The following is a 57671-nucleotide window of genomic DNA, read 5'->3' on the forward strand; positions in this document are numbered from 1 at the left end:
CTATATCTCGAAGCAACTCTTTCCAATTTACAAACCCAGCGGGTTTAGATAAACCCGCACCAGCAAATATGGCGGCAGTAGAATCTTCAATGGCTATTTTGTAAGTTTTCAGAAACTCAGCAACGTCTCTATCCATATGACTTTCCCCCTCGTTTAGACCTCAAACCAGCTCTCTAAAGGAACTCCTGTTGACTCTCCTTGCTTAAAAACTCCCCACCGACCATCAGAAACTTGTTCAATGTAATTATATAGACCATAGTATTCTCTTTCATCCCAATTGGTATCGTTATTTACTAGCGGGAGAATAGCAATTCTCTCCAATCCCTTTACGCCATCAGCAATCCCCAGCTCCCAAGGAATCCAAATTGATTCAAGACTTTTGGGAGTAGCTAACAAAACAAATTTATTGGACTTAGTAATCCTATTTTTCAATTTATCAGCCGTTTCTGAAGATGTTCTACTAGGCATACTGTGGTCAAGCCAATCAATATAGGTTTTCTGGCCAAATTGTGCCAAAAAACCTACTGCTTTTTTCACAGCTTCTTTATCTGTATGACGATGCGAAAGAAAAACAGTGTATTGTTTATTAAATTGAGTGTTTCCATTAAGTGATTTTTGAATTGTCTGCGGCATACTATTAAGTTTGTTGAACGTCAAATACGACATTTACCTCTCCCCTTTTAGGACTATTCTACTAATAACCACTACCAAAGTCTACATATTTTTTCCAATATTCTTAGTCTTATTATCATAGCCATTATCTACGAATCAAATAAATGCTAACAGGGCAAAAGTATTAAGAGACAAGAAACCAGTAACTAAAACATGGTTGAAATTTTCTGTGAAAGAGCCGCTTTAGTAGAAGGTTGGGCGGGAGGAGGGTTAACTGCCCGATTTCGATAAAAACGCATTTATTAGGCACTGGGTGGTGGGGAAGTCTAAACGCTCATAACCGCTTGAATACAGGGGGGCAGGGTGTACACTGGAAACTATTCTGATAGTACATAATTATGAGAACTAAGCTTGAACTTTCACATACAAAAACGCCATCCTTTAACATTGAATGGCGATCTCATTTGTTACAATCTATCCTATTTTGCATTTATTGCTTCTAACAATATCATAATTTTTCACTTGCTTCGGAGGATTGTTCATCTAATATCTAGCTCTACGGCTTTTTTCTAATGGAGTCTCTGCCAATCAATTCAGCAATTCATTAAATGTTTCTGTTTTTGATTAGTAAAAAGCTAAGTATTTATTCAGTGGAATTTCTCCGATACGGTCATCAAATGAAGACCGAACTAAACGGGTTTTTCCTACCCTTATCTGGTGACCTGCTAATTGCACCTTCTTTTGACCAGACGTCGGTATTCATCATCAATTGCTGCAATGGAATTAACAAAAGTAAGAAGTAGAAAAACATCATAACAACCACCTCTGGTATGCCTGTATTAGCCAAAGTAGCTCGGATAGAGTGAAATGCTTCAAATAGGCTCATTCCTGACAGAATATTGATTGAAAGGTTACAAATTAGAGTGAATGCCTAATAACCTATAGAAATTGAGAAAAAGCTGACAGAGAGCTATATTGCAGTGTCAGCTTTTCAAAAAAGTTGATTTTCGTTAAGTAGTATTGCATTTTCAACTGGTTCTTTAATTAAAAAACAATTCCAATTCATATGTTCCTACTCATACTTTGATGTCACAAAACCAAAAAAGTGAGATTCTATATATTCTATGTCATTCTGATAAGCATTCTCCTTAATAATTTGATTTATGTAGTCATTCTTGATTTTTGAACCATCCACCGCTCTTTTTAATTTTGTGTTGTCTAGAATAGCCTCCTGAAAATATTTTCGGGTACAATTTTCAATGTCATTACGAGTTATAGATCTGAATTGGGCTACACCGTTAAGTTCAGCTATTGCACTTTTTCGTACTGCAGTTCGGTAATCTTGTAATTCTGCAGTCATATACTTTTCATATCTATCTATAATTTTGAATAGTTTTATAAAATTATAAATTTTCTGATTAATCAGTTTTGAATTTTTACTATTTGTAGCAATTTCTATCGTAAATTTATTGTTATTGTTCTCTTTAATAACAAAAGTAAAGTGACGAGATACTTCTTCATAGTAAGGATGAGCTATTGGAAGATATATTGTCTCTCCTTTAATAACTTCATTACATGCTTTACAAACCACAATGAGATTATCTGGAAAAATAGACAATACCGGAAAACTACCTTTCGGTAAAAGGTGATCTACAGACACTATATCTTTGTTTATTTTGGTAATATCGCAATATGGACAAACTTGATTAAGTGACATCATTGCTCTAAAATCATCCAGAGACTTAGACGTAGTGAAAAATGCATTATTAAAAGTTTTATATTTCAGTAAGCTTTCATACAAAAAAATGAGTATCTCTCTAAATTCTTCAGAGGCAGCATCCGTTAATTTAGATCCCCCACTCCACTTCCCATTCAGTATAGATTTATATCTACTCGCAAATTTTCCATATTCCTTACATAAATCCACAGGACAATCTTTCAATCTATAGAGTTTATCAAGAAGTACTCCCCTGTTAAGAACATCCCTTACATTTGGATTAATTGAAGTCATATTTGCTTTCAACTCATCGCGAGTATAATGGGAATTTTCCCTTGTAGAGATTCTTATCGCTCTTAATAGGGTACACATAAAATCATGATACGGCTTTTAAAAATTTATGTTTTTTATAATTTTATACATATTTAGTCAGTATTCATCCTTGTTTCGTATATTTTTTTCAATTTCAAAAACAACTGAAATTTTGTTGGACTATCGCCCAATTGATCATATAATTCAATAGCTGATTTAATATCATTATTGTCAATACATTGTAAGATTTTCTTCTCATAACTTTCTAGAATAGTACCATTCTTCTCTTCTACATTAAATATTTTCTTCAAAATTTCCTCGTATTCTAGACCTATTGTTTTCTCTTCAATATCTCTTGATAGATTGTAGATCCTTGTTTTCTCAATAAAATAATGTTTTCTTTCGGCACATCAGAAACGATTAATGGTGCGTGAGTAGCAATAATTACATGGCAATTAACATCGATTATATCTTTTAATATGTTAATATAACCATTAATCCACTTTGGATGTAAATGTGTTTCTGGTTCATCTATTAATAAGACTGAATTTTCCGAAACGGAGTGAACTATTTCAATTAATCTTAGGAATAAACTTAGTTCACCGGAGCTCCAATAGGATAATGGAATAATATCAGAATCATCTGACCTAGGAGAAAACCACAAATCAGAGATCGGATACCTATCGAACATTCCTAAAAAATCTAAATCGTTATAAAATTTGGATTCACCTTCAAAATAATTAGTCTCATCATTAGAATGTACTAGTTTCCGAGTTTCACCCTTATAATACGTCTCTCGAGTTTTTGAGAAATAACTTGAAAAAACTTTAATTTTCAAGCTTACATACAGATATTCTACTAGCACACGTTCTAACTCAGATGTTGAGAAGATAGATTTGTTTTCGTAATATGTACCTTCTTTAAAAAGTTCTTGCATATAATGAGACACGAATTTTCTAAGATTTTTTGAACTACCATCATATCTTCCAATTTTATAATCGTAATCATCAATTAATTCACTAATACTTAAATTTTGATCTAAGTTAGGCAAAACAACTTCCAAAGCTGCATCATACTTCCCATTAAACAAGTTTTCCCTAAAACGATTAACTGTAAAACCCGCACTGAACTCAAGATAGTATTGGTGGGGACGATAACCAATGAAATATACAATATCATTCATTTTATGTGAATATTTAGAAACATATTCTTTAATTATGTATTTCAATTTACTTAATCCCATTTCAGAATAAATAATTGGACAGTGGGGGGCTTTCGAATTTTTTGCTTGCATATATACTCTCTCTATTGGTGTATAGGACGAAATAATTAGTTTACTTGGTAGTTGCTCAGGTATATCAATTGTAGTCAACAGATGCTGTTCGCCCGAACTTAGTTCATATTTCATATGAGCATCAAGGATCTTATATTTCTCTCTGGAGTTGGACAGTAAATTAGTGATTGCCTGCAGTATTGTCGTTTTAGCAGTCCCATTTTCACCGATTAGTACAGACAAATTGAAATTTGAATTGTTCATCTTCAAAAATTTAAGATTAAATTCTTTTATTTTTTTATATTTTCCAATATAGACTTCATTAATTAACATTAAGATATCTCTCTTTTCAAAATATACACTTCCAGTTATTGTTGTATGAATTTAGATATTTATTATTGTTTTAATTTCTACTTGTAATTAAATGCTCACTTTATTATATGATAAATAAACAAAGAGTCACCACTGAATGACACGCGAAAATTATCACAGTTCTATTAACAAAGTATGCTAAATTTGGCAAATACTAATTCCACTACTCTTCATTGTTTAGTAATCCTCATACCAGAGATTTTCTTTAATGAATTCATACACTCTGTACACATTAAAAAGAATTTTTCCACTTAGTTCATGTCACCAGAAGAAATGTCGACGTTGATGTTTCTCAAATGTTGAGTGTCGAATATGATTAAACGAAAGCATACCGTGCCTGCAATCATTAAATAGTTATTATAATTATTCCAGGTAATTCGGTTGCAATTGGTCTCAGTGAATGAAATTATTGTTTCACTTGGATGAATTCGAGGAAGCCGTAGACTTTGTGAAAACATTCAAGAATACGGGTTTCCAGAGTTACCCCCTACCTCGCCCCCACTGTCTCTATTGTAAGAGACTCTGAAGCCCAGCTAAAGATACGCTTGTTCGAATCAGTGATTGTCCGAACGATAAGTGACGGTGATACTGCTTCGCCTTTTTAACTCTCACCTATCAGTCGAATCCAGCTGTGGTGAAGGTGTTCAAGCACATTCGAATCCTCCCTCATTTGGAAATCGTTTGTTTGATTTAATCTCGGCATCTGTCTTGTTTTTGCGAGAGGTTTCAGTTGCTCCCATAATCTCCTTGCGGCTTGAAAATCAGCTTTTGAATTATGAATCGTGAAGCCTTGCCGTAAAGCTACCCGAATCCAAACCACTTCAAGTTGATAGGCTTCATATTGGCTCGTTCGAGCCTTTTCAAGTATGACGAGCTTTGGTGGGCTTCCACTTGCGATTTGTTCCTTCACCCAAGCATTAGAGCTATATTTTAAATGCTGTGCAAATCGGCGCTCCACATTGGTTGTTTGCCCAATATAGACTCCTGAAATTTCGGATAGCGAGCCAAGCAATGCGTATATATAACGGTCGTTGATGCGATCGTTGTACCATTTTTTCATGAGAACAGCACCTCATTTTTTTCTATTATTCAAAACGCAGACCACCAAAGGAAGGAATATTTGTATCTATTTAAGTCAACAATGAAATTTTTAGATCAATGTCTTAGTTACATTATCTTACTAATAGCCGTTTGAAATTTCTATATACTTGTTCTTTAGGAAGTAAAAATGGAGTTTTAACAATTGAAGTTGATGTCATTCGTCACTGGACAATTGATCTGTGGAACATGGCGGCGCGAGTAAACAAAAAGGGCGATCCGCTTTCCCAAAATCTTTAACCTATAAAGATACATAATTAAAGATGATTCAAGCTAAATCTCCTTTTTTAGAACTACCCCAAGAAAAACCATATATAATGTTTTCATACTCATAGGCCCACTTTCTTTGATTTTTTATCCTGTTACTTTATCAATCAACCAGTATGTATAGAAGCTATTAGAATGTTCAAGATCGATAGTTTTTTTAAGGTGGTTATATTCATTTACATTATAAATACTTTTTTATAGATTCCATATTTTTTTATTAAGTCACGTTGCGGAATTGAACCGCGCTAAGGTTCTGGCCAGGCTGTTCATGTTTCCGCTGGTAAACTGGTTCCTTGCCGTCTGCACGTGCCATGAATAATACGAGCTTGGGACATTTTAGCGCATGAAATGACTTACCGTTTAACCGCAGCTTACATAATGTGCCGATCTACCACTGTCGTTGCAGGTGTCCTAGGGATGCAAGGTCTACATATTTGGACTTCTGCTTGCAGGATCGCTAAGCATGTTCTTGTGCCTTTCGGCAATTAATACAAGTGCTTGTCCTCAGCTCGGGACAAGCACTTGTGCCAGTAAACAAAATTTAGTTACTCATGACCATCATCGCACTGCTTGAGGTGTGTATAACGTCATTGATTTAATATGACATTTAGCATCTTCGCTTTTGATACGGATAATCGTACTTGTTAACCCAGGACGACTCCTCGTTCTTTAAATGATAATACTCAATGTAACGTTTCGCAAAGAAGGAAAGTACATCAATATTCCCAGCAAGCCACCGTGTCGGGTTCGGAAGGATCACCAGACCCGGATATATATGCCACCGATTTTAGCTCATGCCTCCATTTCTTGATACAACAGCGCATTCTTTGTGTTGACATTGAATGAAGATTTAGCGTATCCCGCCTTCAAATTAGGCCACAATAATGTCGTATTTTCCGACCAATAAAGACTTCATTGATTACCCCTAAATCTGCCTCTAGGATTCCAGTCATACACAAAAGACCAACCAATTCCCCTTTAAATACCTATCTAATCGGCAATGGTACAATGTTCTTATGCCGCGGCACTTAATGATAACCGGCAAAAATTCAGGCGGCTATGAATTCATATTTGTTGAGTTAACTGGTACAAGTTTTTGTTGTCGACTCCGGACACTAACTTGTACCGATAAACAAAAAAGCTGTTAAAATATAAACCTTCGATGATTGGTTCGTTGGGAATGGGATAATATTCTTGTCAAAATCGGTAATAGGATAAAGTTCTTGTCATTTGGTTTTGACAAGAACTTTATCCCATAAAATAAAAAAGCCGCGATTTTCGCAGCAATTAATGAGATAATGTTCTTATCACCCAACATGTATGTCCGTTGAAGTAAACCTTATTTAGTGAACTAAAAGTTACTGCATAAGCAAAAATTGAAGATAAAGTTATTGCATAAACCATTTCCCTCTATCTTATATGCAATAACTTTATCTTCATTAAGATATCATCAGTTAACAATTGAAGATAAAGTTATTGCATAATATTTTCATCCATTTTGTTAACTGCTGTTCTCAGATCCTCATCTGTTAAATGCGTATATATCATAGTCGTTTGTACTGATGAATGTCCTAATTGATCTTTCAGTTTCGGGACATCGTTGTTTGCCTTATGGTATCGAGTTGCAAACGAATGCCTCAAAGCATGAACTGTCAAGGATGGTTTACCATATAAATTGGCATATTTTTCAATTAACTTTTCAATGGATCTTTGAGAAAGTCTACGTGTTCCTCCTTTTCTTCCTACAGGAGCAGCTATAAATAAGGCTACTACTTTTGAAATAGGCTTATATCTTTGATCCATAATTCTTATATATTCTTTAATGTCATACAGCTCATGATCACTAAAGTACACATAATGCTCCTTACCTCCTTTACGAATGTCCAGACTGCCGGTGTTTTTAAACTAACGTTATCCATTAGCGCAACCAACACAAAAAAAACGGATTCATTCTGATGGTCTATACTGCAGTCACGATTATTGGCTGATTCTTTGTAACTATTATGGTATGCTCATGTTGTGCCACAAAGCTATTGTCGGGTACACATAAAGTCCATCCATCCGTTTGCTCAACGACATACCCTGCACCTGTAGATAAAAAGGGCTCGATTGTAATTACCAAGCCCTCTTTCAATACCCGTTTATCGTGCTTGTTATAAACGGGTAGAATATCTTGTGGGGTCTCGTGCAGAGATTTTCCAATACCGTGGCTACACAGATTCTTAATTACATTATAGCCGCCTTTTTTAGCCTCGATTTCAATAATCCTTCCGATTTCGTTCAATTTTACTCCATGCTTAAGTGAAGAGATTACTTTCATCATTGTATTGTGTGTGTATTGACACAGACGCATTAATGATGGCTCGTATGGAGGTATCGGAAAAGAATGTCCCGCATCCGCATAATAGCCCCCCAATTCTGCAGAAACATCGATGTTTATTAAATCGCCCGGTTGAATGATTCGATTTCCCGGTATTCCGTGGGCAACTTCGTGGTTAATACTAATACATGTGTTGCCAGGGAAATTGTAAGTTGTCTTAGGTGCCGACACAGCCCCATGCCTTTTCAAAAACTGCCCTCCAATATCATCCAGTTCCTTTGTCGTAATTCCTACACGTGCGTGACGTTTCATTTCACTAATCGTCAATGCAACGATTTTGCCAATTTCCTTCAGACCATCAATATCGTTTTGTGATCCTATTGTCATAAAAGCCCCTCCATTTTCCATATGAATTTAATTTAACACAAATTTATTTTAACACAAAATAGAATATTCATTTATCGAACCTCTTTCTCGAATAGCAAAAAAGGCATACCCTTCAGCTGAATATTAAACAATAACATGAAACCTTTCTCTGACTAAGGTTAGAAGTCATTATTTCTTCATTAATGTGCACTCACCAAGCCTGTGCGAATACGGGAAACGTCTACGGATTATAGGCTTTTGTTGTTTATTTGTTTTAATCCCAGAGTTATAAATCACGTCATTTGCTACACCGAATCATTAAATTAAATAATTTTTATCTCCCATCCAAATAAAATTGATTCAGCTTCGTTTTACAAGTACCTGCCGTTCTCCTTTGCCATTTCGAATGACAAGCTGCTCTGACTATTCGGTTTGCTTGGAGTGACTGCAGGACTCACGGGCGTTCTGTATTGACAAGGTCAGTTGTTCGTCTTCTTCTTTACCTGAACAGGTACGTTGAAATCATCGACGTTAATATGTCCAAACCCGCCTTTGGAGTGGTCAACCACCTTAATGTAAAGCTCCTCGCCGATATAATCCGACGCATCCCAAATCTTCCGTTGATATTCTTCATAATTGGTCGCTGTCTCTTTAAATAATTCTTTGCCGTCCGACGCCCGAACCAGCGCAACATACAGACGGTCTATATCCCGGCCGCCGCTGATAAAGAAGTTCATCTTGCCGTTCCCACCAAGGACGAAATTTTGAGATCTTAGTGTTCCTGTCAAGCTGTCGCCGCCGGCTTGCTCGTTGAAGCCCCACAAATGGTAGCCGCCCAGAATTTTATGCGACGGGTTGAAGTAAATGGTGTCCCAGAATAACCGGGTGTTGGTCACATGGACATTCTGGAAGGCGTCTCCTTCCGTATTCCATCCTGTTAAGTCGCCTGTAGCAAAATCATGGTTAGGCAGATCTGTAATATCCTTATACACGGAGTTGTCCCAGTTATCAGGCACAAGGGCCGGAACAGCCGGTTTACCCGTTAAGGCATTCATATCCCATACTTGCATAGACTTGACAGTAATATCGCCATCGGCCCAGACCTGCAAGCCTAAGGAGTCGTATCTGCCTACATAGACGCGGGTTGACAGCTTTTTCTTATAATTTGCAAAGGCTTCAATGACCGAGCGATCGAGGAAGATATGGAGTTTCAAGTTCTCTCCGGCAAGATCTACATATCCTCCTTGAATGCCGTCCACACGCACATCCGGATCAATGCTGCTCTTGGTACGATCCACATTGAAAGTCCCGTTCGTCTTGTCGTAGTAAATGAGCGTCTCTTCTTGGCCTTTTTCCGAAGTCGCACCTTAAGACCGAATTTCTTGGCCTCACGCGGACCAATCTCTATCACAATCTCCAGCATGTCGCCTTTGACATTTTGGATCAATTGATTGGCGCTCGCTAAATTTTTGTTCGAAAAATCAACCCGTTTTTTCCCTCGAAGGCTCTGCAATTCTTTAATCGGTTGGATATGCAATTTATCATGCTTATCGAGGCTTAGGGAAACCGGCAAAGCTAAATTATGAGCCCATCCAGATTGATATTCGGCTTGTGGTGTTCTTACATTTTGCACCATGGAGAATACGACTGTTCTTCCGTCAGGTGTGACTAGACCGCTCTCTGCGGTTAAATAGCCGTCACCTACATCCATTTTGGAGGGCGCCTCCTGATCGGGAATAAATTTGAAGTTAGCCCGGTCCCAGGTCCCGATCCAGTAAAAGACCTCAACATCTCTTTGTACATCATTCGCTGGAGGGACATGCTCCGGCTTTTCATGGGGATTAATCATGAAAATATATTTTTGCTTTCCCCTACTATCCGTGCCTAACGGCAATAACACTGGCAGCTCCCATACCGTACCCAACTCCGGATAACGGATTCTGTCACTAACGTATAATGGTCCCTTATTATCTCGAGACTCGGCCCCCTCTTTTTCCCTTCGCAGGGCCCTTTTGACGACGCGGCAGGATTCACTTCATGTTGCGGCCTGGATTGTCGCTTGCCCTGTCTCTGACAGGTACTTTTGTCGATGCGCTTTTACATACAGATTTCGCCATATGCAAGCATCCTAGCTACCAAGGTGGCTTGGCCCCTCCTTGGGTTGGACTTTCACCAACTAGATCATGCGTGCCTCTGGGCATGCAAACAAAAAAAGTCGCTAATTTAGCGACTTTGAATAGTACTATGTTCTTGTCTCGGGACACCAAGAATCAAAGGCCTTGATCCCTTTTCTACTTGTTTTTGGCGTTTTACAAATTGTGTAATAGACGAATTATTGACCAGACATCATATCGTTAACCTGGTTCACAAGAACGCTTTCGTTCGGGCCTGGATTATTACGATACATTTTTGCTTCCTCCACCAGAACCTCGTCCGTATCTGTACCAAGTACCTTTATTGTTTCTTCAATGAATGATGCAAGTGGCATCGCAGTCGGATCGTAATTGATCATTTGCGTTTGAACCAATGGCGGCGCAATTTCTAGTACTTTCACCGATGTGTCTTTAAGGATGTACCGTTGGGTTAGCGTATAGGAATGAAGCGCTGCTTTTGTCGCAGAATATATAGCCCCCTGTGCCACTGGTACGAATCCAAGGATCGAAGTCGTGTTGATGATAAAAGCTTCCTCTTTAGACTTCAAATGTTCCAGCAACGCTGACGCCATACGAATTGGCCCAAACAAGTTTGTAGTGACTGTCGATACCAAGACATCTTCGTCAACCAAAGCTGATGGATCTTCTGGTATATAAATACCTGCGTTGTTAAACAAGACATTCAGATCTGGATATTCTTCAATTAACTGCTGGGCGACTGATTTTACGCTTGCAGGGTCCTGTATATTCAGCTCTACTGCAGACATGCCAGGATTCGCTTGGATGGTCTCCTCTAGGCGCTCTTTACTCCTTCCTGAGATGATAACCTTGTTTCCAAGTTTATGTAATGCTTCTGCTAATCCACGTCCAATACCTGAACCGCCGCCTGTAATAAAAATCGTGTTTCCTGTTAATTTCATTGTGAAAATCTCCCTTGTTTATAGTTTATATATTGGCATTATCTGCTGAACCCAAGAATCGTTTTGATACACTACTTCACATTCGTAATCGCGGAGAACGAATCGTGCAAGAGCGATTTGAGAACAATGATTCTAATTTACTCAAAAAAATTTTTATACATTAATTATGGAGACCTGCGCAGTAGCTTCACTATAAGTACTATGGTTAGGTCAGACCCGAAGTCTATTTTTCAACGTTCACTTCAAATCGTATTCTCTGCGTCTTTCTTCTGTCCTCCGGACCATACTATAGCATATTGGGAACGATCAGTAAATAATTAATTTTTTCACCCTCCTGTGCTAACGCTGCACACATTCAAGAGCACGAGTATATGATTCCAATGTTATTAGCTGAGACTTCTACCTAATGTCTTGCTTAACTCTTCTAGCCAGAGAATGAATAAGGATTGCTTCACAACAGATGTTTCAGGAACCTTATTTGGTTTGAGCCAACCATCGCACAGCTTCTTCCAGAGAATCAAAGTTTTCAGTGACGTAGCTTCCTACAAGCTCAGAATCCAGTCTTTTTAAAATGGATCTAGCCACTGCTTTTTCTGGAGTAATTAAAGCCATGTATTTCAACCCAGCTTCTTCTGCCTTTGGAAACCAAACTTCAGAGAACCATTGCTGGTCAGCTGGTGATATTGCTGAGAATTTCAATGTATTCGCGATTGACTTTGTAGCCTTATTAGCGATTAATAACTCTAAGCTTTTGTTCAAAGGGATCTGGTATTCGTCTCGTGTAGCGAACCCCTTCCATTCTATAACAACAGTTTTTATCTCTTGGTTCCATGAGACTAGAGCCTCTGGAGATTCGTAATAAAGCATTTGATTTGCCTCCTTTTTTGTTCTAAATCCTACTTGGTACACTTAATTTGTAAACTATATATAAAATCCTATATCCTTATTCCCATCGGTTCTTAATGAAGAAACGACTCAACGTGCTCCACAAAAGCGTTCACGTGTTGAAATAGAATCCGTGTCCGGAATTCGGATATATGATCAGTTTCACGTTGGGTATTGCTGAGACAAACATTGGATGTATCTTGACTGACTGTTAGTTAATTGTTGTCACTACGTTATGGATTTGTCCAATCTGTTCCATCCATTTTGATTAACGATCTACATGCTCTGTACGAGCTCTGATCTGACCTGTCATCATTTTTCGAGGTAAAAACCGCGGTAGGGACGTAATGAAACGGTGAATTGCTCCTGGAATGATGAGTGTCTTGCCACGCAAGAAATCGCGATATGCCTCGTCTGCCACCACTCCGACCTCCATAACACCGCTTTGGTACAGCTTGGAAGATCCCACGTCCGAACGATCGGTGAAACCAGTTGCCGTTGGGCCAGGACATAGAGCCGTTACAGTCACTCCCGTTCCAGTCAGTTCATTCTCCAGCGCCTCTGTGAATGAAAGGACGTATGCCTTCGTAGCGAAGTAAACTGCCATTAGAGGCCCTGGGTAAAAAGCCGCTACAGAAGCCACATTCATCACGCCCCCTTGGCGCCGTTTGACCATATCTGGCAAGAACAACTTCGTCATAATCGTTAAAGCCTTGACATTGACATCGATCATATTCATTTCTTGTTCCAACTCTGTTTCCAAGAATGACCCATACAAGCCAAAGCCCGCATTATTGACCAGATAGTCGACGGCGATTCCTTCCTTTTTAAGCTCGGCAGCAATATCTTCAGCCACACCCGGTGACGTTACATCCTTCGCGAACACCTTTACATGAACACCGTATCTTTCGCGATATCCTTTCGCCAATTCTACAAGCTTAGCCTCACTTCTTGCCACGAGAACCATATTGTGGCCATCTTTGGCAAAACGATCCGCCAACTCTTTGCCAATTCCACCCGAAGCGCCAGTAATAAGTACAGTTTTCCCCATTTTCATCCACCTCAATTAATTATTATAAGTTTGTTCCGTAATCACTAATTAACAATTCAATGTATCTGTATAACTTCATAACTCATCTTCGCTACAGGTTTCTTGCCCAACTCATACAGTAATTACTGGCTGTCTGGCTAATTCAAAACCACTCCCATTATTTACGCCTGTTACAAGTACAACCCTGCTAGATATTGATTTGTCCCTCCTTGGATCACCCTTTTTAGAATGAAGATTCTAAAAAGGGTGAGTGTAGTGTTCAATAGGGAGATTAACTTACACAAAGGGACATCACGCAACAAAGGAACGATCATTCTAGTAAGTTTAAAAAAAATGGGTTAGCCTCGCAATAGTTTCGTTGATACATCCACTATACGAAATAATTTTTCTTTATCAATCGAGGCTCTTCCCATTACCCTTATACCAACAGACAAAGTATGCAGATATTCTGCCATCTCCTTGGCATCGTAATCAGAGGTGAATTCTCCATCCCGCTGCCCCCAAAGAATAATCTGTTCGAACATTTGCTCTGTTATCGCGAATGATTCAATAGATTTGGTATCCACATCGGAATCTCGTGCAGCCAGTTCCGTCACTGAATTTACCATTAAGCAGCCAGAAGGCGAGCCCTCTTCATCGAAAACCATGAATCGAAAAATGATCTGCAGAGCTTCCGTTGCAGTCTTAGATTGTTTAACTTCTCCGGTAAGGGTAACTTCAACTTTGTTAATATAACGATCCATAGCCTGTAGAAACAGCGAATGTTTGTCGCCAAATGTGTCATATAAGCTTCTGCGGTGGATTCCCATATGCTTAACCAGATCACTCATGGATGTCTTCTCGTAACCTTGTTCCCAAAAAAGCATCATTGCTTTATCCAATACTGCGTTCACTTCAAACTCTTTGCTTCTTGCCATAAAACTCCCTCCCAATACTAATGTAACACATTGGGAACGATAAGTAAAGAAAGAATCATTCGTTGTTTCAAATTTGATTTTTTATACATATTCACATTTAAATCCACCATGTGTAGTTGCGGCTCTATCTCGTTTCGGGAGTTACAGCGCAATGCACGAATTACAGGAGTCTCAGCAACAAGCCTAGTTGAAGGCGGCGCGCACGATGTCATCTTAAAGGAAAGCAGCTCAAACGACGAGTAGTATCCAAGCGCATCATGATAGATTTGCTTCAGATCTACAACGATAAGTATCATTCCATTATTTAAAAGCCTACTTTCTCAACATTGAATTGAGAAAGTAGGCTTTTGCATTGCTCTATTTCAAACCCCGATTGTGGAATAATACTTAGATACTATTCGTCAACTAGTTCGGTGTATTCTATAATCATAAATTTATAAAACGGCAATGTCTCCAAAGCGATTTTTAAAGCATCCTGGTTGTCAGCAATACAAATGGACCAATGCTCGTCCCTTGTGTGGGAGAGATAAAACTTACTGATCACCCCTTGTTCCACCAATTCTGCAAACCGTGCTTGTTCTGCCGGTAACTGTTCCGCAATTTCTTCCTGCGGTGCATCTGGTTCAATTTTGACATGAACGAGAAAACGCATGTTTCACTCCTCCTAATATGTTAATTTGCTGTAAAATCCAAATCCCATTTATTATAGTTCACACGATCAATATCAATACTTCCACTTTCACGAGGAGTATGTGCTGCTGCTTATCCAATTGGGATCAACAGAATTGGTGCATAGCACAAGCATTGAGTAGGCTAATTTTATTGGAATAATTGTGGGTACAGGGAAGGAACTCCTCCGGAAAGACCCTGCTGTACCTCCCGACTTGTATCATCAGCAACAATCTCGTAGAGATCGGCTTCAATCCCATCGATCGCGGTTCTGGCGATGTCCTTTGGAGATGATTTAGGTGCTTGGATGCCAGCTGTCATGTCCGTGTCCATAAACGCTACATGCAATCCGGCAACCCTAACGTTCTTAGGAGCTAATTCTAAGCGTAATGCATTCGTTACTCCCCATTGAGCGGATTTTGCAGCTGAATACGCGCCTCCTTCACCTATATTGATCCAAGATAATACGGATATGATATTCAGAATCGAACCTCCTCCATTCTTTTCAATAACTGGTGCGAACGTGCGAATCATTGAAAGTGTACCGAAAACATGAGTGTCGAATTCCAAATGAATATCGTCCAGCTCACCTGTGAGCAGAGAAGCACCCGTTGCTGAACCAGCATTGTTAATCAGAAGGGTCGCATCCCCTGCGATCTCTGCTGCAGCAACTACGGATTTCGGATCAGTAATATCGAGTTGTAGCGGAATAGCACCCGGCAGATCGACTAATTCTGGGTTCCTCGCTCCAGCGTATACTTTAGCTCCTCTTGCTAGAAGTTCAAGAGCTAGATGTTTGCCTAAACCTCGATTTGAACCACTGACAATAGCAACTTGTTTTGAAATATCCATTTTTTCACTACTCCTTTTCTCGAATGATCGTTCTCAAATTATGAAAAAAAATTATTTACTGCTTAGGTGTTATACAAACTAAGAGCCCGAACTATCAAGAATGATCATTCTTAAACGTCTGAATAACTACATTTTCCATATTTGTAGTATAGTTTATTTGGGAACGAACAGTCAACTATTATTTTTCTTATGCACTATCACGGTCATACGCCCCCCTGCGCCTGCCTTGTGTTCACTAAACATTGAGCTGATTCACGTATACTTAGGTTGTTACTGAGAGCGATGAAAACCGAAGAAAAGGCATATTGAATAAACCTCAAAAAAGCTGCGAAATCACATGTCCACACATGATCTCACAGCTTTCAGATGTAGTATTTTGTTTGTGGCCTACACGGTATCTTATTCTACAGGTGCAATACATACTGGGCGGGATATCTCCAACTTGAAGCTGTTGTGTGAGTCGTCCAGGGTCACACCTTCAACTACACCTCCGATTGCTGCTATTGCAGAACCCATCAATTCCGTGGATGCGTACACTATTTCAGAGAGTGTAGTGATATCCTCTGCATCATCACGTTTGTATTGTTGCCCGTTTGAAGAACTGAGGAACCAGTCTATTAACATTGGGTATAACTTTGGCGGATTCGCTGGACAATACTTTAACTCTTTCGGCTACCATCTGAAAGTCTACACCATGTGCCCCACCTAGTCGCCTCAAATGGAAGCATTTAAAGCCAACGTATTGGTCTGTGCAGGAATCTCTTTAATACTTACAGCAATCGCATTGATCTCATTTGTGAATGTTGGTTACCTGAGTTCAATTGTTGGTACCGTAATTATCAAAACCAATACGGCCCCAACTTGTGAATATGTTGACTCCATCTATGGCTCCAACAAACCATGTAAAGTTATAGTAATCTGCAAAATTTCAAGTGATTAAATCTCCACAGCTACACCTTAGTGTTCTGACACCACAGAGCCAATAATACCATTGAGCACTACAGTTGAAGATTTGGCCTGTACCAAATGATTGGCAAAAATATAATCAATCGGCAGCGGTTGATTGTTACTCGCCCAGCAGCCAATGGCTTTGTCCACCGTCGCTCCGTCATCTTTGCTCAGAGCTGTCACGTGTAGTCATTCCATCCTCGTTCGAGCATGTAATCATAGCCTTGTTCACGAGTCTTCGCAACATTGTTGAAGTCACCCATAATATAAAACAGCTTATCCATGAAAATTGGGCAAGACCAGCGATTTTGTTCATTTGATCTTATTTAGCCCAAGGGTGGGCGGTAACAGTTTCATAAGTTCACACCCATTTTTGTATCATATGTATATATATTGAATAAAGATGCTCCGACTAAAGAGGAGCATCTTTATTCAAAAATTTTATTTATTTTGCATTCTCTCATACAATTCAACGAATTCTTCAGCAATTATCTTAAAACCTTCAGCACTCATCATTTGATCTTCTGCATGGACTAGAAGCAAGGAAACCTCCACTGTCTCACCATCGGCTTCTTTAGTAACCAATTTTTTATGGGCGCGGTGTCCTTCCTTGAAAGTCTTGTTTCCTTCCGCAATCAGTTCACGAGCCAAATCGAAATTACCTGCTTTGGCTGCTTGTATTGCTTCGATATAAAATGAGCGTGCTGTTCCAACAGCCGAGATAATCTGAAAACTTACCAGTTCATTTTCCTGCATGATTTATTCTCCCATCATTCTTTTGGCTTGTGCCAAGACTTTTGTTCCATCCATAAGACCATAGCTTTGCATGTCGATGGACTCTACCGGCTTATCTGGCAACATTTGTTTGATGCTTTTTTCCTGGAAGCGTACTTGCGGTCCCAGAAGAACGGCATCTGCATCTTGACAGTCATTCTGAGCATTAGCAATAGGGTAAGCGTTGATTTCGACATCAAATCCTTCAGCCTTTGCGGATTCTCTCATTTTATTAACCAAAATACTTGTAGACATTCCTGCTGCACACAACAATACGATTTTTTTCATAGTAATCACCTCATAATTTAGTTAACAGCTGCGACATCATTTTTAGTTGCTTTAGCTGCCTGCCTATTGGAAATCAAAACAAATGGAATCCATGCCAAGGTAGTGACAATCAAACAAACGAGTTGAACAAGAGTACCTTTCCAACCAAAACTAATAAACGCATTTAAAAGAATAGGTACACCAAAAGGTACATCTACGGCATTAGGTACGATAAATCCGATATTCATTGCAAACATAGCAATTAGGGCGGAGATACAAGAATTTAATACTAAAGGTATAAGGAATGTTACATTTAAGACTAGAGGCAGACCAAAGATTATTGGTTCGCTTATACCACATATAGATGGTAACATACCAAGTTTAGCAAGAGTCTTTTGCTCAGGGCGCCTTGAAACCAATAAAATTGCGAAAACTAAGGAAATGATCATCCCAGCACCACCGACAGCTACAAAACAGCGCCAGAAGCCGAATGTTATAGGTTCAGTTGGAGCCATCCCATTAGAAACAGCTTCCACGTTCACAGCAATAGCAATGGCCATAAGCGGATTTTTTATCGGACTTGTTGCTTGACCCCCATGTATTCCCAAAAACCAGAGTAACTGCATAACGATTATAACAATTACAATACCATATGGTGTTTGGAACACATTCTGAAGAGGTGTTTGAACAGCAGTATAAATAAATTCATTTATAAATTGCCCTGTAGCTAGACGGAATAAAACGCCTAGTATAGCGATTATTGTTGTCGTAGAAAATACAGGAATTAAAGTATTAAACGAAGTTGCAACCATAGGTGGTACTTGATCCGGCATCCTGATTTTTATTTTTTCGAATTTCATAAGGAATGAGAATATCTCGACAGCTAACACTGCGATTAACATTCCTACTAATAAACCTTCTGCACCTAGTGCCGAGGTTGCTAATCCCGCAGTTTGAAGTGTTATGCCTTCATCGGTTGTAATAGATACCACATTAGGGACAACAAGAATATAAGATAGTAATGCTAAGATTCCCGAAGTAACTTCTGAAACTCCATTTTTTTTCCCCAAGCTCAATCCAATAAGAAAGATTAAGGGTAACGCCATACAAGAAATAGTCGCAAAACTAATTGCATCGAAAGCAGGTTTTAAGTTTGTTAAAAATGGGAGCCACCTAGCCAATCCGGATTCTGGATTGGCGATCAGTGTATTAAGCAAAGTGCTGAATGACCCAATCATTATTAATGGTAACAATTGCGAAAAAGCCGCCTTAACTACAGAGAGATACTTGTTTTTATCAACAAATTCCGCAGAAGTAGTGATTACTCTTTCAAAATTTTCTTTGAATCCCATTTCAACCATTCCTTTTTTGTTTGATCTTTAAGTCATTTGATACTTTTAGGAATGTTACTGAATGATAATTTCCCCCTTATATAATGATAACTATAAGTTTTCACCATTTGATTGGGTCACTTTTTTGTACCATTCAAACGACTTTTTCTTGATCCTTCTTAATGTTCCGTTACCTTCGTCGTCCATATCAACGTATATGAACCCATAGCGCTTCTTCATTTCACCGGTTCCTGAAGAAACCAGATCGATACAACCCCAAGTTGTATATCCCAATAAATCTACTCCATCCGTTACTACAGCTTTTTTCATTTCTTTAATGTGATCTTCCAAATATTGAATTCGATAATCATCATTAATTGAACCGTCTTCCTCAATGACGTCGTCCATCCCCATCCCGTTCTCAACAATGAACAAAGGCCTTTGATATCTTTCATGTAGTTCGTTAAGTACATATCTTAAACCGGTTGGATCTATCGGCCATCCCCACGGCGTTTTTTCTAGGAAAGGATTCGCGTCCCCTAACTGACCACCTGTGTCAGTCTCTTGAACTACCCCCGTATGATAAACAGTCGTTCGATAATAGCTGAAGGCCAAGAAATCGGATACATACTTTCGTATGATGTCATCATCACCCGGTTGTTTTGAAATCGTTACTCCTAAGTCTTCAAACATGGAACGAGTGTATGACGGGTAATATCCTCTCATCATTACATCAGAGAAAAAGAGCGCCCTTCTTCTATACTCCACTGCACCCATGATGTTTTTAGGATCACAGTCTTTAGGGTATATCCCACTTAGCGCCAGCATTGCGCCAATTTTGTTTTCAGGGTTAATTTCATGCCCCAATTTAATTGCCAGAGCATTGGCTACAAATAAGTGATGCAATGCTTGGTACCTAGCTTGGGCTCCTGTATCTCTGCATCCAAGACGAGTATAACCTCTCAACACATTGATTTCGTTAATCGGAATCCAGTACTTGACCAGATTTTTATAACGAGTGAATACTTCCTTGCAGTATCTTAAATAGAAATCAATTGTTTCTCTACTGTACCAACCATCATAATTATCCGCTAAGTACGCTGGATTTTCGAAGTGAAAAAGAGTAACTAATGGCTCAATATTATACTTTTTGCATTCGTTGAAGACACGTTCGTAAAACTCCAAACCTTCCTTATTAGGTACTTCCCCATCAATTCCACCTTTTGGAAAAACACGCGGCCAACTGATGGACATCCTGAAGCATTTGAAGCCCATTTCAGCAAATAAAGCAATATCTCCTTTATAGTGATCATAAAAATCGGTTGCTTTATGGCTTGGATAATAGGTTTCTTCGGCAATGTATCCAACAGCTCCCTCAGGTACAGCTGCTTCTCGATCAAGAAAAGTTTTTGTCCCATCCTTCAAAATTACTGAGACTTTTCTTGGTGAATTTTTTGTTCCACCTGTAAGAAAATCGTTGGTAGCCAGTCCTCTTCCGCCTTGGTTATACGCCCCTTCATACTGGGTTGCTGCTGTTGCTCCCCCCCAAAGGAAGCCTTCTTTGAAGTTCTTGTTTCCCACTATCATCTTCCTTTCCTTACCTAATCGTTAGATGAAATTTTGTAACCCCTTTCATCTGACGGATTTATTTTATCACGAACGTATATTTTATTCAACAAATATTTTCTACCTGTTTATTATATTCTATGAATATTTTATTTGAGTATTTTCTTTGAATATTTTATTTATAATATTGCTTATCATTTCATTCCTTTATACAATAATAAAGAGGAGGTTTTTTATGGATCCAATCGCTCAAATGGAATTGTTGAAGGATACATTTTCGAAGACAGAACTGAAAATTTATAAAAAAATCGCAAAAGACCCCTCTTTTGTAGCTAGAAGTGGGATTGTAGGATTAGCAGAATGGTGTGGAGTTTCTCAGCCCACCATTACTCGATTTTGTAAAAAAGTTGGTTTCAAAAAATACTCTGACTTTAAATACACCATGTATCGTTATGTAATGATGAAAAATAATCCTATACAAGCTGAAAATCAAGTATCCTCAATGTTTCAATATTATAAGGATTTAATTACTTTATCGGAACAAGTACTAACTAAAGAATTGATGATCGATCTTTCTAATTATATTCTTTCCTCTAAACATCTTTTTGTTTCGGGTGTTATGGAAAGCTTTGTTCCTGGAAAGTTTCTCGAAACCAAGTTAAGAAAACTTGGATTGTATATATCATCCATTCATTCATCAGAATTAAATGATGTATTCAATTATGCTCAGGCTGATGACCTACTCATTTTATTTTCTATGAGAGGAAACACATCTGTTTTAGGACAGTTTCTTTCTCAAAGAGAAAGTTTCAAGGGAAAGGTCCTTCTGGTTACCATGAATAGAAATAGTAAATACAAAGATCTTGTAGACAAAATGGTCGTTTTACCACAAATTACTCTTAGTACTTCGCTCAATCAAACAAAAACAGATGTCTTATTTTATGTTTTTGTTGAAAACTTAGTATCATATATCGCCTATCTTTTAAATGATTCAGAATAGTAACGAGGGTAAGGTTGATTTCTTCCAAGGAGAGGTTTGGTGCATTGTTTTTTGACTGTACAAAGAGGCTATCTGTCTTCAAAGTGCCCCCTACTTCAAAGTTATCTCTATATGAATCTAGAGAAGTTGGGCCGATTTCCCCTGTGAATGAAAATAGGATCTTGATATCGACTATACTGGTAAAACGTGAATATATTGACACATTTTAAATGTCCACCAGTCCCTTCAATCAGTATTGCACTAAATTTGCATTTATCGGAGGTGTACGCAGTTTGGTATTCGAAACGAATTTACTCCACGCTTTCACCTATGCAATTTGTAGCAAACAAGTCAGGGTACCTTCACCGTGTACTAAATTAAAAAGGCTCAGCGTTTCCATATGGAGACGCTGAACCTTTTTTCATTTATTGAAATATTTTTCATTGTATCCCACATCTGGTTAAACACACTTTATTCCATAGATTGGCTTCCTGTAAGCAGTTCAGGCTTTTCATTGGTCCCCGGATAAAAGGCTAAACTTCCTCACAAAAATTATTCCCCAATGTGGCTACCTATTTATATAATCACCAAAATCATTAGTCGGACAAATTTTGATAAGTCGCCTATTGTGAATAATTTTCTGCCTTTTCAAATCTCTAAATTAGTTTAGTTAAAGAAAAACTGCCTCTTGGTAGTTTACTCGCCTTATCCACGATTTCATTCTCTGTTCTTGTCACTGAATTACTGCCTGCTGGTGTACTTCCTGAAATATTACTTTTATCCCAAAGTGACTTAATATAACCGATAGCTCCTTTTCAGTACTGTGCAGCCGGCTTTGCTAATATAATCTAAAGACATGATATCACGATGGCTTCTTCTATTTTCAGGAAAGGAAGATAAGTATATGCCGATACGTCCGCCAATATTACAGAGAGGTGATACCGTTGGAATCGTTACCTTGGGCAGCCCCCTGGATGCAAACATAATTAATGCACGGATCGAATCTTTGAGAGGAATGGAGTTCAATGTCGTATTGGGTCAATATGTATATACGCAAAACGGGTTTCTAGCCGGCACAGATGAGCAGCGGGCATCCGATTTGATGATGATGTTTCAAAACAAGCAGGTTAAAATGATACTTCCCACCAGAGGCGGCACAGGAGTGGCAGGAATTCTTCCATATCTTGATTATAATGTGATCCGGAATAATCCAAAAATTGTTACAGGCTACAGTGACATAACGGTAATGTTAAACGTACTGCATCAATATATGGATTTAATAACATTCCATAGTCTGCTGCTTATTGACTTCAAATCCGAAACGCCCGCCTATAATTTCGACCAGTTTTTTTCCGCTACAACCTTATATTCATTAACCCGGCCGATCCTGAATCCTCCGGGAATTCCGCTGATAAGCCGGGTTCCGGGCAACGTTACGGGTCCGCTTGTGGGCGGTAATCTGACATCGTTTGTCGATACGTTGGGTACGCCTTTCGAAATCGATACACGGGGTAAAATTCTGGTTCTTGAAGAAACACATGAACCTACCAATACAGTCTACAGGTACTTGAATGATTTGAAGTTGGCCGGAAAATTTCGTGACTGCATCGGCATTATTATGGGGGAATGCACAGGTTGTCAGGCGGCATACGGCACATCCTATGAGGATTTAATAAAAGAATTCGTTATACCTCTCGGTAAGCCCCTGATAACGAACCTTGCAACAGGTCATGGTCTTTATAAAGCGGCTCTGCCGATTGGCGCAACGGTTAATCTCAATACAGTCAATAATTCAATAACTGTGGTTGGACCCACCGTCAGTGTATAACGATCGATTCATAGGGGCAGACAAACTACTTCACAATACGTTAATATTGCCAATATTAGCAACTCTACTAACGAGATAACAGCAAAAGAAAAAGTCTATTAAGCCAAGACAAACTCCGGTGAAGCCTCCGTTTACTTCTGGGGATAGACAAGAAACAGACACCTTATGCTCCACTTCATACCAGGATTCCCCATCATTCGAGTAAGAGAAACATGCCCAATAGGTGTCCAATGGATCAAGTCCTTACTGTGAAACAAAGGTACACCCGGAAAATACTCAAACGAACTGTTAACCAGATAGTAATCTTCCTTTACCCGAACCACGCTAGGATCTGGATAATACCCTGATATGACGGGATTTCTATAGGTTGATAACTGCATAATATCCTCCTTTTAAAGAAAACGTTTACAATAATTAATTTCATTCTACATTACTGTTCCTATCATCATCTATACCAAGAATAAAGAAGACGGATTGCGGTAAAGCTTCATCTTGAGCGTCACTACGGATCACGTTGCGAACCAAAGCCGATCTCATATTACTGGGCATCCAAGACGAAGGACATACGAAACGTGTATCTACCGATGGATGATACCTCTGTGCTGGAGAATGGAGGCGAAACGAGCGGCTTTATTCCAACCATTCATCATGCCTTGACCACGTTGTTTGTTCCCCCTTGCCAACATGGCAAGGGATATGGCGGACTCTGCTTCAATTGGTGAAAGAACGTAGCCCAGGAACAAAACTAGGGCAGGTGGTACCTGTTAAACCGGTAGCTCTAGTCGACCGACGCATCGGTCCAACTAGAGAAATGGGAGTCAGTAACGTATATTCTCTGTGCTCTTCATTTCGATTCCTGATTTTCTGTGTGGACCACTTTTTCGTTATTGGTTATCGCCAAACCAAATGTTTTCAGTTCCTGTCCGTGTGTCTGTCCAAACGGTAACAAGACGGCCTGTTTGAGGGACAATGGCATTACCAATGTAGTCTCCGATTAGGAGAAGGCCTGCGACGCTAAACGAAGTCGTCGTGATACGGGTATTTGTAAACGTTATTCCACCGTCCCTCGATGTAGCAAGAAAAACGTCAATATCAGGCGGATTTAATCGATTGGTATAATAGGAAACAAACACCGCTCCATCCGTTGGGGAAACGGTGATGGCCGGGAAAAAGTTCTGGGATCCCACCGGACTGTTGGTAATGGGCACCGGCGTCTCCCAATCTACGCCAAAGCTCGTGGAGATTGCGATGAAGATATCGGAATAACCTTGCCGATAGTCCTGCCACACGGCATAAACATTTCCTTGACTCGTTGGCGCATTTGAGATGTCCGCTGACAAGGAGGGATACGTCAAGCACCTGAATTGATATCCTGGCAGTGGCGAAGGCGGAACGACGACGGGGGCAATCAGGGTTTCAGTTTGGAATGTTACTCCACCGTCTAGTGATGTACGAATTTTAAATTCGGTATTACCGGGAGGTTGGGTAATCCAACCCACGATAAGAATTCCATTTAACGTGATTGCAATTCCAGGGAATTCTTCGAACTCGGTGACTGAAGAGAGGAGACTGGGACCAGAGTACGTGCTTCCCCCATCTAGGGAGCGATTGAAGAATATTGTATTCCCCGGTATAAATTGCGTGTTGTAGTCATGCGTATAACCTGTATAAATGTTCCCAAAAAATGGGCTGGATCCGGCCTTATCGGTGGCAACAACCACCTGATCGTCATTGACAAATTGCCCATATCCTTGGTTCACAATGACCGGAGGGCCAAATGAAGAAGCATTGTCGTTAGATGTATAGGACACGATCGTTCCGCTGAGACCGTCTGAATCAAAGGCGTGAGCTGCCACGACGAACGAATTGGGGAAAAAATAATCAATATGAGGCGCCTCTATGCCAGTGAATCCGTTTGGTAACGGGAGCAACGTCGTGCTCCATGAGGCGCCTGCATCGATTGACTTGTATAGGCCAATATTCGGCGGGCCTGCACTTAGATCGACCGCCACCGCCACCATAACGGAGGGATTCAGCCAGTTTACCGCGATGGTTGGCTCAAACTGGCTACTCGTACTTGGCGAGATTTGTACGTTTGCCATGGTGACCTCCTTTTTTATATTCAGGAAATTGCAATCACTTTAACTTATGGGTTAAGCTGCCCAATTTGAGTGAGTTCTTCTTTCAGTACCTTTTGATGAGGAATTACGTTTCCGGATGAATCTGTTCCGAATACAGTGATGACAGTATCTGTTGGAACAGTGCCTGTAACAAGAAATTGAACTTCGTAAGAAGTATTACCTGCGATGTTAAAATTCAGAATTTGACTCGTGTTCGCATTGATGTTCAATGCATTGGAATATACCAGTGTCTTACTTACCAAGCTATTCCACACATAGATGTGATAAACAACGTTAGATGAAAAACTAAGATTATCATTATCAATGTTAATGACAAGGTTTGATGCAGGGGTGGTTCCCGTATTCGTGATGATGCCAGTTGTTAACGCCATGAAATCACTACCTTTCAATCCGTTTTTATTACCATATGAACTCCGGGTCCAAGTGTGTGGACAATGTTACAGGGCTTTCTACCATTTTTATCTTAAGGTTTCCATTTATGCTACGAGCAATCCATTTATAAAAGCTATATTGAGCAGACACACTGCTCTATCTGTACCTGTACAATTGAATAGAAGGCTGGAAATGTTGCTTACGAGGTTCTACTGAACAATATCAGTCCGCTAGCTCAAGTATACTTTTCCACTTATGGTCTGGATGAAATAGGGAATATAGTTAATGAACTGAAAGTTTTGTCACACTCCTGGGGAACCGCTGGCGAACCGGTTCAGCCTTCAAAAGTTCATCTGGTTCTCGATTCTGGGCACCTCCCCATCCTCCCTTCTCTGCTTTATGTCGGACCAGTCGGCTCGGTAGTCGTGTGTGGCAATCGTATTAATGAAGGGATAGCAATTTTATGATACACTGGTGTTAATTTCGACTTGGATTAGAATCTCCTGAGAAGTGGTAAGAAAGGCGGAATTCGTCAATGACATATACCTTTATAATTGAACCGGAGACATATACGGCATTTCACAACGAGGATGTGCTAATTGAGCAGTGCAGGACATGGGGCCTTCTATCGGAGAAGGCAACCAAGATCAAGACTTTTTATTATAAAGGCAACGACCTGAACGTCCCCTGCACCATAGTGGGGTGTGTTGATTACATGACTACGGTTATTGAGTTCGACAACGGCCAGAAGCACTGCATTCATCCCTCCTATTTGAAAGAGATGCAGGCTTCCAGCTTCGGGGTACGCAATACCAGCGCTGCCGGAACAGACAAGAGCGACGATTCAGTAGTCCTATCCACGGCAGCTGCGACGAATACAAGAGAAGCTGGCACTGCCTCCCCTGCAGATGCTGCTTCCATGGACAAGGCGGGAATGGATACATATTCGGCAGCTATGGTTGGAGAAGCATCCGAATTGGACCAGCAGGTTGCGAGTGAAGCCGACGGCGTGGACCTGTTCTTGGGCGCAAACGCAGGTGACATGGAAGACAGTATGGATGACGGCATAGAGGCTGGTGCTGAGCGTTCTGGTTCCAGTTTCAAGGGTGACCCAGATGGTCTGGTGGAAGAATATGTCGGCCCTAGCAGCAAGCCGCTTCTGGAAGCCGCACCTCCAGCCAAAACCAGCCGGGCCAAGGCGGCCAAGCTGGAGCTGCCGGAAGGCAAGGTGAAAATGACTGCTGTTGTGAAAGAGTTCACGACAGTACCGAACCATTTTGCAGATAGTGATGACGAAGTGATTATCTATGAAGCGGTATCCATCTTAGAACCGGATGTGCTAGTGGTAGGAGAGGCCTGGTCAAGCCACAGCACCACAATGAAGAAGCAGGAGCTGGAAATAGGCGACACCCTCACTTTCGAAGCTAAAATGATCAAGAAAAAACTTGCCAAGCACCCAGTCGCTATTAAGATTAACAACCCTTCGAAGATCCAGAAAAATGCTTGATCAAGTTCCTGCCATATGAAACTCGGCTATGAAGATAGGAAAAGTCATCACCATAAGGGTCAATGCCAAAGTGGACTCAGCTAGGCGTACTAAGGATGAACGACTATTCACAGCCTGAAGCCGATAATTTTCTGATTACGGAATAACATGAGAAAACCTCCAGCCTGTAACGGGTTTGGAGGCTTTAACGTGTATCCACAGTTGGTATGGAACATGACGCCGAATTTATCGGTTACGTCGGGTTGAACCCCGAGCACATTTAGGAGTTCACGGTTTTGGTTCAGAAAAACGCTATTCATATGTATTTTTATTAAATCATCCAAACGCGTACCAACAAAGCGATGAACATCAAGTCATCCGTGCTCTATCACTTATACCAAAGTATAAAAACAGAGTTCCTGCAACTCCATAAAAAATACGTGTGATCGTTTGTCGTATGATCTTGGAAGTCAAAACAATTAATAATATCACCATAACAAATAACGCCAAGTCTCGAATCAAATGTTCTCCCTCCTGTAATCCCCACTACGTTGTAAGTTAAATAAAAAATATAAAAAAACTCAGGACAGATTCCTTATGCCATATGGCTTAAAAAACTGTCCCGAGCATTCATTGTACTATAGATTCCATGAGGTTCAAGAAATCCAGAAAGTGTTATTTATCAGGTCCGAATACAAGGTTTGCGGATTGTTTGGCCATCTCAATAACGTTATAACCTTCTCGCTATGCTCAAGCATGACTGCGACTTTTTCCAAATCATGTTCTTAGATGATACGGTCAAATTCAACGAATTCGTCATACATGCGATGTGGATGCTCTTTCAGATCTACCCGAATTGGCGTTTCCTTATTGAGGACATAATCCAAGCATTCGATGACATTCGCTGAACTTGCCATGTGTATATATCCTTTATTACCTTGAATGTTCACTGCATTGGGGGCTGTACTATCCTTGGAACCTATGCAGACACACGAATAATGAAGATGACTTGGCAGCCCAATGTAGATTGTATCTACATCATCATTCTCAAACATTTTGTTGTAATCCGAATAGATCTGGGAAATCCCATACTTTTTCTGCAGAGACAGCAATTTTTCCTGGTCACTAGGTCTTGAACTGATTCTTCTTTAAACCTCTTTGTCTGCGATCGAACGGTAATTATCCGTTATCACTACCAATTGGCTCCCTTCTATATAAAAATCGTCTCCCGCTCTCCACGTATGGCTCTTTTTGTTCTGTCTCCGCTGGTATACATAATTGAAAGGAGATGTAGCATACGTTTTGAATCCCTTTTTTCTGCATTGCCTCAAAAAGGTTACATCCTCCCCGATTGAGCGGTCGGTGAAACGAACCTTTTTTAATACTTCCTTTTTAAATAGGATGGTACCACCTTGTACAAATTCTACATGTTTATTCGCTTCTTTAGGTGATCTGATCAAAAGCTTCTTGGAAGCACTCAAATAAACAAGACAAGAATGCTTGCCCACAATATCACTCTTGGTGCGCTTTAGCTCTTTAACCTGCTCTTTCAAGTAAAACGGAGAGTAGTAGTCATCATCATCAAATTTAGCGACCAAAGAGAGTCGGGCCCTCGTCATTCCAGCATTTAAACATTGCCCTAATGATATGTTTTCAGGAACTTGATATACGGTAACATGGACAGAGCCCCTAACGCGATTTCGGTATAACTGCAGGTTCATGCTGTCATTATTCAGAATGATAATAAGCTCTTTACTTTTATAACGCTGTCTTCTGTAATTTTGCAGAATGTTGTCAAAAAATTGCGGACGATTGGTACATGCAATAATGGAAACACCATTTCTGGTCTCTTTTTTATTCAAGGGTCGCCCTCTTTTCTACTTGTTTGTCTTTCATCATATGAACAAGAATAGAATAGGGTGTAGGCTAATAGAGAAGTATAAAAAACAACACCTATACAATTCTCTCCTTTGGTACCATCTAAAATCTGTTTATACTGCTTTTGATGAATAAGACTACTCTTACTATTGGTTGTATTACGCCAACAAAAGAAAAAAATCGTACATTAGGGCAACAGCCTAATGCACGATTGGGTAATATTAGCGAGGTAAGCAAAATCGGATGGAAACGGGCAGAGCAGCTGCTAAGTTCGCAACAGTATAGATGGCTTCTTACGGTATGCTGAGAGACCTTAAGAAGAATATTGAAAGGATATCATTTGAAAATATAAATATTATTGTTATTATAGATAGAGAGATTCAGTGAAAACTGCGGTCTCTAACGATGCGTAAAGGAGTGATGATGAATGCTACACATATTAATGGCTAACTTTCCGGCAGAAGGACATGTGAACCCTACGATAGGGATTACGCAGGCTTTTGCAGCACGGGGAGATCAGGTACATTACATTACAACTGAGAAATACAAGGACAGACTCGAAGCAGTTGGAGCAACGGTTCACCTGCACCCCGATCTGATCAGGACTGCTTCCATCAACACTGCATCTCCGGCCGGATTGAACGCATTTTTGAACATTCATATTCAAATTTCGCTGGACATATTGGCAATTACTCAGAAGTTATCCGAAAATATTGATTTTGACTTTGTATTCTATGATAGATTCGGAGCTGGTGAGTTAGTTAGAGATTATTTGAATATCCCAGGCATTGCTTCATCACCATCCTTTTTAATTTCAAATAATCGGATGGCTGGCAATCTCTTTAGCTCTGACGCAAAAGTGCCGTTTCAGCTTGATGAACATACCACGACTTCACTGCATCTCATGAAAGAAAGATTCGGGGTTGCTCCTGAGGATATGGTTCAATTTATGAACAATTCAGGAGAGCTGAATGTGGTATATACCAGCCGATATTTCCAACCGGACGGTGACCGTTTTGGTGAGGAGAACCTTTTTATCGGTCCGAGCTTCCCTGAGCGCAAAGGGGAACATTCTTTTCCTTTGGATGTATTACAAAATAACAAGGTTCTGTATATTTCGATGGGCACGGTTTTGGATCATGTTGAAGACTTTTTTAACACCTGTATTGAAGCTTTTGCCGATTTTGAAGGCATCGTCGTGATTGCAGCTGGCGAGAAAGCTGACTTTACAAAAATCAATCCGGCCCCTGAGCACTTTATTATTTCTCCTTATGTTCCCCAACTGGAGGTATTACGTCATGCAGATGTATTTATTACTCATGGTGGAATGAACAGCGTGAATGAAGGGATTCACTTTAATGTTCCCTTGGTCGTACTGCCCCAGGACAAGGATCAACCGATGGTCGCACAGCGGTTAACGGAACTTCAAGCTGGCTATCGAATAACCAAAGAGCATATCAATGCACATTCGTTAAGAGAGGCTGTACATGAAGTGATATCGAACGCAGCGTATAAAAAAGGCATACAAAAAATAAATGATAGCTTCCAGCAATCTGGCGGTACAGAAGAAGCCCTCGCAAAAATTGATGCTTATCTTCAAAAAGAACTCGCGTAAATCGCGGGCTTTCATACAAAAAAAGAGAAACCCTACGTCATGGAAATGACCGGGTTTCTCGACAAACTGAGTTCCAAATTATTTATTTTGAAATTGTTTTTACAGAAGCAGTTATTTTGTAATCGTGATTTGTTTGGATACAGCGTTATAGTTCACCTGATAGCCCGAAAGCTCGCTAATGACTCGTAATGGAACCAGCGTGTGCCCGTTAATAATAACCGGAGCTGTGATGTTCGTCGAGTAATTCCGAGAGTTGTTTAACTCGTACACTGCAAGGGTCGAATTCTTGACTTGAAGCACCACTTGTTTGCCATCGGTAAGGCGATTCATGATAATCTTTTTGGTCGCTTTATCATAGTTCACTTGGTAACCCACCCGTTCACCGATAAAGCGCAGCGGGACCATCGTTACCCCATTTATTACTCGTGGTGCCTGAGCCATCGTCGTAGTACGACCATCGACATAAGCTGATGTAGCTCCTGGTGTCAGGGTGAACGAAGTTGAATATGAGGAAAACGCATTGTTAGAGTATGAAGACGCTGTGCCAGAAGTCGATGTAGTTGAGCTTGTCCCGGTCGATGAACTACTGGTACCAATCGCTCTATTGCGAATAGCTTCCAGCCGATCCAGAAGATCGCTTTTACGTGTCCCGCTCGGCAGATCACTGATTGCGTCTCTGGCAGATCGCCAGTCGGAGGCATTCAGACTGTTTTCCGCAATTCGCATCAAATCTCTTGCTTTCTCATAGTTCGATGAACTAGATGATGACGAGGAATAACTATAACTATCTGCACGTTCTGAGATCTTTACACCGCTAGATTCCCTTCCACTGCTATTTACGCTTGTAACCTTAATCTCATACCAGCGTCCTTCACGTAAATCCGTAATTTTGTAGGATTCAGAGGATGTAGTGCCCCTATAATCACCGTCAACATATATTTTCACTTTTTCGGCTTGACTCGGCATATCGTACGTAATTTTGATCCAGGTATCACTCTTGCTATCTACTTCAAGATTGGATACTTCCGACGAATTGGAGGACGTGCTGTTTGTTGTGGCAGTCAGCCCCACACCGGAGGACAATGCACCTGTGCTTCGCTTGGACCTGATCATAAACGTGTATGTCTGGCTTGCCGAAAGATTGTTGAATGTATAAGATGTTCCTGTTGAATCGGTTACCAGTTGTCCGTCCTTATACAGATTGACCGTACTAATTCCGCTGGGCCTCGTCCAGGAAACAGTAACGCTATAGTTATTAACTGATGTCACTGAAGCTCCTGTTACTTCTGGCACTGTATCGACGGTGAGCGCTGTAGTCGTAACCGGAATACTGACCCCTCCAGATATGTTGCCGGATTTGTCCACTGTTTTAACGGTTACCTTATAATTTGTCGAAGCAATCAATCCACTGAACGTATAGGACGTCCCTGTAGTTCGCTGCACCTCTTTGTCATTTAAATAGATAATGGCTTGGCTCAGGTCAGCATCCTTCGGCAATATATAATTCACAGTAAAAGCGTTGTAACCCACATTCGTCGCTGTCAGCCCGCTTACCTCTCCTGGTGGTGTCTTATCTACAGGAGCATCAACGGAAGCTGTTTTAGTCTGTACTGTAGTACCTTGAGATTCATTACCACTCTTACCCACCGTCTTCACTCGGAAGGTATATGTCGTATTCGGCTGTAAGCCGCTCAGCGTATAAGAGTTACTTAGGATGTTATCTACATACACGTCGGTGCTGACACCGATCACCTTTACATGGTCAAAATTGATGTCCGACGGGTTGGTCCAAGACAAATTCACCCTTGTTGTATCTAACGGAACCGCTATCAGATTGCTCACCTCTGCTGGTGCAATACTCAGAGCAGCGGATTGGCTCGCCACCGCATCCGTCCCTCCCCAGATACCATATCCCGTATTTAAAATCAGTGTAGCCGTTGCGAACGGAGCCATCCATTGGCGCAAACGCTTCTTATTCATGATCGATGCTCTCCTTGATAACAATATGTATTTGTCTAACCAGTAAGCAAGCTTACAAAAATCTACTGCTGTAATACATCATTGGGAATATCTGGCACGAGCAGTAGGTGTCCATTTAATAGTTATCGGAATATTTATAGGAAATGTTTAGACTGATCCACTCCATTGAGTTGTACTTCCGTTCCTAGACTAACAGTACAAGCTCTTGCCCCAATAGAAGAACAAGGACTTGTATACATAAAAAGACCGCGCCCAGCGCGGATACCAAAGATAATCGTATGATTTATGCTTGATTTCAGAATATCCGATCTAGCGGGCGCACCCTACCGTACTGGCGCACATCGTCCGGCGTTATAGCGAACAGCATATTAAGCAGCTCGATCTGAAAGCTTCCTGGTCCTTCCGTGCCTTTTCGTTCCGCTGCCATTTCAGCAGCAACGCCATATACAGCAAGCGCTGCCATACCAGCAGTAAGCCTGTCGTTTTCGACAGCAGTGAAAGCGCCCAGTACCGAAGTTAATAGGCAACCAGCCCCCGTAACTTTGGTAAGCAGGCTATGGCCATTTTCAATGATCCACCCTATACGGCCGTCGGTAATGACGTCTTCTTTGCCGGTGATTGCAACAATGGTATTCAGTTGATGGGCTGCTTTGACTGCAAGTTGTGAAATATTCAAATCACCTGTTTCTCCAGCATCGACACCTTTAATCTGCATGTCTTCGCCAATGATTTGTGCAACTTCAGCAGCGTTACCACGAACAATATCCACCTTGACCCGATCCAGAATACGGAGGGCGGAGGCTGTGCGGAATGGAGTCGCTCCCGCACCCACGGGATCTAGCAGCACGGGTACCCCATGTTCATTAGCCGATAAACCAGCCACAATCATAGACTCTACGAGTTCTTCATTTAACGTACCGATGTTAAGTACAAGCGCCCCCGCAATACGGGCCATATCTGCGACTTCCTCTTTGGCGTATGCCATAACTGGTGAAGCACCGAGCGCGAGCAGTCCGTTCGCCGTGAAATTGGTGACGACCACATTGGTTATATTGTGAATGAGCGGATTCGTATCCCGCATATTTTGTAGCAACAATGCCATTTTATCTAACACAAAAAAACCTTCTTTCTTCAGGAACCTGTGAAAGACTGTTGGCTTATACATATGTATGCACTTATATCCCTACGCTGGCATTATCCAACAGGTTCACACGGTCTACGACGGTTTAGTCGTACTCTCAGCCTACTTCCACAGGCTCCCGTTATATTTTTTTTAATGTTACGGGTTCGTCATACAAAAATCAATAGGTAATTGCCATAAAGTCATTGATCGCAAAATTTTTTGATTATGTACGAAACGTTTGGAGGTTTACTTTTTGGACAAATCTATCGCCTCCTCCCCGTCTGCTGTTGTAGCCGCTGATGGATCGGGTGACTACCTTTCTCTAATTGAAATCGTGTTTATTTTAATCAAAATTTAGGCACTTATGTTCAGTATTTCTTATGTATAGAGGGCAATAATTTTTTGAAATAATATTGCCCTAAGAAAAAATTTTATGCTTATACTGTTGTATCTGTCCACTCATTCATGCCACCGATCATATTAACCGCATTAAAGCCTTTTTCGCCAGGTAATTCACATGCCAGCCCGCTGCGGTTTCCGCCTCTGCATACCATAATCGTTTCTTGCTTTGGATCAAGCTCGTGTTGTCTTTCCAGCAACGAAAATGACCTCCTTAACGGCTTTTTACGAGAAGCTGAATCGCTTCCTTAACAAGTTTATCTGTATCTCCACCAGCTTCTTGCTCTTCCAATATACAACGTTGCAGATTCTCTGCCACGATTTGGGCAATAGCTTTATCTGATGCGTTGCGTACGGCAGATAACTGGCTTACTACGTCCTTGCAGGACTGTCCTTCATCCATTAAACGAAGTACCCCACGCACCTGACCCTCAATTCTTCTCAGGCGCGTTTTCAGTTCATCACTATAATTGTAATCCATAAGGTATAGACTCCTTTTTGATTTAATCATATACATGTATAGGTATATTATAAACCAAAAAAATAATTAGGACACCCTAAATGAATAGATTTACCTTGCCCTGCGAAGCATCCCCCAGGTAGGCAGCTACTCCGGCATATTCCAAACCGTCCATCATCTCTTCCTGTTGCAGTCCTAGCAGATCCATGGTCATGGTACAGGCCACCAGCTTGATCCCCTGTTCTTGCGCCAGCTCGATAAGCTGCGGAAGGGAAAGCGCATTATGCTTTTTCATGACATGCTTGATCATCTGCGGGCCGAGTCCTGCAAAATTCATTTTGGACAATGCAAGCTTTTGGGGTCCACGCGGCATCATCCAGCCAAAGGCTTTTTCGAGTACCCCCTTATTCGTGCGTACGAGTTCCTCCTTACGCAGCGTGTTTAGCCCCCAAAACGTGAAGAAGATGGTCACTTCATGGTCGTAAGCTGCCGCACCATTCGCGATAATAAATGCAGCGATAGCCTTATCCAGCTCCCCGCTGAATAATACGATGGTAGTTTTTTGCTGAGTATGTTCCTGATTCATCCTGTAAGCTCCTTTTTCACTACAACTTTCTTATTTAAACTCCTAAAATGGAACTCCAAATTTTAATGGCAGTAAGAAGGATCAATACCACTAAACTGTATCGCAAAATAACTGGATTGATTTTCGCACTCCATTTGGATCCCAGAGGTGCGCCGATCAAACTCCCCAATACCGTAAAAGCAGTTACGATAATCGGAATATGGCCCGTTGATATTTTGCCAATCACACCGCCAATGGCCGAAATGAACACAATAGCAAGTGAGGATGCAATGGTCGTTCGGGTAGGAATCTTGAGCACGGTTAACATAATGGGAATTAAAATGAATGCCCCTCCTGCACCTACGACGCCTGATATGATACCGACCAAAAAGGCAGACCCCACCGCGATCCATTTGTTAAACGTAATTTCGCTTGTGGATTGTTCGTGTTTCCCTTTATTTGAAATAAGCAGCATAATGCTTGTGCCCATATACAAGACAAGTCCCTTATGCACAAGGGAAGGCTCGGCTTTTCTACTGCGAAAGGCTAATACTCCCGCTAATGAAGCAAAGAAGACCTGAAACATGCTAATCGTGGACACTTCTTGCGCTGAAAAATGCGCTACGCCCAAGCCAGCCGGGACAAAAAGCAATAACGGATAATTGATAATGGCTCCGCCTATACCCAGCAAACCGGAAAAGAATGATCCGATCAGACCCAGAAGCACCATAATTCCATACAGAAGAATATCCATCACGCACCCACTTTAGTTGTCATGTACGGCACAGCGGTTAGGTCCCATTTCCATGTCTCGCTGTTCTTCTTCCGTAGGTGTTATTTTTCCCATGTTGGTCTGCCGAATTTCTTGATAGGCGTTAGGGTGCTCTGGTAAGTTAGCAGTTACTCTATTTCTGAATCCAGTCTCACTTTGCAGGTTTAAACCCGGATTCATCTGGTAAGGCTCTGCTAATCGTGCGTGAACGTTACCGCCTTCACCCAGCTCCGTGATGCTGCCAAAATGCGCAGGAAGTACGATCAAATCTTCCGGCAAATCCTTGTAACGGGTATAAAGTGTGGTGTGCAGGTCGCCAACCCAATCCTCTGCTTTCTCCGCCAAATCTGGACGGCCAATGGATTGAATGAATAAAATGTCTCCGGTCAGCAGATATTGCTGATCCACAATGAGGGATGTGCTGCCGATGGTGTGACCAGGAGAGTAAATCGGCTGGATGTTAATCGTTGTATTACCAACCGTAATGGCATGACCATCTTCCAGCTTGGCATAATCAAAGGTCAGCTCTTCAGCGTCTTTGGATGGCAGCCAATAGGTTGCCCCTACGCTCTCCGCCAGCTTTTCATCCCTCCTTGAAGGTAAAATAGTTGGGTCCGCCCAGCTGCAACCAACTGTTCCGCGACAAATATAGAAGACCCTTCCTTGGCGCAGATGACTAACACGGGTTCGTTATCGGGAATTTGCTCCAGTACATGGCCAACGCCATCCAGCAAATCGAAATACGGAAGGTTGATAATCTCAATCTGTTCGCCTTCCACCTTCCAATTGTTAAAATCACTCTCGTTACGGACATCTACAATAAAGAGACGTTCTTGGTTTAAAATGATTTTAGTCAATTCCTGCGCTGTCATGACGTTGATTCCTGTTGTCGAAGTCATATGGTTTCGCTCCCCTCAGTTGCACCTGTCCATGCGGATATGCCTAAAAGCACATTTTTGACGTTTTGGGCGCCTTTGGCTGCTAATTGCTGGCAGGCCAGATCACTACGGATTCCGGTACGGCAAATCACTACGATCTCTTCATCTACATTTAGCTCACCGAGTCTGCTTTCCAGTTCTCCGAGAGGAATGGATTTTGAGCCAGGGATACGTTTGAAAGCAAATTCCGCGGGTTCACGGACATCCAGCAACGTTATTTTCTCGTTTGCGGATAGTTTCGTCTGCAAATCTTCGTGGCTTATCGTCCATGGAAAGGTCTGTTCTTCCTTCGTTTCATCGGGATTGGATTTACGTAAATAATGCTGCATCACATCTCCCGATTGAAGAGTGCCTAAATATTGATGTCTGGTGTTTTGGGCCCAGCTCTGTAAATCGGCTAATGAGCCTTTGTCCGTGGCTTGAATTTCAATAACCTGCCCGGTATTGAGCTCATTCATGGCTTTTTTCGTTTTGACAATGGGCATGGGGCAAGCAAGTCCTTTGCAATCCAGAATTTGATCTGCTTGGATGTTAGTTGATGACATTGTACATACCTCCGCTTATTTTTTTGAGGGGAATGTAATCTAAAATTTTCATTATACATATACCCCTATGGGTATTAGGATAGCGAAGCGTACGCTCCTTGTCAACCTAATTTAGCAGTTGGTATTCACAGGTGCACGAATGAGTACACTTGATATAGCCTCATCATAGATATTATTGACGTTTTTTCAATGCGAGTATTGTATCCGTTATGCCTTTTTCAAAAGGGGTCTTGGGTATAGGGCCTACAACACGCTCGTATTTGCTACCATCCAGCACAACAGGTGTTTGGGTCAGATATAGCATCTCTACGATTTCACGAATCACGGGATCAAATAATCCGATCAGACGAAGTGCGGTTTTTCGCAGTGGAAAGACGGGTTTAGTTTTACCACTTGCTTTTTGGGCAATCTGAACAAGCTTTTTGCCGGAAATCACATCTGCTCCCGGTATGTTCCAATTTTGACCGTATGCTTCTTCCCGGCTGGCTAATTCCACGATCATTACTGCCGCATCTGGCAGATACACATATTCGCGTGGGACATTTAATCCTCCTATGAAAATAGCCGGTTTTCCAGCAGCCACAGCCTCCATCGTTAATCCTAAATAAGAGGACTTGTTGGCGGTAGGTCCGTAATAATCAGGCAATCTTGTAATCATAGGCTGTGCATGATCCCAGCGGGAACTGAATATAAGCTTTTCAAATTCCAGCTTGACTTTTCCCTTGAGGGTTAACCGCAGCACTAACCTGATGCGGATCGAATACATCGCCTTTATAAACAGACAGATGCTTTGGCTGACCTAATGACACTTGTAATTGCTGGAGCTTGTTGGAAGAACGTCCGAACGCGATGGTTTCAATGCCTCTGTTGAGAAGTTCTTGTAGAATTGCCGACCCAGTTCCTCCGGTTGCACCTAATACGATTGTTTTTTTCATTGTGAACACTCCTTAAATAGAATTATAATTTAGTGACTAATCAATAACAGAATGTGATGAAATAATAGTTAGTGATTGATCAATTACCTGACATTAAAATAAACGAGGTTAATCGTTTATTTTCATCAGCTCCGGCAGATCCAGCGACATTGAGATATTACAAAGCATGCCTCTGGCCAGAAAAAGCATCGTTCTTTCCAATGCCTGTTCAATACCTGCCTGGCGGAAGGCATCATATACCGCCGCATGAATTTCACGAAATCCCTGCTGCATCACGTTCACAACCACGTCCTCGTGGATTGTCTGCGCCTGCATTTGCAAAAGAATCTCATTGCGGTATTCCACCATAATTTGCGAATATGCTGCAATAAGCTCCTGCTCTAGCCGTTCAGACGAAACCGAATGAATAACTCGGTGAAAAGAGTCGATGATGCGTGCAAATGAAACCTTCAGCGCTTCAATCAGCAAAGCTTCCTTGGTAGCGAAAAAACGGAAAACATACGGCTGAGAAATGTTGGCCCGTTCAGCCACTTTGGCTGTTGTCGCACGATAGTAGCCCATCTCTGCAAATACTTCAATGGCGGCGGATATGATTTCTTTTTGGCGATTTATTGATGTTGACGTAGCTTTGGTCATGAAATCTCCATCCTTTTGTTCAACACAGATTCAGATTAGTGATTGATCAATTACTAAATCCAATATAAATGACACTGCACGAAAATGCAATAGTAATCGCTTAGAAAAAATAAGTCGCCTCCGGGATGGTTACGGAAGCGACTCTTTTATTGTGTCTCAGATTTATGGAGTCATGGAGTTAAAATACAATCTGACATAGTTAACCTTTTGCGTTTTTGTCTGATAGGAGAATACTAAATACTGATCAAGTCCGGAAGCATTTTTGATGGTATAACTGGCTTCTGCGGTATAGGGTATGTCTTTGGAGGTATCGTTCCTTTCGGTCGGCTTACCCAGTTCCTTAATGACTTGGTTGATAACCAGCTTTTTATAAGATGGATCGGATGATGTAATCTCTGTAACTTTATCGCTTCCATCCAGTACGATATCCGTATGATGCTTGGCGTAGCTCCGCAGATGACCGGTAGAGCCTGACTCGGATTTTCCCCACAGCTCGAACAAAAGATCGCTGCCCGTTCCCAAACCAAGACCCTTGGGCAAATTCGGAAGTGTCCCCTGCTTGGCGGCGCTGAGTATGGTTGCTGGGAAACTGTGTGTGTGATTAGATGGCGCTGCACTGCTGGCAGGTGACTGATGGGCCGAAGATGAGCCTTGCTCAGATACCTTTCCGGTATCTTTGGAATCTGCCGCACTTGGACTTTGCTGGTCTGTGTCCGAACCTTGCTTGTTCGCATCTGCACTCTTACTATTATCGTCCGTTTGCTGAACCGAAGAATCGGTAGATGGTGCAACCGCACCTTCCGTAATTGGAGCAGTTGATTTTGCTTCTCCGCTATTGCCGCATCCGGTGATGGCAGCGAAACTTATAGCCATCAAAGCGATAGCTGTGACTAGCTTATAGGGCAGCTTTTTTGGTTCATGTGGTTGATATGAATGCTTCATCATGAGATCACTCTTTCCTTGTTTCAATGAGGTACAAACCAAGTGTAACCGAACCACATTTCCAGAATACCTCTACTTGTTTCCAACTTGTAAACAAGGAAATTGAAGATCATCCAACATACACTATTTGCGATAGTACGATCCTAGCTGTTGTTTAGAAAAAGGATAAGGAGAATTACTATTTTTCAACCATATATTTCCCTTTATGATGAAGATATATACAGCAAAAGCAAAGTAGATTGTCCCCCAGATCCAGTCTGTTAGGGTCGGTGCATTGTACTTCACAATATCATGAATGTACCAGATTCCGACCGGAACATGCACGAGTACTGCCGTAAACAAACCAGGATTATATAAGGTTTTTGCTTTTATATTCACAACAATGCCATGCCAGACTACCTGGAAGAAACCCATAAAAACAGGTGCGAGTCCAAGCCATATCACGTGTGGAAACCATACGGGGAGTAAATAAAACACATAGGCAATCAACACATTAATAATCATGGCTGATTGGGTGTTTAAGGGATAGCGATCCGGGGTTTCACTTTTAAACATGACGTTGTTAAACAAACCGGCAAAATATCCAGGCCAGCGATACTCCTCAAATTGATGAAAAAGGATGGCTACAAAGCTCAACCATAAAATTCCTGTTATATCGGAAAAAATGGCTCTGTTCATAAGTAAACCAATACATACGATCACACCGATGATAGCCCCTGCGTCCTGTCAGTATTTTCTCAGAAGATTCATAGTATTCACTCCAGTCATTTATTATTTCAGCATTTTGTATCATCAAAATATCTATCAAACAACAGGTTTAATTGTTCCTCGATTGAAGGCACTTCCACAGCCGCTCCGGATTCAAGAATCGGGCTCATCAATGCGGGAAGAAAAATAGCCCCAAATATTTGCAGCATCATCGCTAGCAATCGTTCTGGCTGTTGCTCACCTGTAAGCTCCTTGATCGTACTTTGCACTTTGGGGAATCCCATCATGTTTAAAAACCTTCCGTATTCCTGTTGGGATGTGAAGGGCGTGCTACCCATGACAATGACTCGTGAGAGAAGCTCCGGGTATTGCCGAATGACCTGTAAATAATCAAACAAAAATTGTTTCAGTCGATCTTGGGGTGGGATCGCTGTATCGTCCAAAATAGAAAAAGTGTGCTGAAAGCCACTTAATATCACTTCAATGGCTTCACTGAGCAGATTTTCCTTAGAGCCAAAATAATAATTAACTAGAGAAATATTAGTGGTCGACAGGTCGGCAATTTTCCTGATTGTAACCGCCTCGAAACCTTCCTTTTTAATGAATTCAAGCGCAGCGTGTAATATTTTTTCTTTGGTTTGCTGTTTTTTGTCTACGTGATTCATACTTCTCCTCCTCTTACCTGGTCCAATCGGAGCGGATTGAATAGACCAGAATTCTATAAGTTAAACATAATTTAAAACAATGTTTAAATTTATGTTTGAACTTAGTTTAGCACTTTGTATTTCGTAATACAAGTGCAGTTTGATATTGATATTTAGGATATACAAAAAACCGCAAACGAATAAGATCGCTTGCGGGTTGTTATAAATTGAGACTATGAAAAGGTTTTAAATCGCCCAGTTTCCTTTGCGGAACACAGCCTCTGTACTTCCGTCCTGCAGCTCGCCGTCAATATCCAGCTCAGCGGAGCCGATCATAAAGTCAACATGGGTCAGGCTGACATTGGCACCGTTCTGGAGCAGCTCTTCCCGGTTCATTTGTGTTCCTTTTTCGAGGTTAAACGGATACGCACTACCGAGCGCCAAGTGACAGGAGGCATTTTCATCAATCCCTGTATTGTAAAAGATGCGATTGAGATTGGAAATCGGTGAATCGTGCGGCACCAGCGCGACTTCACCCAAATAGCTGGCCCCTTCATCCGTAGCCAACAAATTCGTCAAATGTTGCTCGCCGGATTCCGCTGTATACTTGGTGACTTTGCCATCCTTAAAGGTAAATGTAATGCGATCGACCAGTTGTCCATTCAAATTGAGTGGCATGGTGCTGGTGACATAACCATTTACACCTGTACGTTTAGGCATTGTGAAAACTTCTTCTGTCGGCATATTCGCCACAAAGTAGTCTCCACGCTCGTTTTCACCACCACCGCTGCGCCAAATATGTCCGTCGGCCAGTTCGATTTTTAAATCTGTTCCGGGCGCGCGGTAGTGCAGGCTTTTATACTTTTTATGATTCAGCTTGTCTTGCAGCTGTTCGAGGTTTTTCAGATGATTCTGCCAATTCTGAACGGGATCGGAGCCATCCACACGGTTCATTTGGAAAATCGTTTCCCACATGACACGAATACGGTCCTCTTCCGCCACATCAGCAAACACTTTATCCGCCCAAGCCTTCGTGGGTGCTTTGATCAGACACCAGCTGATTTTATGATTTCGGGTATATTGGGAAAAGCCTTCTCTCGCCGTTACCGCCGCCTTCGTTGCACGCGATACTTTTTGCGGATCAATGCCTTGATACAGATCCGGGTTCGGCACCTTGATTGTTAGCGTGGCTCCACCCTCCTCGGCGAGTTTTTCCAGCATTTCTGCCTTCCAGGCCGGGTAGTAATCAAAGCTGGCTTCATCACCATGCTCAAAACGGCTGCGCGTAATCTGATCGTCCTCGAACTCCACCTGCACATATTTGGCTCCTGCTTCATAGGCTTTGTTAACAATCAACCGCGTAAATTCCACGGTTTCCAGTGGTGCAGTGACCAAAAACACCTGTCCGTGCTGGATGTTGACACCTACTTTTACGACCAGTTCTGCATATTGCTCCAGCAATGCTTCAAATGAACTCATTTTCCCACGCTCCTGTTCCGCATTTCATGATATTTACAATCTACAATTGCAGTACAGACTGCTTCTCCAGTTCACGCAGCTCCACTCTTCTTATTTTACCCGAGCTGGTTTTGGGAAGCTCCTGAATAAACTCTATTTTTCTTGGATATTTGTAAGGTGCTGTCGATGCTTTCACATGATGTTGCAGTTCCTTCACCAACTCCGGTGATCCTTCTACTCCGGCTTTGAGTACAACGTAGGCTTTTACAATATGTCCCCGGATTTCGTCAGGACTGGCTACGGCAGCACACTCCTGTACAGAGTCATGCTTCATGAGCGCTTCCTCCACTTCGAAGGGACCGATGGTATAACCGGAGCTAATAATGATATCGTCACCGCGTCCTTCAAACCAGAAATATCCATCCTTGTCCTTGCGCGCCCGGTCTCCTGTAACAAAATAGTCTCCATGGACACTGACTGCTTTGCGCTCTGGATCAAGGTAATACGTATGGAATAATGCCGGCAGATCAGCACGAACTGCAATATCGCCCACTTGGCCCGGAGCCAGTGGAACACCATCCTCGTCTACGATCTCAACCAGTCCCGGTGCAATAGATTTCCCCATCGAACCAGTGCGTAGAGGCGCATCCTTCAAATTACCGATAATCAAAGTGCTTTCTGTCTGGCCGTAACCGTCACGAATCGTAATGTTGAATTGTTCCTGAAACTTGTTAATGACCTCCTGATTAAGAGGCTCACCCGCAGAAACTGCGCTACGCAATTGGGACAGATCATATTGATCCAGACCGTCTGCTTTCGCCATAATCCGGTATTCCGTCGGGGTACAGCACAACACTTGAATTCCGTACTGCTGCATGAGCTGTAAATATCGACCCGGACGAAACGAACCATTATATACGAATCCGGTCGCTCCATTACCCAGTACGGATAGAAACGGACTCCAAATCCATTTTTGCCATCCTGGTGCAGCTGTAGCCCATACTGTATCCGAGGCTTGGATATCCAGCCAAGGGGATGTAATCCGAAGATGGGCATATCCCCAGCCATGGCTATGTACGACACCTTTAGGATTACCCGTGGTACCGGAGGTATAGGCCAGAATTGCCATGTCATCCCGGTGCGTTTTCACAGCTTCAAAGGTATCTTCCTGTTCTGCCATCAGCTCATTCAGCGCCAGCCAGCCGGGTTCAGCTACCGTGTCGTCGTTGGAAACTGCGATACGGTAATCCAGGGAAGGCAAATCCCCGTCTACTTTGTTCACCTCACCAGTTACTCCGGTCCAGGCAATCACCCCGCGTGCTTCCGAATGGCGAAGTCGATAGGCAATATCCTTGGCCCGCAGCATTTCGGAAGAAGGAATTACGGCAAGTCCCAGCTTTAAGCAAGCCAGGTAAATCACATACGCAATAATGCGACGTGGTACTATGACCAGAACCCTGTCTCCTTTGTTAAATCCCAGTCCTGCGAGTCCTCCAGCCAGTCGATTAGCCTTTTTCAGCAGCTCCCCGTAGGTGATTTCCTCGTAGTCTCCTGTTTCGCTCAACCACTTGATTGCTGTTTTACTAGCCTCATGGTGCTCCATTTCCGAAGTCATATTGTAATATTCAGGCGCAAGCCATTGCTGTTGATCTGTCAAATTGTACATTCCCCTTTATACATAAGATGAGAGCCACGATCTAATCTTATTATAACACGTCTTAGTACCAGGTTCTAAACCCAGAATCATTTTTTTGGAAAAAATAAAGTCCGTAGAGGCGAATGACAAAAAGAAAGAGCCTCATTTCAGACTCTTTCTCTCTGCTGCTATAGTGCTTTTAAAACTGGAGCTCCACTACTGTAGATGCCGCTTCTTGTCCGTTCACAAGCAGTATAATACGGTGTGCGCCCGGGTAATGGCGGCGGGTCGTCAGGTCTGCAAAACGGTGTGTTCGCGTACCTGTAAGACGGGTTCCTCCGGGTACGTTTTTGTCGGAAAGCAGAAATAATTTACGCGAGACTTGTCCTCTCGCCTTCACAAAGTCGATGCCGTATTCGATGCGAACTCGCACCGGGTCGCCCTCCCGAAGTTGCAACCCATAGCTCAGCTCACAGCTATCCCCGAGCTTTAACACAGCCGGATCGGCGGTAAAAGACGCTTCCGTGACTAACGGTGATCCGTTCGTTTCTTCAGCATAACCAAACATCGCCATCACCTCGGGGCTGGACTTGCGAATCAGGGTCCGGCAGCCGTGGCGTACAATCCAGTCGGTGTCGGGATGCGTACCTTTCCATCGTTGAGCTGTTGCAATGACTGCTTCGGGATGGTCCTTGGCGATGTCGTTCAGGTTGTTGGCTACACTTTTACGTACATACAGTGAGGGATCGGCTTTCAATAGTTCCAGCACGGCCAATACCGGAGCGGGATTGCGCTTAAATATGGGCAACGCTTGCCCCCACGGCAGTCGTGGACGACAGCCTTCGCTGGCAAGACGGCGAACGTGCTCGCTTGGATGCCCCGCCCAGACCGTCATCTGGCGCATCATCCGTTCCGGTTCACGCAGCAGGAAGGGTCTGACGGCAAACTCCGCAGATGACTTCCGGGTGAAACGCTCCAGCGCTTCCATGGAAAGCGTCCAATGCTCCTCTCCCTGCCCATACACCTCCACAAAATCCGGAAAGAATAAGTACGGGAAACCGCTGCAATGTTCGTCTATAGCAAAAAGGACAGCCAAGGCTTCTTCATAACGACTTGGCAAGAACGTCCCCAATGTTAGTGAAATCCGCCGCATCCGGGCTTTTAGCTCCAGCTCATTCCACGATTCGTCCATGACCTGATGGATAAATCCCTGGGTATCAAACGAGCTATAAGCAGTTTGTACTCTTTCACCGAAAAGGCGAAGAAAATCCTCTGTGTATATATTTTTTAAAGGCTCAGCCATCTTGTATCTCCTTTTGTATCCGAATGTAAACGATAGATTCATACCTTCGTCTATGATAACCATAAACGACGCTCCAACACCAGCACCAAAATGATCTGCCTCGACGTGACGAAGCCAGATATACTAAAAATGCCAGGCCCTGTGATGAGGACCTGACATTTTGCATGCGTGGCTTATGAATTGCGGGGAAGCACTCCCAGGGTGAAAAGTTTCTCATTCAGTTCTTTGGTGATCTTATTCATTGAGAGTCACTTCGTTCCGAGACAGAGGCAAACCAGAGCTGCTTTTGATCCGGAGTCAGCGCAATAACGGTTTCTGGAACGCCCACTGCTTCAGCCTCTGGAGGTACGGTTACAGGTACAGGTTGCTTGCCCGGACCCGGGCCGTTTCCATTCGGGGGCGGGTCCGGTAAAAATCCCCCTTTGCGCAGCTCGTTCACGCTATCCTTGACCGCTTGTACGATTCGCGCAATATCTTCCTCCGTATGGGCAGTGGACAAGAAACAGTTTCGTCCCTCCCAGATATAGATGCCTTTTTCCAGCATGTGATAAAAGAACAATTCCAGATCGCCTTTGATCACAAAGCGGAACAAGGAGCCAAAGTGAACGACCTTCATAGGTACGTGTTCGTTCGTAAAATAGCTGTTTAGCTCCGCTGCTAACGCCGAGGTGCGGCTGTTCAGGCGATTTTGCAGCTGCTCGCCGTTGTGCTCCAAATGATCCAGCACCGCTAAGGATGCAGCCATTGCCAGCGGATGATGGCAGAAGGTTCCCGCGACAAAGGTCCGCTGCTGCTCATGCTGTGGATAGGAATCGTCCCCGAAGCTCCACGTACCTCCGTCGATCCCGTTCATAAAAGCGGCTTTCCCGGCTACGATGCCGATCGGCAGCCCGCCGCCAATGATTTTACCGTAAGTCACAAGGTCGGCTTGCACACCAAACCAGGCTTGGGCCCCTCCCGGCTGAATCCGGAAGCCTGTTATGACTTCATCAAAAATGAAGGCAGTACCTGACTGCTCCGTCATCTGGCGAATGTCCTGCAAAAAGGCTTGAGGCTGAAAATCTGGTCGGCGGCTTTGCACCGGCTCCACGACAACCGCAGCCAGCTCATGCGCATGGGTGCGGATATAATCCAGGGAATCGTCCGCTCCATAATGAAGCACGACGATATCGTCCACCATATGCTGCAGGATACCTGGAGCCAGAGGTGTCGAATGCTCCTTGTTGTCACCCGCGCTCCCCAGTGCCAGCACGCCGTCGAATGTACCGTGATATGAGCCGGCAAAAATGACGACTTTAGCCCGTCCCGTAGCAGCACGCGCCAAACGGAGCGCGACCATGACGGCCTCAGTACCGGAATTGTACAGCGCAATCCGTTCCACGCCGGTCATCTTGCAAATTTTCTCGGCGACCTGTCCAGCCATGTTGGACATCGGGCCGACACACATACCGTTTTTCAGTTCTTCCTCAATTTTTTCACGAATAAAGGCCGGATTGTGTCCGAACAGATTCACGCCAAAGCCCATCGTCAAATCGACATATTCATTACCGTCCAGATCCCAAATTTTAGACCCGTCTGCACGTTGAGATACAATTTGGTACACCATTTCCTTCAAAACAGGCCGGAAACCAGCCACATTGCGGTTATTGGCGTATACGGAGCGATACTGCTGGGTGTACTGTTTGGTGCTACGCGTACGAGCTGTGTAGCGTTCAATCAGCTCTTGCAGATGTTGTTCCTGACGGAGCGAAAGCAATTCACGTGCTTTGACATCCAGCTTTTTGTAGGGTGTAAACGACTTGGCTTCATTGCCTGTCTGCTTGGGAATAGCCTGAACGGATGGAGCGGGTGCTAATGCGGCCGCAACTTCCTGCTTGGATTCGGTACGGATAATCTCCGCGCTTCCTCTACTTGCTAATGGCAAAACGCCAGATTCCGGGCTAAATGGCTCGGAGGCTATTACGGATGCAGATGGCTGATGCCGGAGAATATCAAGCTGCTGTGACATCAGATGTAGCTGTTGCTCCAAAATTCGCTCTACACCCGCAGGAGCTGTAGCGATTGGGAAACTTTGAGCTCGTGTTTTCCCAGCCGTATCTATACCATAAACAGATGCGGCAGCCGGAACGCCGGATTCATGAGACAGTTGGGTTAACGAGGATACTGCATGATCAGCCTGATTCAGAGTTGTTTCCGGACGATTTACCACAGACTGAACCGGGGTTTCAGCAGAAGTGGAAATGCTCACCCGCTCGGCTACGTAGCTGGCTAACAGCTCCAGCGTGGTCAACGATTCGAAAAATTCGCTCATCGGAACGTCCAGTCCGAAGGTATCCTTGATGCTGTGGCGAACCTGGGACAAATTAATGGAATCCAGCCCAAGCTCCAGAAAATGTGTTTGTGGCTCCAGTTCCTCCAGACTGAGCTGGGATACGTTACCGATCATTTTCGCTAACTTTTGAAGGATAGATGATTTGTGCTGATCGGTAACCGATGCTGACACCGAATACTCGTTCCCCATAATTCCAGTCTCCCTTACTGTTGAGTTTTCATGAACGGGTGCCTTCTGTTCCGTTCGAACCTGTTCGGGCACGTTAATCCAGCATCTTTTCCGTTCGAATGGATACGTAGGCAGAGAAACCTTTTTGTAGTGCTTACCTGCATATAGGGCACTCCAATTGATCTGCGCTCCCTGCACATACTTGGCAGCCAGTTGCTCCAGTGATTGCAACGTGTCCAAGCTTCCAGTGACCGTCTCTGCGCCACCTGTGCTATCCGCTTTCCCGGTGTATACACCTTCGACGGCTCTGCCTTGTTCGTGCAACTGAAGCACCTTTGCTTTCAGCGCATCCGTTCCTGCGGCAGTCACCGCAATCCGGTGATTCAGGTGGCTTCTGCCCGTGTTAGCCGTATAGCATACATCTTTCATCACGAGTTCTTCCGCCCGTCTGAACCGTTCTGCGTACCGCCCGACCAGCTCGCGCAAAGCGGATTCACTCCGCGCTGACAGAGTCAGCAGCAGCGGTGATGATCCATTGTTGCTGACCGTGGAGGTTTGATCCGATTCCGTCTTCGCTATATATTCCTCCAGCACCACATGGCAGTTTGTCCCGCTGAATCCAAAGGAACTCAACCCGCTTCTTCTCGGGAATCCGTCCGTTTTCCATTCCCTCAGCTTCGTATTGGCATATACCGGAGATTCCTCGAAATGGATCTTCTGGTTTGGCGTGCGAAAATGAACGAGCGGTGCAATCTGCCGATGCTTCATGGACAGTACGGATTTGATCAATCCCGCAATCCCAGCGGCTTCGTAAAGATGGCCGATATTCGTTTTGACCGTGCTGATCGCCACAAACTGTTTGCGCTGTGTATGCTTGCGGAAAGCTTTGGTAATGCCGTCAATCTCGATTGGATCGCCCAGCTTGGTTCCGGTGCCATGCGCTTCGATATAGCTCACCGTTTCGGGATCAATCTGTGCATCACGCCACGCCTGCGAAATCACTTCCGCTTGAGCCAGCGCATTCGGCGCGGAAATACCAATCGTACTGCCATCCTGATTGATTGCACTTCCCTTGATCACGGCCAAAATGTTGTCACCGTCTTGCTCCGCTTTACGCAGCGGCTTCAGGAAAACCGCTCCAACTCCTTCGCCCCAGCCCGTTCCGTCGGACTGGTCATCGAAGGCTCGTGCCCGATCATCGGAAGATTCCATGCCTATACCTGCTTTCAGCGGCAGCAAAATCGTCTTCACTCCACCTGCCAGTGCCATATCGCAGTCTCCATTGAGGATGGACTTGCAGGCCAGATGCACCGCCACGAGTGAGGAAGAGCATGCTGTATCAATCGTTAGCGCCGGGCCTTTTAGATCGAGCAAATATGCAATCCGACTGGAAATAATGGACGATAAATTACCAATGGCAAAGTTCGGCAGCGCGCCCGGTTCCACCTCGGACAACAAACGCTCATATTCGAAGCTGGTTTTGGAGAAGCCAACATACACGCCAACCTTTTGGCCTGTCAGCTGCTTGCCACCATACCCCGCATCCTCAATCGTGCTCCAGGCGGTTTGTAGAAATAACCGTTGATTCGGGTCCATTAGCGAGGCTTCCCGTGGAGTCAGCTTAAAGAAGGAGTAATCGAACTTGTCTACTTCGTCCAAATAGCCACCTTCTGCGATTTGCATATTCCGTCCTTCCGTATTCAGACGGGAAATGAAAGCTTCGGCATCTTTTCTTCTTTCATCGCTGTACGGACCGATATTGTCTGCCCCTGATGACACATTCGCCCAAAACTGCTCTAGTGTATCCGCTTGAGGAAACTTGCCGGACATGCCGATGATGGCGATATCCCGGTCATTCGCTTCCTCCTTGGCCTCGGGCTGTGTTGTTGCAGTCGCGTCGCTGCTTAGGCTTTGACTGGAGATATACGAAGCCAGCTTGGCGATGGTCGGATAGGAAAAGAAGTCCGTCACCTCAATATGAATCCCTAATTGGTCCTCCAACTGGTCCACAATTTGAACGAGCTGCAAGGAAGTCACTCCGATATCAAAGTAGCTATCATCCGTTCCAATCGACTTTACATTTAAAATATCCTGGCAGATTCCAATCAGCTTTTGTTCTATTTCTCCTTGAGGCAGGACTATACGCTCAGCTGCTTGCGCGATTTGAGTAGCCTCGGCCAGTGATGTCAATATTTCATCAAATTCACCCTGCTCATAATTCTGGGCTAATTTGAAGCGCTGAACCTTCCCGCTGGTTGTTTTAGGGATACGTCGAATCGGAACTACATCCTGAATATGCCAGCCTCCCCGGTAGTTCAGATGGCTTTTCAGCTTTTGAACTAGCGGTACAAAATGCTCTATCTTTTTCGTGTGCATCACAAAAACAACAATACGATCCTGTCTGGTTTGCGCATCATGGACACCACACACCGCTACTTTTCCGAGATCTACGCCATCCAGCTCCTCGGCAATTCTCTCGATGTCATGCGGATAAACGTTCTGTCCGTTCACGAAAATGATATCCTTGGCTCTACCAGTAATAACCAGGCGGCCATTTCTCATAAACCCTAAATCTCCGGTGATGAGCCATCCATCCTCTGTTTTAACCTTCGCGGTAGCTTCGGGATTGTTGTAGTATCCAGCTGTCACATTTTTGCCGCGGATCTGTGTGTGTCCAATCACACCATCTTCCAACACCCGATTTTGTTCATCGCAAATGCGGACAGAGGTACTGGCCATCGGATACCCCAAATCCACAAAAGTAAGACACCGCTTGTCGGACTTGTCTACTTCTTCTATGGGTTCACCTACGTGTAACTGCTGCCGATTCAAATAAAGCGGAATAAAGGTATCTTTGTCCAGAGGGGGAGTGGAAACACCCACGCTCGCCTCTGCCAATCCATAGACAGGAAACATCGCATTTTTATTCAAGCCGTGAACACTCATCGCATCCATAAACACATGGCAAAGCTCTACAGATATCGGCTCAGCCCCATTTAAAATCATACGCACGCTTGACAAATCCCAGTTATCCGCTGTTTCAGGTTTGTACTGATCGAGAAAAAATTTATATCCAAAATTGGGAGAGCATATTTGAGTCACCTTATGCTCCGATACTTTTTTTAGCCATAAAGACGGGCGTCGGATAAAAAGTGCCGTCGGCATAATCAACTGCTTGGCATTAGCGACCACACAGGTTAAATGAAAGGCGATCAATCCCAGATCATGCGTAAGCGGCATCCAACCCAAATAAGCATCCTTGGAGCTCATGCCCGTTTGATTTGCGACATCCCGAATATTGTAAACCAGATTTTCATGTGTCAGCATGACCCCTTTAGGATCACCTGTAGAGCCTGAGGAAAATTGGATAAAAGCCAAATCCTCCGGTTTGGATACATGAACTACACCTTTATTCAGACCGGAATAGTCGAATGTATGGCTTGAAAAAGTTGCTTTTTTAACAGGCTCAAAGGAATCCAGCAGTTCGTGCTGATGCGCGTACTTTTCCAGTTGCTCCAAAACCTTGTCATCCGCAACCATATAAGGGCGGGAGAGCGTATTCCAGATTTTAAACAGTTTCATTTTATGTTCATCATTATTCCCGATGCTTACAGGAACAGGAACGATTCCACCGAGCAGGCAGCCCCAAAATATATTCACAAAGGTATGATTGTCGTCGATCTGCATGATCAGCTCATCGCCAGGTTGTATCCCTTTTTCCTGTAATTCATGAAGTACCTGTGATGCTTGCTCCAGAAGTTTACTGTAGGACACATATTCCTCTTGCTTATCACCGGAAATAAAGGTGATCCCGTTCTCATTCCGGCTTGCACGGTCTTGAATGATTTCAATTAAAGTTTGAAACTGCTCCATCCTGATCCCTCCTCAATTGCTCTAGCATTACTTTCTGCTCTCCTTCGGAAACCTGTTTGGTTTGCAACACCAGGCGAATACACCCCAGTATTTCCTGTCTTTGCTCAGAAGCAGGTGGTGGACTGCTGCCTGATTCTGAGTTTCGCAATAATTCTTCCAGTCTCCGGACAGGTAAAATAACACCCTTTAGATACTCATCTTCATTCCAATTGGCATTGGGGGTAGACACCGCCAGTGACAGGGAAAGGGCAACCCAATCACGGATCGAGAAACGGCGTTCCAGTTCAACGCGATCCAAGTCTCTGTCCAGAGACAGCACTTCGATGGTAGTGTTTATTTCCTTCGCCAAATTTTTCAGCACCGTTCGCGGACCTAACTCGATGCTCTGCTTCACGCCATGATTCGCCATGTACTGCATGGTTTGTATCCATCGAACCGGGTGAGTCATTTGCAAAATCAACCCTTGACGGATGCTATCGACATCAGAATATGGCTGAGCGGTCACATTGGAGATCACGGGCCACTGTGCTTCATGGAAGGTGTATTTTTGCAGCTCAATGGCCAGCCTGTCCGCAGCATGCTGCATAAGCGGACTATGAAAAGGACCGCTGACCTGCAAGCGAGTAATTTGGGCCCCCCGCTGTTCTAACTTGCCAGCTACCACAGCTACCGACGCATGATGACCAGAGACGACATACTGATTGGGCGAATTGTAACAGGCAATGACAGCAGGCTGATCGACTGTGGAGTGCAGACGACAGAATTCTTCCACGACGTTCAACTCAGCTCCGCGAATGGCAATCATGCTGCCCAGACCGGCCTCTGCTGCTGCTTCCATGAAGCGTCCCCGCTCTTGTACCAGTCGTAAAGCGTCGCCAAAGGATAGAACCCCGCTACTTACCAGAGCTGAATATTCACCCAGGCTATGACCTGCTGAAAATTCTGGAATAATCCCGATTTCGTGCATATAACGTCGGAATGCAATGACGCTGATCGTAAGAAGTGCGGGCTGAGTATAGGATGTCCTGGATAATTGGGTGATTGGGCCTGCCATGCATAAAGCTTTCAGATCATATCCCAAAATATCAGCAGCCTCTTCAAACAAGTGATCCGCTTCTGTAAAATCGCTATGCCATGCGGCTCCCATTCCTGCATACTGAGATCCTTGTCCCGGAAAAACCAAAGCCATTCGATTCAAATTCATACCAAACCCCTTTCCTCCCCACAAAGATGTGGCAAAACAAAAATGTTTTTACGATTCAGGTGTTAATGTATATATGTATGGAGATATGAAAATATGGAGATAGATACAGCAAACCATAACAAAGCAAGGTTGTAAGGTTGACAAAAAAAGCAATAAGCGACAATTTAAGATTTAATTTGGTGATTGAATTGCCATTCGTCGTGTAATTGGAAATAAATTTAGGTGTGTGTGTAAAAGCTTGGAAGTGTGAAAAGCTTGGAGTGGACTAAAGACTTAGGTTGGGACCTAAGAATCTAGTATCATAGATGAATGTGTCGAAAAAATACCGAAAACAACGCAATTTTATTCCAAAAGCAAGTATTAATTGTGAAATATTTTAATTATATAATAAATATGGACTCGAAAAAAGTCAATATTTTTTCAAATTCCTTTAATGGAAAAAAATAAATAAACAGAGACTAATAGGGTTTTATAAACACAAAAGTAAATTAAAGTATGAATTTATAATGTGTAAGTATATTATACATACAAACAATACCCTCTTTTGTATGAAAATCAGGCATTGTTTGTAATTTTTTTAATGAATTTTTGTAAAAATTTCTGTGTCGTAAGTGCAAGAAACGGATGACGTGTTATATCTGGTGCTTGACAAACCAATTTGTAATGCGTTGCAGTCGTTCCACACGAAGCTGCGGATGCCCTTTTCGTGAAAGCTCATGGCTTGAGCCTGGAAAACGAACAAATTGCGTGGATTTACCCAATCGCCGTAGTGCTGTAAATAGCTGCTCCCCCTGCTCAATGGGACAACGAAGATCCTGCTCCCCGTGCAAAATAAGCAGTGGTGTATTTATTTGCTTAACATATGCCAGTGGAGATTGTCTCCACAAGACCTCAAAATCGTCCCAAGGATTGCCGCCGACCTCGTCTTCTGTAAATGAGTAGCCAATGTCGCTCACGCCATACATGGATAGCCAGTTGGATATGGAGCGCTGGGTCACGGCTGCACGGAAACGGTCTGTGTGACCGACAATCCAGTTAGTCATAAAGCCTCCGTAGCTCCCCCCCGTAACACCTAGTCGTTCTGGATGAATGAATGGAAACTGCCGAATGGCCTCATCGACCGCACTCAGCAAGTCCGTGTAATCTCGTCCGCCGTACTCGCCAAGAACGACATTGGTAAAAGACTGGCCATACCCTCTGCTTCCTCCCGGATTTGTGTAAATGACCGCATATCCCTGCGCTGCTAGCAACTGAAACTCATGAAAAAAAGAGTGGGAATACATCGCATGGGGACCGCCATGGATTTCCAAAATGGCGGGATAGGTACCCTCCGCAAAACCGACTGGCTTCATCACCCATCCCTGGACCCTCCGACCATCCTCGACCTCAGTCCAGAAGCTCTCAGGCACACTTAGCCTGATCTCTTCCAGCAGCAAGTCATTCACCTGCGTCAGTCGTTCCTCTGTCCCGGAAGAGATCGGAATTCGAAACAAATCGCCCGGCAATGTCACGTGAGTTGAAGCTGCAATGATATGCTGCTCATCCGGGGTGAGCGTGAACTGATAAATTTCTCTGTCTCCCTGCGTCAAAACTGTAAAGCTTCCATCAAGTGCAAACTGATATACATGCACATTTCCTTCACGGGTTACAAGCGTATACAGGGATAGACCGTCCATACTAAAACGTGGTGGCCCTACATGAAGGTGTGAGCGCATATCGCTCATACCCGCGTTACCGAGGTGTGCGTCCAGCGTTTCACTAATGCATACTGCCGAGCCACCACTCGAAGGGAGGATGTATAATCGGGTCTGGGTCGCGCCTTTAGCATGTCGATCATGTCCGTAAAAGGCAATCGTTGAACCATCGGGAGAGTATTCAGCACTCTCGATTTGCAGCTCGGAGCAGGTTAGCTTCCGCGGTGCTTCCGCATTTCCTTTTGAAATAGCAGGAGCTATCGTAAACAAATCATTCTGCTTGCGTAAATCCGTATCCTCTTCTGCATGCTCCGCTATTCTGGCCACGAATAAAATAAGCTTGCCATCCGGCGACCAGACAGGTTCCGCGACGTCATACGCGCCGAACGTCAATTGGACGGTGTCCCCTGAATTTACATCAGTCACATATAAGTGATTACGTGTATCATCCCATAGCCCGTAGCCATCTGACTTGGCTTTTGTTCGGTTAACGACCTGTCCTTTCGGCTGCACTGATGTCGGAGATGACAGACTCCCTGTGGTTTTTGCGACAAAGGATATGTAGGATCCGTCCGGTGACCAAGCCAATGAATGAACGCCTTTCTCTGCCCATGTAAGCTGCCGAGCCTCTCCTCCGCTAGCTGGAATGATCCATACCTGACGCTTACCTTCAAGTGTACTGAGAAAAGCAAGCTGTGATCCGTCAGGTGACCAGACAGGTGATTCGTCTTTCGGCCCATATGTGAAGGGCAACGGCTCGGAGTTTTTTGATGGCAAAAGCCAAATGTCAGAATTATAGTCTATCCGGTCTTCATTAATACACTGCTCTACGTAAGCGACTGCACCGTTACCTGGATGGACAGCAGGATCGCTGACCCACCGAAGTTGATATAAATCCTCTGCTGTTATATGGCGTTTAGCTATACTGGATTGCGGGTCGCTCAAAACAATTCCTCCTCCAATCATCAGATCTCTATAAGATTCGAAATATATTATTCCGATGAAATTTGTAAGTTTTAAATGGTATAAAAATCACGTTACTCTTTTTACTTGTCTCTGTCAATTTGCTTCTTCATATATTTCCAATACAAAAACCCTATCTCGCTGGTCGCCACGGACCTGAAAGCCTCCTAAATGGAGGCTTTTTATGAGATAAGGTGATTGAACAGTCAACAACTATAGTTGAAAAATAGGAGATATGGGTGGCGCATCATTTTTTACAGCGGTAATTGACCTGCTTCCAACATCAAGATTCGGCCCATGCTGCCAAATCGCGCTCGGAATTTCTCGTCGCAGTACTGGTATGATATCCTCGGTAAACCGATGCAACTGTTCGAGCTGCTCTTGCTCACCAAGCCCGTCCACGCTGATGCTGAGTACCTGATTACCGAACGCGGTATGATAGCTCCGTATTTTTTCGAGAACGCTCTCCGCAGAGCCGATCAGAACAGGACCGTTACGAATATTATCCTCCAGACTCGTGAAGGGCGACTGATTGTGCTGAGCTGCCGCTGTCGAGTGGTAGGCATCATAATAAGGACGATACCGTCGAATCGCTTCCTCATCCGTATCTGCCAGATACAGACTCCCTGCTCCGGCACCAATTACGGCCTGTGCCGGATCATGTCCGTAATAAGCCAGCCGTTCGCGGTAATGATCAATAAGCGCTTTATACTTGGCCTGAGGATGGAAAGAATTCGAGGAAAATATCGGCTCCCCGTATTGAGCGGCCAACTCGGTCGATCGTGTACTGGAAGCACTGCCATGCCAGATGGGGATCTGCTGCTGATACGGCCGTGGCTGTGTCGTGACTTGATGCAACGGTGGACGATAGCTTCCTTCCCACGTCACCTCTTTCTCACTCCACAGCCGTTTGAGCAGACGATAGCGCTCAGCAAGCGAGTCCCACTGTTCTTCCTCTGTAATTCCAAATAACGGATAATGGCGCGGATCATTGCCTTTCCCAATAATAATCTCTAATCTTCCACCCGATAAATGATCCAACGTCGCATAGTCTTCGGCCACGCGCACCGGGTCCAGCACGCTAAGCACCGTCACCATAGTCAGCAGACGAATCCGTTCGGTTCTCGCCGCAATAGCGGTCAGCACCAGCGGGGGTGAGGATGACAGAAAAGGCGCACCGTGCCGCTCCCCCACACCGTATGCATCAAAACCAAGCTCCTCTGCGAGAACAGCCTGCTTGATTACATTTTGGAATTTTTGCTGCGAGCTCCAGGCTTCACCGGTAATCGCATTAGGCAGATTAGCCATCAGACTGAATAACACAAACTTCATTTCATGAAAGCCCCTTTCGGAGAATGAGTCGGCTTCGTCCCTTCCCAGGTATCGGCCCTAATTGCGGTTAGCAGTCTCAGCTCCGTTTTTTT

General features: G+C 43.2%; 47 protein-coding genes, 5 pseudogenes and 1 riboswitch (1 of these 53 running past the window's edge). Of the genes and pseudogenes, 6 read left to right on the forward strand and 46 right to left on the reverse strand.

Annotation, left to right across the window (positions count from 1 at the left end; genetic code table 11):
* Positions 1-153 precede the first annotated feature (153 nt).
* The 12 genes and pseudogenes from QD47_RS09265 to QD47_RS09320 form a co-directional block, all read right to left on the reverse strand.
* Complete coding sequence (locus QD47_RS09265; protein WP_052646741.1) at positions 154-666, reverse strand: toll/interleukin-1 receptor domain-containing protein; 513 nt, start codon at positions 664-666, stop codon at positions 154-156.
* 1018 nt (positions 667-1684) lie between these two features.
* Positions 1685-2623, reverse strand: coding sequence for a hypothetical protein (locus tag QD47_RS09270; RefSeq protein ID WP_044645860.1), 939 nt, complete (start codon positions 2621-2623; stop codon positions 1685-1687).
* 349 nt (positions 2624-2972) lie between these two features.
* The gene (locus tag QD47_RS09280) at positions 2973-4247 is read right to left on the reverse strand and encodes an AAA family ATPase (protein ID WP_044645862.1); all 1275 of its coding nucleotides are present in this window, start codon (positions 4245-4247) and stop codon (positions 2973-2975) included.
* A gap of 640 nt (positions 4248-4887) precedes the next feature.
* Complete coding sequence (locus QD47_RS09285; protein WP_044645863.1) at positions 4888-5346, reverse strand: GIY-YIG nuclease family protein; 459 nt, start codon at positions 5344-5346, stop codon at positions 4888-4890.
* Between the two features lie 1778 nt (positions 5347-7124).
* Positions 7125-7532, reverse strand: a pseudogene (locus QD47_RS09290) (tyrosine-type recombinase/integrase); the annotation flags it as partial.
* 79 nt (positions 7533-7611) lie between these two features.
* Complete coding sequence (map, locus tag QD47_RS09295) at positions 7612-8358, reverse strand: type I methionyl aminopeptidase (protein ID WP_044645864.1); 747 nt, start codon at positions 8356-8358, stop codon at positions 7612-7614.
* Positions 8359-8816: 458 nt separating this feature from the next.
* On the reverse strand, positions 8817-9668 hold the full coding sequence (locus tag QD47_RS33045; RefSeq protein WP_235332231.1) for a GH32 C-terminal domain-containing protein: 852 nt from the start codon (positions 9666-9668) through the stop codon (positions 8817-8819).
* The gene (locus QD47_RS33050) at positions 9569-10237 is read right to left on the reverse strand and encodes a hypothetical protein (RefSeq protein ID WP_235332225.1); all 669 of its coding nucleotides are present in this window, start codon (positions 10235-10237) and stop codon (positions 9569-9571) included. The genes QD47_RS33045 and QD47_RS33050 overlap by 100 nt, the downstream gene beginning before the upstream one ends.
* A 432-nt stretch (positions 10238-10669) precedes the next feature.
* Positions 10670-11410 (reverse strand): SDR family oxidoreductase, encoded by a 741-nt coding sequence (locus QD47_RS09305; RefSeq protein ID WP_044645865.1) that lies wholly within the window; start codon positions 11408-11410, stop codon positions 10670-10672.
* A gap of 474 nt (positions 11411-11884) precedes the next feature.
* Positions 11885-12277 (reverse strand): hypothetical protein, encoded by a 393-nt coding sequence (locus QD47_RS09310; RefSeq protein WP_044645866.1) that lies wholly within the window; start codon positions 12275-12277, stop codon positions 11885-11887.
* Positions 12278-12563: 286 nt separating this feature from the next.
* The gene (locus QD47_RS09315; RefSeq protein ID WP_044645867.1) at positions 12564-13346 is read right to left on the reverse strand and encodes an SDR family NAD(P)-dependent oxidoreductase; all 783 of its coding nucleotides are present in this window, start codon (positions 13344-13346) and stop codon (positions 12564-12566) included.
* 338 nt (positions 13347-13684) lie between these two features.
* Positions 13685-14263, reverse strand: coding sequence for a TetR/AcrR family transcriptional regulator (locus QD47_RS09320; RefSeq protein WP_044645868.1), 579 nt, complete (start codon positions 14261-14263; stop codon positions 13685-13687).
* Positions 14264-14362: 99 nt separating this feature from the next.
* Between QD47_RS09320 and QD47_RS33055 the strand changes: the two are divergent.
* Positions 14363-14506, forward strand: a pseudogene (locus QD47_RS33055) (hypothetical protein); the annotation flags it as partial.
* A 151-nt stretch (positions 14507-14657) separates the two neighbouring features.
* Here QD47_RS33055 and QD47_RS09325 read toward each other — a convergent pair.
* The 7 genes from QD47_RS09325 to QD47_RS09350 all read right to left on the reverse strand — a co-directional run bounded on the left by QD47_RS09325 (position 14658) and on the right by QD47_RS09350 (position 20685).
* Positions 14658-14915 (reverse strand): muconolactone Delta-isomerase family protein, encoded by a 258-nt coding sequence (locus QD47_RS09325; RefSeq protein WP_044645869.1) that lies wholly within the window; start codon positions 14913-14915, stop codon positions 14658-14660.
* A gap of 167 nt (positions 14916-15082) precedes the next feature.
* Positions 15083-15784 (reverse strand): SDR family oxidoreductase, encoded by a 702-nt coding sequence (locus QD47_RS09330; RefSeq protein ID WP_044645870.1) that lies wholly within the window; start codon positions 15782-15784, stop codon positions 15083-15085.
* Between the two features lie 957 nt (positions 15785-16741).
* On the reverse strand, positions 16742-16915 hold the full coding sequence (locus tag QD47_RS32120; RefSeq protein WP_161797166.1) for an exonuclease/endonuclease/phosphatase family protein: 174 nt from the start codon (positions 16913-16915) through the stop codon (positions 16742-16744).
* Positions 16916-17173: 258 nt separating this feature from the next.
* Entirely contained in the window at positions 17174-17488 is a 315-nt protein-coding gene (locus QD47_RS09335; protein ID WP_044645871.1) for a PTS lactose/cellobiose transporter subunit IIA, read from the reverse strand.
* Positions 17489-17491: 3 nt separating this feature from the next.
* Positions 17492-17794 (reverse strand): PTS sugar transporter subunit IIB, encoded by a 303-nt coding sequence (locus QD47_RS09340; protein WP_044645872.1) that lies wholly within the window; start codon positions 17792-17794, stop codon positions 17492-17494.
* A 17-nt stretch (positions 17795-17811) separates the two neighbouring features.
* A complete protein-coding gene (locus QD47_RS09345) occupies positions 17812-19125 on the reverse strand; it encodes a PTS sugar transporter subunit IIC (protein WP_044645873.1) in 1314 nt (437 codons plus the stop codon).
* Between the two features lie 90 nt (positions 19126-19215).
* Positions 19216-20685, reverse strand: a complete 1470-nt coding sequence (locus QD47_RS09350; RefSeq protein ID WP_235332226.1) for a glycoside hydrolase family 1 protein — start codon at positions 20683-20685, stop codon at positions 19216-19218.
* A gap of 220 nt (positions 20686-20905) precedes the next feature.
* Here QD47_RS09350 and QD47_RS09355 point away from each other — a divergent pair, with 220 nt between their 5' ends.
* Both QD47_RS09355 and QD47_RS09360 read left to right on the forward strand, forming a co-directional pair.
* Entirely contained in the window at positions 20906-21670 is a 765-nt protein-coding gene (locus QD47_RS09355) for a MurR/RpiR family transcriptional regulator (protein WP_044645875.1), read from the forward strand.
* Positions 21671-22553: 883 nt separating this feature from the next.
* Positions 22554-23477, forward strand: coding sequence for a S66 peptidase family protein (locus tag QD47_RS09360; RefSeq protein WP_044645876.1), 924 nt, complete (start codon positions 22554-22556; stop codon positions 23475-23477).
* A gap of 30 nt (positions 23478-23507) precedes the next feature.
* On the opposite strand, the gene QD47_RS34110 is transcribed toward QD47_RS09360, so the two are convergent.
* Both QD47_RS34110 and QD47_RS09365 read right to left on the reverse strand, forming a co-directional pair.
* The gene (locus QD47_RS34110) at positions 23508-23651 is read right to left on the reverse strand and encodes a hypothetical protein (RefSeq protein ID WP_161797167.1); all 144 of its coding nucleotides are present in this window, start codon (positions 23649-23651) and stop codon (positions 23508-23510) included.
* A gap of 35 nt (positions 23652-23686) precedes the next feature.
* Positions 23687-23857 (reverse strand): annotated as a pseudogene (locus QD47_RS09365) (family 43 glycosylhydrolase); the annotation flags it as partial.
* A gap of 192 nt (positions 23858-24049) precedes the next feature.
* On the opposite strand from QD47_RS09365, the gene QD47_RS32130 reads away from it, so the two are divergent.
* Positions 24050-24199, forward strand: a complete 150-nt coding sequence (locus QD47_RS32130; RefSeq protein ID WP_161797168.1) for a GNAT family protein — start codon at positions 24050-24052, stop codon at positions 24197-24199.
* Between the two features lie 162 nt (positions 24200-24361).
* On the opposite strand, the gene QD47_RS09370 is transcribed toward QD47_RS32130, so the two are convergent.
* Together QD47_RS09370 and QD47_RS32135 are read right to left on the reverse strand one after the other, a co-directional pair.
* Positions 24362-25408, reverse strand: a complete 1047-nt coding sequence (locus QD47_RS09370) for a sialidase family protein (protein WP_235332227.1) — start codon at positions 25406-25408, stop codon at positions 24362-24364.
* A 215-nt stretch (positions 25409-25623) separates the two neighbouring features.
* Positions 25624-25989, reverse strand: a complete 366-nt coding sequence (locus QD47_RS32135) for a hypothetical protein (protein WP_044645879.1) — start codon at positions 25987-25989, stop codon at positions 25624-25626.
* Between the two features lie 536 nt (positions 25990-26525).
* Between QD47_RS32135 and QD47_RS09380 the strand changes: the two genes are divergently transcribed.
* Positions 26526-27497 (forward strand): hypothetical protein, encoded by a 972-nt coding sequence (locus QD47_RS09380; RefSeq protein ID WP_044645880.1) that lies wholly within the window; start codon positions 26526-26528, stop codon positions 27495-27497.
* A gap of 764 nt (positions 27498-28261) precedes the next feature.
* On the opposite strand, the gene QD47_RS34115 is transcribed toward QD47_RS09380, so the two are convergent.
* A complete protein-coding gene (locus QD47_RS34115; protein ID WP_268794238.1) occupies positions 28262-28393 on the reverse strand; it encodes a hypothetical protein in 132 nt (43 codons plus the stop codon).
* A 231-nt stretch (positions 28394-28624) separates the two neighbouring features.
* The gene (locus QD47_RS31540; RefSeq protein ID WP_044645882.1) at positions 28625-29338 is read right to left on the reverse strand and encodes a glycosyltransferase family 2 protein; all 714 of its coding nucleotides are present in this window, start codon (positions 29336-29338) and stop codon (positions 28625-28627) included.
* A gap of 443 nt (positions 29339-29781) precedes the next feature.
* On the opposite strand from QD47_RS31540, the gene QD47_RS09395 reads away from it, so the two are divergent.
* Positions 29782-30969, forward strand: coding sequence for a macrolide family glycosyltransferase (locus tag QD47_RS09395; RefSeq protein ID WP_044645883.1), 1188 nt, complete (start codon positions 29782-29784; stop codon positions 30967-30969).
* Between the two features lie 111 nt (positions 30970-31080).
* On the opposite strand, the gene QD47_RS09400 is transcribed toward QD47_RS09395, so the two are convergent.
* The 21 genes and pseudogenes from QD47_RS09400 to QD47_RS09495 form a co-directional block, all read right to left on the reverse strand.
* Positions 31081-32949: a fibronectin type III domain-containing protein gene (locus tag QD47_RS09400; RefSeq protein ID WP_044645884.1), complete on the reverse strand. Its 1869-nt coding sequence runs from the start codon at positions 32947-32949 to the stop codon at positions 31081-31083.
* Between the two features lie 295 nt (positions 32950-33244).
* Positions 33245-34051 carry a hydroxyethylthiazole kinase gene (gene thiM, locus QD47_RS09405; protein WP_152643786.1) on the reverse strand — a complete coding sequence of 269 codons (807 nt, stop codon included), beginning with the start codon at positions 34049-34051 and terminating at the stop codon, positions 33245-33247.
* 61 nt (positions 34052-34112) lie between these two features.
* Positions 34113-34222, reverse strand: a riboswitch (TPP riboswitch).
* 287 nt (positions 34223-34509) lie between these two features.
* Entirely contained in the window at positions 34510-34671 is a 162-nt protein-coding gene (locus tag QD47_RS30645; protein ID WP_082067145.1) for a rhodanese-like domain-containing protein, read from the reverse strand.
* A gap of 14 nt (positions 34672-34685) precedes the next feature.
* A complete protein-coding gene (locus tag QD47_RS09410) occupies positions 34686-34952 on the reverse strand; it encodes a metal-sensitive transcriptional regulator (protein ID WP_044645886.1) in 267 nt (88 codons plus the stop codon).
* A 76-nt stretch (positions 34953-35028) separates the two neighbouring features.
* Positions 35029-35517, reverse strand: a complete 489-nt coding sequence (locus QD47_RS09415) for a DsrE/DsrF/DrsH-like family protein (protein WP_044645887.1) — start codon at positions 35515-35517, stop codon at positions 35029-35031.
* 34 nt (positions 35518-35551) lie between these two features.
* Positions 35552-36250, reverse strand: coding sequence for a sulfite exporter TauE/SafE family protein (locus QD47_RS09420; RefSeq protein ID WP_044645888.1), 699 nt, complete (start codon positions 36248-36250; stop codon positions 35552-35554).
* A gap of 12 nt (positions 36251-36262) precedes the next feature.
* Positions 36263-37167, reverse strand: a pseudogene (locus QD47_RS09425) (rhodanese-like domain-containing protein).
* Complete coding sequence (locus QD47_RS09430) at positions 37164-37751, reverse strand: sulfurtransferase TusA family protein (protein WP_044645889.1); 588 nt, start codon at positions 37749-37751, stop codon at positions 37164-37166. The pseudogene QD47_RS09425 and the gene QD47_RS09430 overlap by 4 nt, the downstream one beginning before the upstream one ends.
* Positions 37752-37923: 172 nt before the next feature.
* Positions 37924-38686 (reverse strand): annotated as a pseudogene (locus tag QD47_RS09435) (SDR family NAD(P)-dependent oxidoreductase).
* A gap of 108 nt (positions 38687-38794) precedes the next feature.
* Positions 38795-39322 (reverse strand): TetR/AcrR family transcriptional regulator, encoded by a 528-nt coding sequence (locus QD47_RS09440; RefSeq protein WP_044645890.1) that lies wholly within the window; start codon positions 39320-39322, stop codon positions 38795-38797.
* A 162-nt stretch (positions 39323-39484) separates the two neighbouring features.
* On the reverse strand, positions 39485-40267 hold the full coding sequence (locus QD47_RS09445) for a DUF4309 domain-containing protein (protein WP_412177967.1): 783 nt from the start codon (positions 40265-40267) through the stop codon (positions 39485-39487).
* Positions 40268-40387: 120 nt separating this feature from the next.
* Positions 40388-40975, reverse strand: coding sequence for an HXXEE domain-containing protein (locus tag QD47_RS09450; RefSeq protein ID WP_235332232.1), 588 nt, complete (start codon positions 40973-40975; stop codon positions 40388-40390).
* Positions 40976-41040: 65 nt separating this feature from the next.
* Entirely contained in the window at positions 41041-41637 is a 597-nt protein-coding gene (locus QD47_RS09455; RefSeq protein WP_044645891.1) for a TetR/AcrR family transcriptional regulator, read from the reverse strand.
* Between the two features lie 225 nt (positions 41638-41862).
* On the reverse strand, positions 41863-43095 hold the full coding sequence (locus tag QD47_RS09460; protein WP_044645892.1) for an aminopeptidase: 1233 nt from the start codon (positions 43093-43095) through the stop codon (positions 41863-41865).
* A 40-nt stretch (positions 43096-43135) separates the two neighbouring features.
* A complete protein-coding gene (locus QD47_RS09465; protein ID WP_044645893.1) occupies positions 43136-44731 on the reverse strand; it encodes an acyl-CoA synthetase in 1596 nt (531 codons plus the stop codon).
* Between the two features lie 178 nt (positions 44732-44909).
* Positions 44910-46013, reverse strand: coding sequence for a hypothetical protein (locus tag QD47_RS09470; RefSeq protein WP_044645894.1), 1104 nt, complete (start codon positions 46011-46013; stop codon positions 44910-44912).
* Positions 46014-46251: 238 nt separating this feature from the next.
* The gene (locus QD47_RS09475) at positions 46252-52386 is read right to left on the reverse strand and encodes an aminotransferase class III-fold pyridoxal phosphate-dependent enzyme (protein ID WP_327204668.1); all 6135 of its coding nucleotides are present in this window, start codon (positions 52384-52386) and stop codon (positions 46252-46254) included.
* Complete coding sequence (gene fabD, locus QD47_RS09480; RefSeq protein ID WP_082067148.1) at positions 52361-53584, reverse strand: ACP S-malonyltransferase; 1224 nt, start codon at positions 53582-53584, stop codon at positions 52361-52363. Before fabD ends, QD47_RS09475 begins: the two co-directional genes overlap by 26 nt.
* 638 nt (positions 53585-54222) lie before the next feature.
* Complete coding sequence (locus tag QD47_RS09485) at positions 54223-56229, reverse strand: S9 family peptidase (RefSeq protein WP_044645896.1); 2007 nt, start codon at positions 56227-56229, stop codon at positions 54223-54225.
* 231 nt (positions 56230-56460) lie between these two features.
* Positions 56461-57579 carry an LLM class flavin-dependent oxidoreductase gene (locus QD47_RS09490; RefSeq protein WP_044645897.1) on the reverse strand — a complete coding sequence of 373 codons (1119 nt, stop codon included), beginning with the start codon at positions 57577-57579 and terminating at the stop codon, positions 56461-56463.
* 57 nt (positions 57580-57636) lie between these two features.
* Positions 57637-57671 carry the 3' portion of a GNAT family N-acetyltransferase gene (locus QD47_RS09495; protein ID WP_044645898.1) on the reverse strand. Its footprint extends 514 nt past the window's final position, so the window shows 35 of its 549 coding nt (coding positions 515-549); its start codon lies beyond the right edge, outside the window; it ends in the stop codon at positions 57637-57639.

The organism is Paenibacillus terrae (assembly GCF_000943545.1).
Taxonomy (GTDB): Bacteria; Bacillota; Bacilli; order Paenibacillales; family Paenibacillaceae; genus Paenibacillus; species Paenibacillus terrae_A.

Excerpts from the sequence above, each read along its gene's own strand:
- QD47_RS09265 (WP_052646741.1), bottom strand. The coding sequence starts at position 666 with ATGTCGTATTTGACGTTCAACAAACTTAATAGTATGCCGCAGACAATT.
- QD47_RS09270 (WP_044645860.1), bottom strand. The coding sequence starts at position 2,623 with ATGACTTCAATTAATCCAAATGTAAGGGATGTTCTTAACAGGGGAGTA.
- QD47_RS09280 (WP_044645862.1), bottom strand. The coding sequence starts at position 4,247 with ATGTTAATTAATGAAGTCTATATTGGAAAATATAAAAAAATAAAAGAA.
- QD47_RS09285 (WP_044645863.1), bottom strand. The coding sequence starts at position 5,346 with ATGAAAAAATGGTACAACGATCGCATCAACGACCGTTATATATACGCA.
- map (WP_044645864.1), bottom strand. The coding sequence starts at position 8,358 with ATGACAATAGGATCACAAAACGATATTGATGGTCTGAAGGAAATTGGC.
- QD47_RS09305 (WP_044645865.1), bottom strand. The coding sequence starts at position 11,410 with ATGAAATTAACAGGAAACACGATTTTTATTACAGGCGGCGGTTCAGGT.
- QD47_RS09310 (WP_044645866.1), bottom strand. The coding sequence starts at position 12,277 with ATGCTTTATTACGAATCTCCAGAGGCTCTAGTCTCATGGAACCAAGAG.
- QD47_RS09315 (WP_044645867.1), bottom strand. The coding sequence starts at position 13,346 with ATGGGGAAAACTGTACTTATTACTGGCGCTTCGGGTGGAATTGGCAAA.
- QD47_RS09320 (WP_044645868.1), bottom strand. The coding sequence starts at position 14,263 with ATGGCAAGAAGCAAAGAGTTTGAAGTGAACGCAGTATTGGATAAAGCA.
- QD47_RS09325 (WP_044645869.1), bottom strand. The coding sequence starts at position 14,915 with ATGCGTTTTCTCGTTCATGTCAAAATTGAACCAGATGCACCGCAGGAA.
- QD47_RS09330 (WP_044645870.1), bottom strand. The coding sequence starts at position 15,784 with ATGGATATTTCAAAACAAGTTGCTATTGTCAGTGGTTCAAATCGAGGT.
- QD47_RS09335 (WP_044645871.1), bottom strand. The coding sequence starts at position 17,488 with ATGCAGGAAAATGAACTGGTAAGTTTTCAGATTATCTCGGCTGTTGGA.
- QD47_RS09340 (WP_044645872.1), bottom strand. The coding sequence starts at position 17,794 with ATGAAAAAAATCGTATTGTTGTGTGCAGCAGGAATGTCTACAAGTATT.
- QD47_RS09345 (WP_044645873.1), bottom strand. The coding sequence starts at position 19,125 with ATGGGATTCAAAGAAAATTTTGAAAGAGTAATCACTACTTCTGCGGAA.
- QD47_RS09355 (WP_044645875.1), top strand. The coding sequence starts at position 20,906 with ATGGATCCAATCGCTCAAATGGAATTGTTGAAGGATACATTTTCGAAG.
- QD47_RS09360 (WP_044645876.1), top strand. The coding sequence starts at position 22,554 with ATGCCGATACGTCCGCCAATATTACAGAGAGGTGATACCGTTGGAATC.
- QD47_RS32135 (WP_044645879.1), bottom strand. The coding sequence starts at position 25,989 with ATGGCGTTAACAACTGGCATCATCACGAATACGGGAACCACCCCTGCA.
- QD47_RS09380 (WP_044645880.1), top strand. The coding sequence starts at position 26,526 with ATGACATATACCTTTATAATTGAACCGGAGACATATACGGCATTTCAC.
- QD47_RS34115 (WP_268794238.1), bottom strand. The coding sequence starts at position 28,393 with ATGGCAAGTTCAGCGAATGTCATCGAATGCTTGGATTATGTCCTCAAT.
- QD47_RS09395 (WP_044645883.1), top strand. The coding sequence starts at position 29,782 with ATGCTACACATATTAATGGCTAACTTTCCGGCAGAAGGACATGTGAAC.
- QD47_RS09400 (WP_044645884.1), bottom strand. The coding sequence starts at position 32,949 with ATGAATAAGAAGCGTTTGCGCCAATGGATGGCTCCGTTCGCAACGGCT.
- thiM (WP_152643786.1), bottom strand. The coding sequence starts at position 34,051 with ATGGCATTGTTGCTACAAAATATGCGGGATACGAATCCGCTCATTCAC.
- QD47_RS09410 (WP_044645886.1), bottom strand. The coding sequence starts at position 34,952 with ATGGATTACAATTATAGTGATGAACTGAAAACGCGCCTGAGAAGAATT.
- QD47_RS09415 (WP_044645887.1), bottom strand. The coding sequence starts at position 35,517 with ATGAATCAGGAACATACTCAGCAAAAAACTACCATCGTATTATTCAGC.
- QD47_RS09420 (WP_044645888.1), bottom strand. The coding sequence starts at position 36,250 with ATGGATATTCTTCTGTATGGAATTATGGTGCTTCTGGGTCTGATCGGA.
- QD47_RS09430 (WP_044645889.1), bottom strand. The coding sequence starts at position 37,751 with ATGTCATCAACTAACATCCAAGCAGATCAAATTCTGGATTGCAAAGGA.
- QD47_RS09440 (WP_044645890.1), bottom strand. The coding sequence starts at position 39,322 with ATGACCAAAGCTACGTCAACATCAATAAATCGCCAAAAAGAAATCATA.
- QD47_RS09445 (WP_412177967.1), bottom strand. The coding sequence starts at position 40,267 with ATGATGAAGCATTCATATCAACCACATGAACCAAAAAAGCTGCCCTAT.
- QD47_RS09455 (WP_044645891.1), bottom strand. The coding sequence starts at position 41,637 with ATGAATCACGTAGACAAAAAACAGCAAACCAAAGAAAAAATATTACAC.
- QD47_RS09460 (WP_044645892.1), bottom strand. The coding sequence starts at position 43,095 with ATGAGTTCATTTGAAGCATTGCTGGAGCAATATGCAGAACTGGTCGTA.
- QD47_RS09470 (WP_044645894.1), bottom strand. The coding sequence starts at position 46,013 with ATGGCTGAGCCTTTAAAAAATATATACACAGAGGATTTTCTTCGCCTT.
- QD47_RS09475 (WP_327204668.1), bottom strand. The coding sequence starts at position 52,386 with ATGGAGCAGTTTCAAACTTTAATTGAAATCATTCAAGACCGTGCAAGC.
- QD47_RS09490 (WP_044645897.1), bottom strand. The coding sequence starts at position 57,579 with ATGAAGTTTGTGTTATTCAGTCTGATGGCTAATCTGCCTAATGCGATT.